The organism is Methanocorpusculum sp. GPch4 (assembly GCF_012062385.1).
GTDB classification, from domain to species: Archaea; Halobacteriota; Methanomicrobia; order Methanomicrobiales; family Methanocorpusculaceae; genus Methanocorpusculum; species Methanocorpusculum parvum.
In genome coordinates this window covers 1-57,671 of record NZ_SIJA01000008.1, presented here as the reverse complement: position 1 = coordinate 57,671, position 57,671 = coordinate 1, and the positions used below count along the sequence as shown (strand labels likewise).

Below are 57,671 nucleotides of genomic sequence, written 5' to 3'. Positions count from 1 at the left end.
AAGGATCCCCGTGGATCTGACTCTGATGTTTTCCGCACGTGAAAGGATCCCGTGTCCGAACTCGTGGATGATCATCGCAAAAATGAGACCAAACCAAACGGCGAAGGTCGAGGGAACATACTCATTTATTCCCGGGATCAGGAGAAGATTCTGGGGAGCTATCGGCTCTGTATCGATGAAAAGGCTCATGAATGCCGTGAAGACAAAAAGCAGCGTAACAACGATGCCGCAGAGAATGGTCAAAATAACCCCGACATTTCCATAGATGAGAAGAAGGCGCTTCCATCCGGAAAGTTTGTCAAAAATACCGGTACGGGTCGTTTTGATCATCAGGAACGGACCCGTGAAGGAGAAGGTGTTTGGGAGAATATTGTATTTTACGATGGCGTAGCATATGCAGGCATACATCATCACTGCGATTAATACCGGAATAAGCCAGCCCAGATCCATTCTCTATGTATTGGAGGTGAAAGATTAAGAGGTTGCTTAGATGAAATCATCCAGGCCGGTCTGTGAAGATCGGTTGATGATATCCTTTACCGTCTGCCAGGATCGGCGGGCGCAGGCCGGAGCTTCGCCGTGATCACGGATATATCCGGTAAGAAAAGCGATCGTAAGGGGATCTGACGGATATCCGCTTCCGATCTCGCCGTACTCGTTTTTTAGTTCGGCAATACACCGGTCACGGGTGACTTTTGCCACAATACTTGCCGCTCCGACAACAGGAAATTTTGCGTCTGCTTTGTGTTCGGAACAGACCCCGGCGGAGATGCCGCTCAACCGAAGAACATTTTCTCCAAAACGCAAGGCATTCACATCGCATGCGTCAAGATAGATGAGATCGGGACAAAGAGCACGGACAACTTCCGCATGGCATGAAGCGGTGAATGCATTCATCGTACCCTCGCGTGAGTCGATCTCGAGAGGAGTTCGCACAACGGTATATGTCTGCCATGAAGCAGTGATCTCTTCAAACAGGCTCTCGCGTTTTTTCGGGCTGAGTTTTTTGGAGTCTCTGATGTCCAGCGCCGCAAGTTCGGCCAGATCCGAAACAACAACGCCTGCGGTGACCATCGGACCAAGAACCGGTCCCTTGCCTGCTTCATCGACGCCGCAGATTTTCATCAGATACGTATATTTCAGGGAATAGATATAATACCACCAGACATCATACGTTTTTTCATGTATCTCATCATCGTTGGTCTGGGCGGTATCGGAAGAAGTCTTGCCGGGATTGCGTCGGAGAATGGACACAGTGTTGTGGTTATCGATAAGGATGAGGAGAAGTGCGCAGACATCCTTTCTCTCCACGATCTTCTGGCAATCGCCGGAAATGCAACCGATAAGGCCATTCTCGAGGATGCCGGCATTGACCGGGCCGATGCACTTGTCGCGACCACCAGCGATGATGCGCTGAATCTGATGGCCTGCTGGCTTGCGAAGAAGTATGCGGTGAAAACCCTCGTTTCGATCGTGAATCAGAAAGAACATGCTGATCTGTTCAAAGAAGTCGGCGTCAGGATCAGTGAAAATCCGGATGAGATCGTGGCACGCAGCCTGTATCTCTGGTCGGAAAATCCTGACACCCAGCTTTTGGCATCGATCGAGGGCGGCAGTATCTTCGAAGTGACGGCAAGCGAAGGGGCAAAAGGCGTGAACAGGACGGTGAAAGATGTTTCGGATATGAAGGATATGCTCTACATTGCCATTCGAAGGGGGGGCAAACTGATCATCCCGAGCGGGAACGTCACCTTCATGCCGGGCGATGTGATCACGGTTTTTACAAAGAAGGAGTCGGAAGGAAGATCTGTAGAGTATATGGACGAACTCTTTCACTAAATCAAATCACTGTTTTTCAAAAAAAGGTGTCAAAGAGGAGAGAAGACTCCTCAAAAATTAGGTTTTATCCAAGCTCGTCCCAGCCGCCTCTGCGTCTTCGAATGAAAATGATCGCGCCGACGACAACCAGGACGGAAACCACGATAACGATGACGATCGGAAGGACACTGCCGACAGCGGCAAGAGGCGAAGCAGAAGCACTTTCCTGATACGCGGTTCCGTCAGCTAATGCCTGCTCCGAGGCTTTCAGGGTCTCGTCAACATTTGGCGAACCGCCGGTGTTATAGGAGATGGCTGCGACATCATAGGTATTTTTGACACCCTGATTGGTAATTCCAAGCAGTTTTGCTTCGGTATCCCAGCCTTTGCCGTACAATTCAGTGATGATGAGATCGACGGCGTCCGTATTTGCTTTAATAGCAGTCAGACCGGCAAGAGACAGGGCTTTTTCAGCTGCAGTCAAAGACGTGGTCGCTGCTTCCAGTTTTTTGCTGGCGACCGAAATATCTGCAGTTCCCGCGGATTTTGCAGCCGCAAGAGAGGTTTTTGCTGACTCCAGATTTGTAACTACGGACGAGACATCGACCCCGTACGATGTATACGTAGCAACACGAGACTCAAGAGAGGTGATCTGTTCTTGTGTCTCCGCGAGCATGCCAGAAAAGTCATCTGGATTATAGACCTTCTGGGTTGGGGAGGAGTATGTCGCCGATTCTCCAGGGGGAGCAGTAGGCTCCTGATCTATTTTGAGAACAGTAATAGACTGACCTTTCAAACTCTCTGGAATCAGCCCGCTCAAAGCGATATACAGAGTGACCGGCTGGTCGTAATCCAGAACGAATCCTGAGATTGTATAGGCAAAACTGGATGAGGAGAGTGTCGTAATAAGGGCGTCCTCACTGGTTTTATTGTTGACGACCGTGCCTTTGTAGACATATACGGTCCAAAGCGTTGAGTCTCTAAGGGCAGTCGTCAGTTTAAGAGATCCCGACGTGCTGATACTGTCCTTTGGAAGAGATATGGTCATAGATGCAGTGACCGCTTCACCAGGACTCAAAGATCCCGACGGATCGATCGTTGCTCCGTTCGTATACGTAAATGCCGATCCGGTGCCGATAAACATTGCACAGACCAGGAGTGCCAATAATATATATGTTATTTTCTTCATTGTGTCCTCATTCAAACAGGGGATCGATACCATCCTCAAACATCGATGAAGTGGCCCGTTCACGGGATCTCACGACCTCTTCCTTTGCTTCCTTTGCAAGCTCCATCAGCTCACGAATGCGGGGAGCATTCCCGATCGTTGCAAGCAGGACCACTGCCGCAACATAGCCGCTGTCGACCGGATAATCGCCGCCGCGAACCTCGACGCCGGCAATATTTTCCTCGACCCAGCTCTTGGACTTCTCCACGCCTTTGCGGTCAAGTTCCGTCGGCGGGCCGGCAACCAGAACGAGAGCACGTTCGGCTGTCGAGTAATCACAGGGGAGAGTCAGCCGTCCAAGCATCGCACGGCGGACAAGGCCGATGATCTTTGCGGATTTATCCTCGCTCGAAGTTATATCGATGTGGGGCTCCTGACGTTTGTCCTTCTTGCCAAGAAGACCGCCGAGAAGGCCGCCGCCCGACTTCGATGAAGACCGGCCGCCTTTGGGGATAGCCTCGCTGATTGCATAGCCGACCGAAGAGATACCTCCGCCCCGCAGTGTATTGATGATCTCACTCGAGTCGACGACCATCTCTCCGACACCGAACTTATTCACCTCGCCGGCACGGAAAAGAACGCCGAATCTGCGGACGATCTCCTCATTGAGCCGGTCGAACGCACTCTTCACACTCTCGCCGTCGTTCTTCCAGGCACTGTTGTCAAAGACGATGACATTGTCAGCCTCATTTACCAGCGTGGATAAACTTCGGGCGGCATTGAGGGAATAGAGACGCCCCTCTTCCGGAGCAGGGATGATTCCGAGAGCATAGACCGGTTCACGATAGATACGTTTTAAATGACGGCAGAGAACCGGAGCTCCGCCGGAACCCGTACCTCCGCCCAATCCGGCACAAACAACGAATGCATCGACATCATGGGTCCCGCGTTTGTCGATCGCATTGATGATCGTGTCGATCTCATCAGCCGCCACCTTGGCGCCGGTTACGTTATCGGTTCCGACCCCGTGGCCTTTGACCATTGTCTGGCCGATCAGAAGGCGATCTTCCATAGGGATGTATTTTACCCCCATCAGATCGGTCCGGGCGGTATTGATAACAATACCGCGGAAGCTCGTGGATCCTAACTTTTTGTCCTGTGCCAGGAACATATCCACGATCTTTCCTCCTGCTTGTCCAAATCCTATAAAAAACACTCGCATTTACTGTAGACACCTTTAATTGTGATATATATGTAAGTCATCGAATATATATGACTTCCATACTATACGACGACGTCTGCCAAAAACTTTCTTATCATACAAAGCTATCTTATACTACAATGAAGATAGGGATTCTCGGTTCAGGACTTGCGGGATTGTCAGCCGGCTTGCAGCTTGCTGATGATCATGAGGTCGTTATTTTTGAAAAAAATACAGTTCCCGGCGGCTGTATGTCCTCTCAGACCTACAACGACACCTATACTCTCGAAACCCTCTATCACCACTGTTTTTCCGGCGACAAAAATCTGTTTTCCCTTCTGGATGAACTCGGTCTGAGATCCGATCTGATCTGGCTGAAAGGTTCGACCGGATATTACATGAACGGAAAACTCCACCCGCTCACAACGCCTCTGGAGATCCTGAAGTATCCCTGCCTGACATTTTTCCAGAAATGCAGGCTCGGACTCTTTGTGATCAGTTCACGAAAGATCGATCTTGCTCCGCTTGACAAAATCACGGCAAAAGAGTATCTGTATGAGAAAGTAGGAGAGGATATCTATAATGCGTTCTTCGCCCCCCTGCTCTCAAGTAAATTCGGATCGATGAAAAATGACGTCTCGGCCGCCTGGCTTATGAGCAGGATCGCTATCCGCTCCGACAGGGGATCTGAAGGGGAGAGGCTCGGCTATCTGAAAGGAGGATGGCACAGGCTGATCGATGCGATGACGGAAAAACTCCGGGAAAAAGGGGCGGAGATCAGACTCGGCGTTCCGGCGACCTCGCTTGTCAGGGAAAAGGACAAATGGCTGATCAACGGCGAAGCGTATGACGCCGTAATTTCCACGCTCCCGCCTCAGGTGACAAACGCGTTAATGGAAAAAACATCAGACAAGCTCCCAAATCTCATGTATCAGGGAGCAGCATGCATGACCTTGGGTCTCGCCCGCGATCCGGCAAACGGCATCTACTGGACCAATATGGGAGATCCGGCCCCCTACGGAGCCGTGGTCACGCACACGAATTTCGTCCCGTTCGAATGGTACGGGGAACATGTGGTGTATCTTGCCTCCTACTTTAAAGATGAACCGGACGGGGGACTGAAAGACCGGATGATTGATGACTTCTGCAGACGTTTTTCTATAGATAAAAGCGAGATCCGTCACGCAGACCTGTACATCGACAGATTTGCCGGCCCCGTATATGTTACGGGATATAAAGATGCGATCCCTCCGGCAGATCTTGGAAACGATCTGTTCATCGCAGGAATGTTTTCACCGGAAAATTATCCTGAACGAAGTATGGAAGGGTCGATTCTGGCGGGGCTCAATGCTGCAAAATACTTAGAGGAGAAAAATCTTTGAACCGCGTATCCGTCACCGCAGTCCTTCCCGTCTTCAATGATGTGGAAGCTTTGAAGACAGCCATTCCAAAATCCATTCAGGCACTCGAAGCGTACGGAAAATCTTTCGAGCTGATCATCGCAGAGGACGGCAGTACCGACGGAAGCCGCGAGTGCGTGGAGGAGTGGGAGAAAAAAGATCCGCGGGTCCGGCTGCTCCACTCAGACGAACGGCAGGGGAGAGGCAGGGCATTGAACCGGGCGCTTGCAGAATCATGCGGCGAGATTTTCTGTTATTATGATGTAGATCTGGCAACTGACATCAGCCATCTTGCAGAACTTCTCGATCACATAGAAGACGGAGCTGACGTCGCGACCGGATCACGCCTGATGAAAGACAGCAGCATCGTTCGAAGCGGCGACCGTGAGATCGCGAGCCGAGGCTATAATTTTCTGGTCAGGCTGTTCCTCGGCAGCAAACTCAATGATCATCAGTGCGGATTCAAAGCCTATAGATCCGCAGTTCTTTTGGAACTCGTGCAAAAGATCCAGGCCCCTCACTGGTTCTGGGATACGGAATCACTCGTCCTTGCACAAAAAGCCGGACTTCGGGTCGATGAGTTCCCGGTGATCTGGCGGCAGGGACCGGGAACGACCGTCAGATTCAAAGATGTGAGCAATATGGGAAAAGACATCCTGAAGATGTGGTGGAGACTGCATGTGGAAAAAAGTTAGTGCCGTTGTCATTCCAACGGTGATCGCGGCTTCTCTGCTCGGGTACATGCTTTTTCGCGTCTGGGATGAACTCCAGGGAAATCTCGAAAATATTCTTGAATCCCTGGTCCCTACCTGGCTGATCGCAGCGGTAGGCATCTGTGTTCTTGCGTGGTTTCTCCGGGGTTTTCGGTACAAATACATTGTCAAACGCCTCGGAACAGAGATAGGCGTCATTTTTTCCACTGCATCCATCTATGTTTCCCAGACGGCAAACCTGATCATCCCGGCACGCCTCGGCGACTTTGTCCGGATGTTCATCCTCAAACACGAGAAAGGGATGCCCTATACGAAGGGATTCACATCGCTCATCGCTGAACGGGTGTATGATATTCTCGTACTGGCAGTTCTCGGATTGTGTTCCCTGCCGGTTTTGATCAGTCTGATCCCAAAAGAGTATGCATGGTTTATCTGGCTGATCATCTTTGTCCTGATCGCCGGCATCGCAGGAATCGTCATTCTTCTGCTCGCCAGATGGATGCATGCCAAAAACCGGATCCTGCAAAAGATCCTGGAGATCTTTGCACAGTTCAGACAGGTCTCCTCCACACCGGCATCCCTTGGGATCCTCTCGGGAACATCTGCTGTTATCTGGATGATGGATGTTCTCACCTGTTATCTGGTATGTATGATGTTGTCCGTTGAAGTTCCGTTCATGCTGGTCCTTCTGGCGATCGTGATCGGCAATCTCATAAAAGCCGTGCCGATAACCCCGGGAGGAATAGGAACGTACGAAGCAGCCCTTGCCGTAGTTTTTGAGATGGGGGGCGTTGTGCCGTTCACAGCCTTTTTGATCGCAGTGATCGACCATCTGATCAAAAATCTGGTCACGCTTGCCGGAGGTCTGATCTCACTCTATTACTTCGGCGGCTGGTCGGTGACGCTTATGAAAAAACTCTTCAAAGGCAGCACAGAACAACTCAAGGAAGAGAATGGCAGCCGTTGAATCCCAGATATTTACCGTCATCCTCTGGCTGATCATTATCAAATTCAGCCAGATCACTGTTTATCCCTATCTGAAACCTGCGCTCGGATCGATTTCCTACGGAATTGCATACCCGGTCGGGATCCTTTTACTGACGATCGGGTCCTGGTATCTTGGTCTGGCAGGCCTTCCGGTCCAGCTTGTTTTGCTGATGTTTGCCGTACTTGGCGGGTTTGCGTTCTACAAAAAACAGTATGAGCTGGCCGACCTGAAATGCATGGTCCGCTGGGACATTGTTTTTCTTGCTGCATTCGCGCTTCTGCTGACCGTCCGCTGGTTCTCTCCGGGGATCATTCCGTCCGGCGAGCGGTTTATGGATGCGGCATTTCTTGGAAGCATCATGCTTGATCCGACCGTGACGCCGGCCGATCCCTGGTTTGCCGGAGAGAGCCTGAGCATCTATTATTATCTCGGACACTGGATGATGGGGGTTTTAGGGATCCTGGCGATGGGATCGAACACCGTTGTCTTTAATCTGATGATTCCAACTGTGTTTGCCCTCGCGGCAGTTTCAGCCTACGCGATCGGCGTTCTGCTTCTGAAACGTCATCAGTGGTTCCCGATCCTGGTCCTCATCATCCCGAATGCTGCGCTGATATGGCACGCATTCACCGGAAAAGGAGTGATCGATGCATGGTGGGCATCCACACGGGTTATCGGAGAGGGGGCAACCATCAATGAGTACCCCCTTTTCTCCTTTTTATGGGGGGATCCCCATGCACATCTTCTCGCATGTTTCAATCAGCTGGTGTTCATCTGCCTGCTGGCCGTGATGATAACCAGGTGGCAGGATCTGAAAGGCTGGGGAAAGTATCTGCTGATTATCCTTCTTTCCCTCTCACTTGGGACGATGCCTGCCATGAACTCCTGGGACGTGCTGATCTATGCAGCGGTGTATCTCGTTACAGCATGTCTGGTCTGGTGGAGGATCGACCGGCATCAGGTCAGAAAACTTCCGCCGTTTTTGCTTGTTCCGGTCCTTTCGCTTCTCTCCTACGCGCCGTTTTTATATCAGATGCTCACGGCCGGTGAGTCAAGCGTTCAGGGATTTTATCTTGTGACGACCACATCGCCGGTGATCGAGTTTCTCGGCGTGTATCTGTTCTTCTTCGTGATCTTTGGGATCTACGGATATTCTGTTCTGAAAAAATATCCCTGGGTGATCGCACTTCCGATCCTATTCTGGCTGTCCGGCTATGCATCGCTTGGACTTGCGGTCTTTTTGATCATCCTTCTCCTGGGGAAAAAATCCTGGCGGCCTGAGATCATCTTTGGGGTGGTCGGACTTTCCATCCTGGTTTTTCTGGAGATATTCTATCTCAGGGACTTTATGGGTGATACCTACTATCGGATGAACACCGTCTTCAAATTCGGATTCTGCGCATGGTTCTTCCTTGGTATCTCCTCACTGCTGATCCTTGGGAACTGGTTCAAAAACCTCTTTGCATCGGTGGATACGAAAAAGATCTGGGCGGCAGGATGTGCGGGAGTCATCTGTTTAGCGGTGATTTTTGCCGTTGGAGGAATCAATCTTGGCTATCCCGGCGGAACGCTGGACGGAGCAGCCTGGCTTTCCGTATCCCATCCGGCGGATTATGAGGGGATCGGATTTCTGCAGAAGACGGCGGACCCTTCGTCTGTCGTGGTCGAAGCAGCCGGGATTTCGTATACGTACGGATCCAGGGTCTCGGCGGTGACCGGTTTGTCTACGATCATCGGATGGACGGGTCATGAGGTCGGGTGGCGGAGCGGTATCGGGGATATTTCTTCAAGGATAGCGGATGTACGTGCGATCTACGAAGACCCGACCAAAACGATCAGTCTGATGGAAAAATACGGAGCAACATACCTGTTTGTCGGCGAAACGGAACAGGAGATGTACACGATCGATCTCCCTCCGGAGGATCTCGAGAATGTATTCTCAGCAGAAGGTGTGGATATCTACCGGATCAGATAATACGGCCCCTTCCTGATCACCGGAATTTTCAGCGCGGTAGAGAGGATGGAAAATGACGGAGCTTTTTCTTTCAAAAACCAGAAGACCGGTTTTTTTAAACCAGGCAACGGCGTTTTACGGGTAAAATAGCCAATCCCCTCCCCTAAGCGGGATTTATCCCGGGAAAAAGAAGGGATATAACGTCGTTGCTTAAGGGGAGAAGAGCATATATCTCTGGCAAGGAGGAACATTCTTTCGTGACGTTCATCCATATCTTTATCTCAAATTCAGACCCATAAATATAGTTACGCCAGCAACGGTTACCCCGTACGGGGGGAACAAATCGGGATATCTCCTGAGACTGTTTTGTACCTACCAGTATGACCGCTGATGAGCGATGACAGAGGGTAAAACCTCTCGAGTGAAGTGAGTAATTATGGCAAAGATTTACCAGAAGTTTGAAGTCCCAGAAGAACTTCAGAACAAAGCACTTGAAGCTCTTGAGCTTGCACGTGACACCGGAAAGATTAAGAAAGGCGCAAACGAGGCAACCAAGGCCGTCGAGCGTGGAATTGCAGCTCTCGTCTTAATCGGCGCAGACGTTGCACCCGAAGAGATCGTCATGCACATCCCCGGACTTGCAGACGAGAAGGAGATTCCGTTCGTTTTCATCAACAAGCAGGCAGACATCGGAGCCGCATGCGGCCTTGACGTCGGATGCACTGCAGTAGCAATCGTTAAAGTCGGCAAAGGCAAAGAGCTCGTAGGAGATCTTGCCGGTCAGATCAAGGCACTGAGAGGATAATTCCATGCCTGATGATGCAACGCCAGCAGAAGTAATCGAGGTCATCGGCCTTACCGGTATGCACGGAGAGGCATCCCAGATCAAATGCCGTGTCCTTGATGGCTCAAACAAGGGGCGTATCATTACCCGTAACACTTTCGGACCTATCCGTGAGGGTGACATTCTGATGCTCCTTGAAACGGAACGCGAAGCAAAGAAACTTTCCAGACGGTGACGAAAATGGTGGATACATATACCTGCAGCTACTGCGGAAAGCAGCTTGAACCCGGAACCGGGAAGCTCTTTGTGAGAAAAGACGGAGCAGTCTTCTATTTCTGCTCATCGAAATGCCAGAGCAACTATAAGCTCGGCAGAATCCCCAGACGTGTAGCCTGGACCGCAGCAGGTCGCAAGGCACGCGGTAAGGAGTGATTTAATTTATGGAACGCACCTTTGTGATGATCAAACCCGACGGTGTTCAGCGCGGACTTGTCGGCGAGATCCTGTCACGCTTTGAAAACAAGGGATTCAAACTCGTAGCCGGAAAATTCGGCGTTCTTGCTGAATCAATTGTTGACAAGCATTATGAGGAACACCTCGCAAAACCCTTCTACCCGGGTATGAAAGCATACATCACGAGTGGACCGGTCTTCCGTTTTGTCCTCGAAGGTGAGAATGTAGTTGCAACGGTTCGTAAAATGAACGGTGCAACCAACCCGACAGAAGCTAACCCCGGCACGATCCGCGGCGATTATGCTCTGTCGATCGGCAAAAATGTCATTCACGCAGCAGACTCTCCCGAGAGTGCGGCCCGCGAGATCGGCATCCACTTTACTCCGGCCGAACTTGTCTCTTACACTAAGATCGACGAGTCCGAGCTTTACGAGTAAGGCCGTATATCTGAGATATATTCTCAGCCAATCTTTTTTGCGCTGCTTTTGCCGATGAGTTTTTTGAATGAAGAGGGGACCCGCTTCAGAGAAAAAAAGCTGTATCAGCTTTTTTGAAAAAAAGAGAGAGTTATCTTCGCAGATAGTCATAGGCCGACAGAAGAGCTTTGACTCCTTCGCCGACGGATGCTGCGATCTGTTTTGCTTTGATGGAGGTCGCATCGCCGGCAGCAAAAAATCCCGGGATGTTTGTTGTGCAGTCGATATCGATGAGGATCTCTTTATTTGGATTCATGGCTGCAAAGCCTTCGAAGACCGAGGTGTTCGGGTCAAGACCGATCCCAAGGAATACGCCGTCGACGGGAAGTTTTTGTTCAGCTTTTCCCAGAAGGGCAGATACCCCGCCGGTTTTTTGCAATATGACATACTCAAGAAACTGACCGCCGCCAAACTCCGATATGGTATATCCCTTATGCAGGACCACGTTCTTCTTTGTTTTGAGCCGGTCGATGAGCACTTTGTCCGCTTTGAGCTGACTGCGAACGATCAGGTGGATCGTTGACGCGATGTCGCTTAGTTCGATTGCCATGTCAACGGCAGTATTCCCGCCGCCAAGGATGCCGACGACTTTGTCTTTGTACAGCGGACCGTCGCAGACAGTACAGATCGCAACACCTTTGCCGAGATACTCGGTCTCGCCTTTCGCTCCCGAGAGACGCGGAGACCTTCCAGTGGCCGCTATGACCGCCTTTGCAGTGTAGCGTCCCCCGGCCAGTGTTTCGATAAAGAAGTTCTCCCCGGTTTTGGAAATGCCGGTGACCACATCGTCAACAAAGATCCCTCCGGATTTTACCGTATGATCATAGATCTTTTTCATCAGCTCTTCGCCGGAGACATCCGGAACGCCGGGATAGTTTTCCACGACATAGCTTTGATTCACCATGCCGCCAATAGATCCGGCGAGCACGATCATGTCCATCCCTTTTCGGGCGCCGTACATCGCGGCCGAAAGACCTGCTGCCCCTGCACCGATCACTACCAGATCATGATATACTGCAGATACAACCGGGCTTTTCTTTTCCGGTTCCTCTCCTTTGAGAATTTCCATGATCTTTCTGGTATCGTCACCGACCACGATCTTGTCGCCGTCGATAATTGTGACCGGGACCCCCCGCTGCCCGGTTATTCTGATCATTTCAGCAGCGGCGTTTTGATCGGCGCCCACATCGATATTGGTGTAAGCTATATGCTGATTATCAAGATACGTTTTCAGTGCTTTACAGTGTGGACAGCCCGAGAGCGAGTACACAACCACTTCATGAGACATAAGCAAACATTCTGATCTTAAAGGATTAATACTATTGGTTCCAGACACCCGGTGATGAAAAAATAGGGGAAGAGTTAATGATATTTTTTGATTTTCCTGGTTTCTGATGAGACAAGAGCCTCATCCATCTCCAGCGGGGTCAGGGTGTCGATTTTTTTCACTCCTATTGCGTGAACGACAAGATCTCCTGCAAAGGCAAATCGTTTGACGATCATCCCGACGACCTGCACATTGTCCCCGACCCTGACATTGATATCAAGAGGGGTGGACCGCTGGGCAGTGATGGTTCCCGACCCGTCAAAGATCTTATATCCCGGGCGGTTGATGAACGTGCCTTTCACACTCTGGACGACACCCTCGATGCGGACGGGTTTGCCTGCCATGGAAGGGCCGAGCTGTTTTATCCTGCAGGGTTTTGCTTCAGCTTCGTATTCGGGCAGAAGTCTGAGATACTGACTTCCCACACTGTAACTGTTCACCAGAGGAATGATCAATAAACACAGAGAGAGCGGGATACCCCAATAGAGGAACATACCGTCACCAGTTGCAAAAAATGACCAGACAAAGAGTGCAAGGAAAAATATTACAACAATATAGTGCATAGGGGCCAAGCTGATTTTTACGCCTTTTATTTTCATGAGAGACACCGGTCGTTAGTGATAGTGCTATTTCTTAGGTTAAATAGATGCATGTCTTGTATGATGCAGCAAAAGAAAAAGAGATGGTTTGGATAAGATGCGTGGAATCACGCTGAACTTATCTTATTTTGCTTCGCAGAGTGCACAGATTTCTGACTTGTAGCAGTAGTAGTAGACGATTGCCATGAAGATGACAGCACCAACGATGTTACCAAGGGTAGACCAGATGATGTTGTTCGTCCACATACCGACCCAGTTCAGGTTCTCAACTGTGTTTCCGGTAAATCCGTTTGTCAGGATTGCGGCCGGGATGAAGTACATGTTTGCAACACAGTGTTCAAATCCGGAGGCAACGAAGGCCATGATCGGGAACCAGATTGCAAAGATCTTGGATATGACTTCATCAGCTGCAAGGGCAAGGAAGATAGCAAGGCAGACGAGCCAGTTACAAAGGATACCCTTGAAGAAGACAGAGAGAATGCCCATTACTCCGGTGTAGGAAACCTTGGCAGCTCCGATAGCGATAGCACGGGTACCAAATGCGGTGACCGTGGCAACGCCTGCTGCGTCCCATGCGGTGTACGGACCATAGGTGACAAGGAATGCCATGAAGACGGATCCGATAAGGTTACCGATGTAGACAACAACCCAGAGATAAACAAGCTTGCCGATACCGATCTGTCCCTGAAGAAGTGACATCGGGGCAAACATTGCGTCACCGGTAAAGAGTTCTGCTCCGGTTAAAACAACGATAATTAAACCAACTGGGAAAAGAGCACCAGTTACGAACTGTCCTAAACCTGCGCCCCAGACTGCTGCGACACCGGTCGATCCAACTGTTGCAAGGGCAGCACCCATTGCAATATACACACCTGCAAGAAATGCGCGAACCAGCATGTTGAATGCTGGAAGGTTGCATTTACCTTTGCCGGCCGTTCCAATTTTGACGCATACCTGCGCCGGACTGAATGTGACCATAAATAAACACCTCACAACCCTGCCGGGAAAATACCTGACCGGGTTGCGTTATTTTCAGATTGGAGTAGTTCCTATTTAAATCATACCAAATGATATGAAGAATCATGATAAACTGAGAGGACATAAATTTTATCAGGTTAACTACATTAAACAAAATAACTGTTTAAGTAAATTTAAATATATTGACTCATTGGATTTTCCCGAATGCGCGGAAAACACAGTGAGAAAATAAGCGCCGGGAAACTGACGAAACAAAAACCTTATTTACATTCCATCATATCCGGCAAAATCCGCCCGAGATCCGCATCGCTCAAACGAAAAAAATACTGTCTGTCGAAGATGAACAAGGGCCGATAGAAAAGGAGGTATTGTGAAAGTACTCCTGGAAAAGTATCCAGGCACATCTATTTCTCAGGTAATTTATCATGATCCCAAGCGTTTGAATGCAAAGACGCTTCGCGCGCGAAGAAAAAAGAGGAACGATCCCGTTTTCGCTCCTCCTCTTTTCTGAAAAAGCCGGCGCATTCCACCGTTGACAAGACAAAAGAAAAATGAGAGTGAAGAGAGAAAAAGCGGCTATGCTTTGCCCCTCGTGGTTTCTGCACATAACGTGCAGATCTCCGACTTGTAACAGTAGTAATAGACGATCGCCATGAAAACCACTGCTCCAACGATGTTGCCAAGCGTTGTCCAGATGACGTTGTTCGTCCACATCCCGACCCAATTCAAATTATCTACGGTGTTTCTGGTAAAACCGTTCGTGATGATCGCTGCAGGGATGAAAAACATGTTTGCAACACAGTGTTCGAATCCCGAGGCCGCAAAGGCCATGATCGGAAACCAGAGAGCGGCGATCTTCGATATCACATCATCCGCGGCAAAACCGAGGAACAACGCAAGACACACAAGCCAGTTACAAAGAATCCCTTTGAAGAAACAGGAGAGAAGGCCCATCGTTCCGGTGTAGGCGACTTTGGCCGACCCTATCTGGATCGCACGAAGACCAAAACTCGTCACCGTTGCGGCGCCGAGCGCATCCCACGAAGAATATGGCCCGTAACTGACCAGAAACGCCATGAACACGGATCCGATAAGATTGCCGACATAAACGACAACCCACAGATAAATGAGTTTGCTCATTCCTATATGACCCTGAAGGATCGCCATCGGAGCAAACATCGCATCGCCGGTAAAAAGTTCTGCGCCGGTGAAGACGACCAGCATCAGCCCAACCGGGAAGACCGCACCTACGATGAATTGAGCGATCCCCGGGCCGAAAATGTTTGCAACACCGGTCGAACTTACTGTTGCAAGCGTAGCGCCCATTGCCACATAGGCGCCGGCAAGAAATGCACGAACCAGCATATTCAATGCCGGAAGACTGGTTTTTGTAACACCAGCGGTTCCAATTTTTACGCAAACCTGCGCAGGACTGAATGTAACCATAATTTTACCCCATTCACAATTCAGTCATAAAACCCGATGTGATGTGTTTATACCCGGTATGAATGAGCAGATATATCAATCATTCTTTTTGACATGATTAATCATGATAAATGCAGGTTCCGGAATTTTCCATTCGTTTGGCCCGTCCGTACAGCCATATGCGGGGCCCCTTACGCTAACATTAAGCGTTTGGAAAAACCACTCCATATGAATGAAGAGTGGATACAACACAATAAGCACAACCGGATCCGGGGGACGCGCATGAGATTTCTGAAACTCATATCCGTTGAAGAGGCGGAAAAAATCCTTCTCTCGCTGGGAAAACTCCTGCCCGCCGAGTACGTTCCTCTGGAAGACGCCTGCGGACGGATCCTCGCAGAACCAATAACATCTCCAGAAGATATCCCCGGATTTGACCGCTCCATCAAAGACGGATACGCCGTTCGGTCCCAAGACACGCTTGGAGCAGGAGAAAACAAACCAAAGCTTCTGAACATGACCGGCAGGATCGCGATGGGGGAGAACACCGCCGGACCTATCGGAGAAAAAGAAGCAAAATATATCCCGACCGGCGGCGTCATGCCCAAAGGAGCCGACGCCGTAATAATGCAGGAACACACAGAACTCGCCGGCGACGTGCTTCTTATCAAAACAGCAGCCAGCCCGGGTCTGGATGTCCTGAAATACAATGAGGACTTTTCGAAAGGAGAAAAGGTATTCCCGGCCGGCCACAAAATAACCGCACAAACAGCCGGCGTTCTTGCAGCCTTCGGATGCGACCCGGTCCTGGTCAGAAAACGTCCGGCAGTCGGGATCATCTCGACCGGAAATGAACTGGTATTGCCCGCGGATACGCCAAAATTCGGGCAGATACGCGACACGAACACCACACTCATCAGATCGTACATGACGGAACACGGAGCAACCCCCGTCTTTTACGGCATCATCAGGGATGATGCAGAAGCATTGACACCAATCGCGGCCAAAGCAGCCGCCGAGTGTGATCTCGTCATTCTTTCCGGCGGCAGTTCGAAGGATGAAAAGGACGTCACTTCACGCGTCATCGAGACCCTGGGAAAAGTCCATGTCCACGGCGTATCCGTCGCTCCCGGCAAACCCACGATCATTGGAAGCATAAACGACGTCCCGATCCTGGGTCTGCCGGGTCATCCCGCTTCGACCTATATGATCACTACACTCTTTGCCGGCCCTCTTCTCGCAAAAATGACGGGAGCAGTGGAAAAACCGCGAAAAATCAGCACACCCCTTGCCATGAGTTTTCCCTCCGAAAAAGGAAGAGAGGATCTCGTCAGAGTCAGAGTCACAGAAAACGGCGAAGCAGCACCTGTCCTTGGAAAATCCGGCCTTTTGCATACGCTTGTTCAAAGCGACGGCTATATCCGGGTCCCGGCAGGCCGTGACGGATGTGAAAAAGGGGACATTGTGGAGGTATTATTATGGTAAAACGTTATCTTGATGAGATCAGTCTGAAAGATGCAGTCGATATTGTCAGAAAAACGCCGGCTGTCGTCGGATCACGGGAGATGAACCTCCTTGACGCCTGCGGACATATCCTCGCACAATCCATATACGCGAAGTACTCGGTTCCGGAAGTTCCCACAGCAGCAATGGACGGGTTTGCGGTCCTCGCAAAGGAAACGGAATCGGCCTCAGACCAGACCCCGGTCACCCTCACAAACTTTGACCGGGTGAACACCGGAAACGTCGTCAAAAAAGGATTCGATGCGGTCATAAAAATCGAAGACACCTGGTTTGTTGATGACGATCCAAAAGAGATCGTCATCAGGAAAAATGTCAATCCCGGATCATACATCAGACCGCCCGGGGAAGACATCCGCAAAGGTCAGCTCATACTTCCCGCAGGAGCAAAGATCCTTCCGTTCAACATCGGCGCTATCGCCTCGTACGGGATCACCTCGATCAAAGTAAAACGAATCTGCATCGGGATCATTCCGACAGGATCAGAACTGATAACTCCCGGAACGCAGCCGGCTCCGGGACAGGTGGTCGAGAGCAACACACTGATGGCTGAAGCATATCTCCGTCAGTTCGGCGTCGATGTGATCAGATATCCTCCCGTGACCGATAACCGCGTACTCATCCGCGGAGCGCTGGAAAAAGCTGCGGATACGTGTGATATCGTCATCATCTCAGCCGGTTCATCTGCCGGGACAAAGGACTTTACGGCCTCGGTGATCAGCGAATTGGGAAAACTGCTTTTCCACGGCCTGGCCATGAAACCCGCGAGGCCTGCGATGTTTGGGATCGTAAACAAAAAACCGGTGTTCGGAGTCCCGGGCTATCCTCTGGCGGCCCAGAGCGTCCTGAGAATACTGGTCGCCGAACTTTTAGAAAGCTGGGGATGGACCGGGCCGGAAAAAAAGACGATCCCCGTCGTTCTCGGCTCGACAGTCGCCTCTGAAGGAGGTATCGACGAGTTCAGTCTCTACGCCGCCGCGAAAATCGGGGGCCGGTACACGGCGATCCCCCTTTCCCGCGGATCAAGCGTCCAGATGGCCGGGATACGAAGCAACATCATTGTCCACATCCCCCTCGGCGTTGAAGGATACGAAGCAGGAGAAACGGTCGATGCAGTACTCCAGGTCCCGGAAGAGGAGCTGGAGCAGACGGTCCTTATTGCCGGAGTATATGATCCGGCGCTCGACCGCCTTGCCGAGAAGTGTATGCTTGAAGGGATCAAGATCCGGCTTGGACCCGCCAGCGGGGTTGCCGCCCTTATGCTTCTGAGAAAAGGAGCCTGCCATCTTGCATCAGTAGCAGCGGAGGATGACTGCACGTTCTGCGGAGACGAGTACACCGCAAAAACGTTCGGGCAGCTGAACGTAGTAACTAAAAAAGAGATCACCGACAAAAAGGTGGAAAGAGTACTGGCCCTTGCTGCAGAGATCTAGATCTCTTCCAGATATTTTTTCAGAGCCGGCCAGTCACGGATCTTGATCAAAGCTTCCGCTTCTTTTCTCTCCGGAACATTCAGGCATTTGGCTCCAGAAACAGCGTCGGAGAGTTTTGCGATCCTGACCTCTCTGACATCATTGTCACCTTCTTTTACCACCTGGGCCAGCTGCTCAAGGAGCAAAACTGCATCAGCTGCTTTTGTTTTTGACATAAATGATACTGGCACGGATGAGAATATAATAGATTCTATCAGGGTAAAAAAGAACAATTCAGGTCAAAGACCTGAAGTTACATACTTTCCAGAGCCTCGATGCCGAGAACACCAAGAGCCTGATAAAGAGTATTTCTGCACGCATCAACAAGGGTGAGCCGTGCATCCCGGACGTTTCCTTCTGCCTTCAGGACCGGAGCAAACCGGTAGAAGGAGTTGAAAAGATCCGCGAGATCGCGAACATAGGTTGCGAGGAGATGCGGGCGGAGTTCCACCACGACTTTTTCGAGAACAAAGGGGAACTGTGCGATGTGTTTTGCCAGAGCAAGTTCATAGGGATCAGAATAGGCATAACACTCGGTAAATCCGCCGTCAGCACGCGCCTTTTCCAGGATCGAACAGGCCCTTGCATGGGCATACTGGATGTAGGGGGCACTCTGACGTTCGAAATCGAGGGCCTCCTTCCAGTCAAAGACCGTCGATTTTTCCGCAGAGACCTTCACGATATCATAGCGGACCGCGCCGACGGAAACGGCGGCGGCGATTTTTGCCCGTTCTTCTTCGCTGAGTTCCGGCCGGCGGACGGTTACCTCCTCCATCGCACGTTTCGTTGTCTCGGCGATCAGCTCATCCGCGGTGATGAAAACACCGCCCCGGGTCGTCATGGAACCTTCCGGAAGGGAGACGAACTCGAAGTGGACGATCTCCGGCGGCTGTTCGCCGATAAGTTTCAGCGTCGTCTGCAGCTGAGCTCCGATCAGTTTGTGGTCGGCGCCGAGAACATCGATGCTTCTGTCGCACTGAGCGTTTTTCCAGAGATGGAAAGCAAGATCACGCGCTGCATAGACGGATGTCCCGTTGCTCCGGCGAAGCACATATCGGTTTCCAAATCCTTCTCCGGAAAGATCGAGGTACATCATCTGTCCTTCGTGATGAACGGTCGGAAGTTTTTCGATCCGGTTCAGGACATCCTGCATCGAACCGTTCCAGAGGAAGGTGGTCTCCCGAACGAATTTGTCATGGACGACATTCATCGAAGAAAGGGTCTCTTTGATCCCGTCAGCGCAGATATCCACTGAGTCATGGAAGAGCTTCACGGTCTCCGGATCGCCGGCTTCGATCTTTTCCATCATTGAATCGAACTCAGGTTCGATCTCGGGTTTTGCCTTTGCGATTTTGTTTGCCTCGACGTAATGACGGACGATATACTCGTCGCCTTTTTCTCCGGGAAGACGGTCGTAATGAAGGTTTTTGACTCCCCAGGCAACGATCGCGATCTGACGGCCCATATCATTGAGATAATACTGTGCCTCGACCGGGTAGCCGGCTTTTCTGAATGCGCGAACGAGCGTGTCGCCGATCACCGTGTTTCTGATATGACCCACATGCAGAGGTCCGTTCGGATTTGCGCTGGTATGTTCGATGATGACCTTCTCGTTCCGTACAGGCAGCGTTCCGTAATCAGGGCTGCGGGCTGCGCGAACGGATTCTGCCACATATTCCCCGCCAAAGACGAAGTTGATGTAGGGACCTTTGGCTGAAACTTCGATGCCTTTTGCATCGGGTCTTGCCGAGATCGCGGCGACAAGCTCGCCGGCGATCTGTGCAGGATTCTTTCTCTGTGTTTTTGCAAGAGCAAATGATACGGTGGAAGCAAGATCGGCGTGATCCCCTCCGTCGGTGATCATAACATCTTCCAGACCTGTGACTTCACGAAGCAGGCCGATTGTTTTCTCAATATATTCACGGTACATATTACATCCCTGTTGGATAGCGGAGAACGGCCGCGATTCCGCCGAATGCGGAGTAAAGCATTGCTCCTTCCTCGAAATCTTCTGAAATGATCTCGACTCTGGTGTTTGATGCATCGGCAAGTTCAGTCAGCTCGTCGATGATATCGGCTTCTTTGCTGAGAGCGAGCGGAGACTGACACTTCGGGCAGTAACCAAACGGCAGATCTTTTGCTTTTTTACCGGCTTCGATCTTCACGGTCTTGACTTCTTCATAGCCGCAGTTTCGGCAATTCAGCGTGAGACGGACTTTTCGCAGTTTTTCAGAAAGAAGCAGGGTGTCGACTGCCCCGGCTTCCAGATTGAGCCGGACACTGTCCTCACCATACGCGGCGGCTCCGTTCTCTTTGATGAGTTCTTTGAAGAACCGGGACATCTCCGCTTTTTCATCCATGATGCCGACGCCGCGAAGAGCTTCCTGGGCATTGTCCACGAGTTCGCGCAGACCGAACTCATTGGTATAGGAGGAGTCGAAGAGACCGATGATCCGTTTCTGGACTTCGTGATGAAGGAAGTTGCCTGCAGCGAACTCCTCTTTGGTCGGCATCGGGCCGCCGATCAGCACACCCTTGAACTTCTCAAAGAAGTTCGGTTCGGCAAGGAAGGCGGCCGATGCGCGTTCACCGACTTTGCTGTAGAAGTCATGGATCGCGATAAGTCTGAGACGCTCGAAACGAACGCTGGACTGACCGCCTTTTCTCTGTTTACCCGGAACTGTGGAGTGGGTGCCGTTGATCGGCTCGATGTGGGTGCCGCGGAGAAAACCCCAGTAAGCCTCACGGCGGTCGAGAACCAAGAGTCCGTAGACATATTTGTCATCGAGCATCGCCTTGAGCGGCTCCAGTTCAAACGTTGAACTGCACCGGTAACTGTAGGTCTGGATGACCTCCGGCGGCTCGACGATGATGGATTCCAGATCGGTTTTATCCCCGCCCACGTTGATCGCACCGCAGAAAACGGCCATGCCGTTTGGCGGCGGGTTCTTGAAGTATTTCAGCCGTGCGAGGATCGAAGAGAGAGCACTCTGGACGTTTGACCTTGTCTGTTTGCTTTTGATGTTTGCACACTGACCGTATTCATCGCGAAGCTGGGCGGTTACGTCATAGATCTGCTTGTCCGGCGGGATATAGAGAGAGATCAGTTCAGTTCCCGATCCCTCTTTTTCTTCTAACCGTTCCAGTGATTTTTTGAACTCATATCGCTTTCGTGCTTCGTCTTTTTCGATTTCGTGCTGGGAATGTTCCTCTGCCATTGTATATACAACCCTTTACTATCCGGCAGTAAACCGGCGGTAGAATGTGGTGTATTATTGGAGGTGAGAGGTGATTAAATATCGGGTCGGGAAATCAGCCGGATCTCCGACGTGAAAAATAGTAACGCTCATTACACCTTCTGCTCAATAAAATAAGTTATGAAAAAAGGTTATGGGTTAATACTGGGCATCACAGCATTTCTGATTCTGCTGATCGCTCCAATTGATCCTGCCATGTTGCCGGTCCCCGCGCGTCTCGCCGCGGCAGTAACGGTAATGATGGCCATTTTTTGGATTACCCAGCCGATCCCGATCGAGGCGACGGCCCTCATACCCCTGGTCGCGTTTCCGCTTCTCGGGATACTCAAACCCGCTGAGGCGGCAGTTCCCTATGCGGATAAGGTGATTTTCCTCTTCCTCGGCGGTTTTATCATAGCCATGTCGATGCAGAGGTGGGGACTCCATAAAAGGATTGCATTGAAAATAATCAATATTACCGGGACGAGTCCAAAGCGTCTCATTCTCGGATTTATGATTGCTACAGCGTTTCTTTCGATGTGGATGTCAAATACCGCGACCGCGATGATGATGATTCCTATCGCGATCGCAATAATTGCGACGGTCCTGCCGACAAAAGTCTTCGCGGATATGGAAGCTCCCCACAAAGCGTTTGCCGGCTGCCTTGTTCTCGCGGTTGCTTATGCGGCCGGTGTGGGAGGCATCGGGACCCTCATCGGAACGCCGGCTAACGGCATCCTGGCTGCACAGATGGCGCTCATTTTCCCGCAGAGTACGCCGATCGACTTCTTTACCTGGATGGAGTTTGGAGTTCCGTTCGTTATCGCGATGATTTTTGCGATCTGGCTCTGGCTTACAAAAGTCGCATACAGAAAAATGCCGAACGTGCTGGTCAATGCGAAAGAGGCGCTGGATAAAGAGGTCAAAGAACTCGGACCGATGTCGCGCGGAGAAAAAAACACCCTCTTCGTTTTTGTTCTGACGGCACTCTGCTGGATCTTTGCTAAAAGCAAAGATTTCGGCTCGTTCACTCTTCCCGGCCTGGATGTGTTCATCCCCGGAATCGACGACTCGACGATCGCGATCTTCGGTGCGCTTCTTTTGTTCTTCCTGCCGATCAGCTGGAAAAAACAGGAGTACACCATGAACTGGCAGTGGGCAGTCCGCATCCCCTGGGGGATCCTTCTGCTCTTCGGCGGAGGTATGTGTCTTTCGGCTGCGTTTATCAAGAGCGGCCTCGCGCAGACGATCGTGGGATATCTGGATGTGCTCAACGGGGTCCCGATCCTGCTCATCGTTCTCGCCATAGCGATTTTGGTCACGTTCCTGACGGAACTTACCTCTAATACTGCGATAGCTTCGGTGATGATGCCCATCCTCGCAGTTACGGCGATCTCCCTTTCGGTGAATCCGTGGATCCTTATGATGACGGCTGCGGTCTGTTCATCGCTTGCATTCATGCTTCCGGTAGCCACCCCTCCAAACGCGATCGCCTACGGAACAGAGTATGTGGAGATGAAGGACATGGTCACCGCCGGATGGTTCCTCAATCTGATCGGTGTTGTGATATTCACCATCTTCGTCTTCACGATCGTGTTATGGGCATTCGGCATCACGATCGATCTTCCGTCCTGGGCGCTTGTATCGACCGTGAAAATCTGATCTTTTTTTTGGATCTTTCAATAGCCAATTTTTTTTACGCAGAAACAATTCAACGCCGGGGAATCATACCTCAAATACAAAGTGATCCGGCGATTCTTATCCGCATGCAAAAGGGATGAAGCCGCCTCAGAGCAATGATCACTAAAAAAAGCAAAAAACGAATGGACCCGGCGGGATTTGAACCCGCGGCATCTACGTTGCGAACGTAGCTATCTACCCCTGATATACGAGCCCGGGAAATATCTCTATAATATAGGACAAAGTCCCTTTTAACTTTATGGTCTTGCAGCTTCAGCTGCGGGAAAAAATATTCAGAGAGATCATAAAATGATCTCGATATCCAGCTGTTCTGCCAGTTCTTTGTATCTGTTTCGGATCGTCACTTCCGTCACGCCCGCCACGTCCGCAACTTCGCGCTGGGTCCGGCGTTCTCCGGAAAGGATCGAGGAGATGTAAATCGCAGCGGCGGCAACGCCCGTTGGCCCCCGTCCGCTGGTGAGTTCACGCTCTCCTGCCTGTTTCAGGATCTCCATCGCACGTGACTGGACCTCGCCTTTCAGACCGAGACCGGAACAGAACCGCGGAACATAGTCGCCGGGAGAGGTCGGAAGAAGTTTCAATCCAAGCTCACGGGAGATGAACCGGTAGGTCCTGCCGATCTCTTTTCTGGAGACACGGGACACTTCCGCGATCTCGTCGAGCGTTCGCGGAACATTGCACTGACGGCAGGCTGCATATAGCGCAGCTGCTGCCACACCTTCGATACTTCTTCCGCGGATCAGATTCTTATCAACGGCATCACGGTAGACGACTGCGGCCGTCTCACGCACATTTCGCGGAAGACCGAGAGCCGAGGCCATTCGATCGAGTTCGGAAAGTGCGAACGCCAGATTACGCTCGGTCGCGTTCGAAACTCTGATACGGCGCTGCCATTTTCTCAGACGGTACAACTGTGCCCGGTTCTTGGATGAGATCGCTCTTCCGTAACTGTCCCGGTTTCTCCAGTCGATCATCGTGGAAAGACCCTTGTCGTGGATCGTAAAGGTCATCGGCGCACCGACACGTGACCTCTTCATCCGCTGATCATGATCGAACGCCCGCCATTCCGGCCCGCGATCGATAAAATCATCATCCAAAACAAGACCGCAGTGCTGACAGACAAGCTCCGCACGTTCATAATCATGAACGAGCTGCTTGCTCCCGCACTCCGGACAAACGGTCGCGGTCGCATCGTTTCCGCCCTGCTTCTCCTTCTCCTTTGTTACAAGCGTCGTCTCCTGACGCTGTTTCATTTTTTCTCTATCCGCTCGCAGCTGTTTCAGTTTTTCAATTTCAGTTTCCATGATTATAAGGTCCTTTTCGATCTACGGATTAACGCCTGTTTGCACGCATATCGCGGCTATATTTGTGAGATGAATTTTTTCTGGGTTTTTCCGGTCTGGTTTCGGGGATAACATACAGCTTGTCTCCTGCATGTACACCAAAAGCCGAATCCTCGCTGCACAAAACAGTCAGGTACGGACGGGAAACACTCCCATAAAGGTCAACAATTTTTCCAACAGATCTGCTTTGTTCATCTGCAACCTCTGTATACAGAGGAGGAAGCTGACCAGCATCACTTTCAACAATCAGTAACCGCCTCCCGAGACGGGATACAACATTCCCTGCAATTTTCACAAATCAAACCTCGATGATCACCAATAAGGCGGTCAGGCAACCCGTGGAGTTCAAACCACAGAGTATTTATGCATAATATAATGCGTAAGAAGTACTATAAATACATTCCCCACAATACTAAAATAGAAATTAGGGAGAAAGGATCTCGGCGGACGTAAGGGAAAGAACCTTTTCTGCCTCGTCTTCATTCATCCCCGCCCCCCGGGCGACCAGACCGCGCATTTTTTCGGTAATTATATCATCCGGACCATGGATATCCGACTGGACCACGACGCCGGCCCCCGCGCGGCGCGCAGACGCAAGAACATGACCGTTTGCCCGGTTGTGCCCCCCTCGTGAAGTGATCTCCAGAAACACCCCGTTCTTCGCTGCAAGCAAAGCCTCTTCGTCAGTGATCATTCCCGGGTGAGCGAGGATATCCACATCCGGACAGGTCACCGCCGCCAGATTCGTTCCGGGAGCCACCGGTTCGGTGACCGTTTCCCCATGCACGATCACCACTTCCGCGCCAAGCGATCTGGCATACTTTGCAAGACCCGCGATCTCGGACGGGGGAACATGCGTGATCTCGACACCGGTAAACAGCTTCACCCCATACAGTTCCGCAGACCTCTTCACCTTTTTCTGAGCTGCAATCAGATCCTCCACATTCGAATAATCAGCGTGATCGGCGATCCCCATCTCCGTATATCCGGCCGCCGCCATCCGGCGGATCAGCTCCGTCGGGATCAGTTCGCCGTCGCTCATCGTTGTATGACAGTGGAAATCGTACATTTACTTCCCGCCGAGTTTTTGTGCGACTTTCGTCAGAAGGGCCTCTTTGGATCCGGCATACTCCACCTGGATGCGCCCCCCGGACTTATGCCATTGAGCCGGGTGATGGGCATCCCGTTCCTCTGCAAGAACCGGGATCCCGCAGACTTTTGCCGCGCGGGAGATCATAGCCATATTCGGGGCGGAAACAGCCAGACTCTTTGCTACGCGCCGGCCGCCGGCACGGGTCAGGGAAGCATCAAAGTAGCACGGATAAAGAAAACGAATTGCCATTAGAAAGTACTGTATGCTGTGAAAGCCAAAATGGCTTTCGTGCCTCTCCGGCCGTACGGCCAAACGGAGGAACAGGCGGACCTGTGTCCACATACTAAATCAGAATATCGTATGACGCAATCACACTTGAAAAGACATGCGTATCTATAAACATAAAAAACCACAATACTATACTATGCATCACGTGGATGTTCACATGGAAGCCGAGATATACGGCGCAAACAACCGTCTGGCCGAGCACAACGCAGAACACTTCAAAGCCCACAATGTCCGTGCATTCGACCTTCTCGGCGCGATCGGATCCGGCAAGACCTCTTTGATCGAAAAACTCGTTCCTGAACTCAGATCCCGGGGAAAAGTCACGGCAGCAATTGCAGGAGATGTGTATGGTGATGATGATTTCCAGCGGATCATCAAAACCGGCATCATCGCATTCAACGCAAACACCGGCAAAGAATGCCATCTTGACGCCCACCTGGTCCACCACGCGCTCGACCACATGGACCTTGACGATGTCGACATCGTCTTCATCGAAAACGTCGGAAACATGGTCTGCCCGACCGATTTCAAACTCGGCGCGGAGAAACGCATCGTCGTCATCTCGACCACCGAAGGCGACGACGTCGTCAACAAACACCCGATGATGTTTCGGGACTGTCAGATCGCGATCATCAACAAAGTCGACTTAGCAGAGGCGGTCGGCTGCAATGTCGAGAGAATGATTCAGGATATCAAACGCTACAATCCTGAGATGCTTATCATCAAAACCAACCTGAAAAAAGGGGAAGGCGTCAAAGAGATCGCCGATGTCATTCTTGCCTAAACGAATTTAAATATCGGTAGAACCAACACATATAGGACTCTGGAAGAGACTGATGTCTGAGATACTCAGACGTTGATCAGAGATACAAATTTAGGAGATATTAAACAAAATGCTTTGGCAAGGTAAATCAGTAAGAAAAGCGACCGGAGGTCGTTATCATGCATCCCGCGGAAAGAAAAGGTTCGAGATCGGCAGATCCCCGGCTGATACCATCATCGGGATCACCCGCGTAAAGACCATTCGCGTGACCGGCGGCAACACCAAGGTCCGCGCACTCCGCTGCGAGTTTGCAAACGTCAGCGACAAGAAGACCGGAAAAGTTCAGAAAGTCAAGATCAACTCTGTTGCAGAAAACGCAGCAAACCCGAACTACGTCCGCCGTAGCCTCATGACCAAGGGAGCAATCATCACGACCGAACTTGGTAAAGCCCAGATCGTCAGCCGCCCGGGTCAGGACGGCGTTATCAACGCGATCCTGATCGAATAAAAATATAGAGATCATCTCTTTACCACATTCATTTTTTCGTCAGGCGGTGAAACTGCCGCCAGATTCGGTTTTGAAATTATAAAGAAGTAATGAGTGATCGCCGTAACGCGTATCTCACGAAAAACCTTTATCGAGCGTCTTCTGACTTTCGTCATCCAGGCCCGTGACATACACAGAACTTCCCTCACGCATCCTGAATGACGGCCGAGAAAGTCGGCATCGGCGATCCGGCGGCTGAGATAACCGATATCGCCGGAAAGTGGCCTATCGCGTCGCCTGTCCGATAATGATCGTAAAGTAATAGTGATCAAAATATCTTCTTTTCTTAGGAGTTACGCGGTGTGATCTTAACCGAAAATACTGACGTACGTCTGAGATGAACTTCGATTTTGTGTATGGCATTAGCGTTGGTGTATGAGATAATTTAACCGCGAATAAGCGGTTAAATAATCTCTTGTGTCCACCCCCAGGAATACCCCTCCAGAATTGGATTGAGATCACACCGCGTAATTCCTATTTTCTTAAGGACAGCTTCATGTATTCGAATGGCGAATACTCTGGTATGCGACGCGTATCATACCTCTTCCCCCACACCTGCGATCTTATGTTTGACGTTCCTTTGCCCTTTTCTGCCTACCTGCAGGGAATGACGAAACTCGCCGACCGGCAGGACAACTTCAGAACCGCAAACGGCCCCGTCAAACGGGAGATCGCCGTCTTCATCGCCCACGACCGGCTCGGATTCGAACGGGTCAGCAAAACCTCGCACCTGGAACGGGAGGTGACGGAAGAAGCTGACATGCAGATAATCCTCACCGACACCATCCTCAAATCCAGCGGTCATGTGCCCTTAAACGAACAAAAATTCCTTGTCAAAGGGATCAGCAAAGGACCGTTCACCGAGGTCTACATAACAAAATCCCCTGCGATCCCCGGCATCTCCTCACCAGAACTGAAAGAAATGCTCCGGGAGCTTTTTACATGAGCGAGCGCGAGATCGCGGTCTGTGCGCCGTTTCGGCACAGAAATGCCGGTCAGCTTCGTCAGGTCGATCTGATCTTCTATTACACCCAGGATAAAAAATGGATGAGCCTGGACAAAGCAAAAAAGCTCATCGCCGTTGCGGAAAAAACCGGCCTCATCAAAAAAGAAGCCTCCGGTGACTACTCACTGCGTGAAGACCTACGGGAACAAAAGATCCCGCTTGGGTTTCGCCCCACCGACGAGATCTTTGTCATCGACGAAAGTGAAACGCTCGACATTCTGGAAAAACTTCTGGACGAGATCGCTGACGCAAGCAAGATCGGTAAAAAAGAGCTGGCCGGCGAGATGGAACGGATCAGAAAACAGTTTGACAACCTCATCAGCCCGGAAGCCGCGGTCATCCTTCTGGCAAAAAAATATCACGCGCCTTATGACAACTACAAAGCCGATCTGATCAAACGGATCGGCGAATAAAAAAAATATTGAGATTTATTCTGCTGCTGCAGCAAAAATCTCGGCGACCGGCTTTTCGCCGTAAACAGTAATTTTTGCATTGACCTGAACGAAGTCAGCAGCGATCTCATTGCCGCGCTGGCTCTTTCTTCTTCTCTCACCGTTGTGGGTTGCGTTGAAGCCGAATCCGTCGGAGATCAGAAGACCTCTTCTGCCGTTACCCGGAAGGTCCGGGCGTGCCGGGGTGCCGATCTTGTCAGATCCGCCGGTGATCGTGATCTTATATCCGCTCATGCCGAACGGTGCTCCGTCGACCTCAGTACCGATCTTCTTTCCAAGAAGAGCGCCTGCTGCAGCGCCTGCTGCATCTATTTTGTACGAAAGACCGGTTTTCGGGTCTGAAAGTACGAGCTTAAAGTCTACCATTGTATATACACATCTCCTCGATATCTATGATGCCGAAGTACCCATATATTTAGTATCTCCACATTTATACTACTTGCCCCAGAAAGGTTGTGTTTTCCGGAAGATGCTCGTGTACTCCTCGAGCGCCTCGACGGTGCCTGCATTTAAATGGGAGAGCATTTCCGTCTCCAAAACCTTCACATGCCGCTCCGGAATTGCCACGTAAAGGGTCTCGCCGATATCGATCTGTCTGCCGATTGTGACGCCGTCTATCGAAACGGCGACCTCTGCGCCCTCTTTTGCCTCGGTCACACTCTCTTTGTTCAGCTTGATCTGTTTGATCTCGCCGACGATTTTTCCCTCACGCGTGGCAACACTGACCTTGGGACGCAGAATGCCGCCCAGGACGCGCACGCCGACGACCGCCGGCCCGCTCATCCGAAACACACATCCCGGCAGGATGGAAAACTTCGCCGGCAGAACGACCGTCTCGAACTGTTTTGCTTCTTTGGCCCGGATCATCTCATCCTGCCATGCAAGATACTCGTCGATGAGTTTGTAGATGACACGGTTGGAAAAGATCTTCACATCCACCTCACCGTCGCGGACCATGACCTCGGCGTCAGGAAGGAGCGGAACGTTGAAACAGAGAGCTGCTTTGAACAGATCCTCTTTTATCACGCTGATATCGATCAGATCCCGGCGTGACAGGGGACCGACGTTCGCGCGCATGATCGGGATCTTCTTTGCGTTCAGTTCATTGGAGAGAGCTTCCAGCGCGCCGATCGTGTCCGCCCGGACACTTACCCCCACATCCGAGAGGGTGATGTTGATCTCCTGCATCTCCTCGTCGATCTTTGCCAAAACCTCATCGTGATCACCGCGGATCACGCGGATCGGGGATCCGGCAACGATCGATTCCAGATTCGGCGCGGAGATCTTCACACCCGCCGCCGCCACGACGGATTTGACCCGCATAAACTGGTCTTCGACGAGGATCTCTTTCATGGGCCGGGGCTGAAGGAGAGCGCGGACTTTCGTCGATACCGCTCCTTCGCTGCCGGCGATGCCTATCTCATCACCCACACTGATGATCCCGTCGTAAAGGATTACATCGAGCGTCGTTCCAAGCCCTTTTTCCTCCTTGACCTCAAGAACGGTCCCGACCCCCGGGCCGGTGATCGTCGTCTGGAGACCTTCGGCCAGATATCTCTGGGCAAGCCCGATCATGATCATCAAAAGATCGCCGATGCCTTCGCCGGTCATGCTGCTCACCGGGACGATCACGAGGTTTCGCTGGAAGTCACTGACTCTGTCAAATCTCTCGGAGTTGAATCCCATATCCGAGAGTTTGCCGACCAACTGATACACGCGGTTTTCACACTCGGTCTGGACACGTTCGGTCTGATTCTTGTAAGCGGTCTTGAACGAGGCATTGGGAGTTGGCCGCCAGCCGGGGATCTTGTCGATCTTGGTCGCAGCAATGACAAACGGGGTTTTGCAGTTCCTAAGGATCTGGAGTGCTTCGATCGTCTGCTGTTTGAATCCTTCGTTCACATCGACGACCAGGATCGCGATGTCTGCGAGTGCCCCGCCTCTTGCCCGAAGCGTGGTGAATGCGTGGTGTCCGGGCGTGTCGATGAACAATAGTCCGGGGACATTGGTTTTCAGTTTGCCCAGATCCCCGCTCATTTTTGCGATCGAGTCGAAAGGAATGAGGGTCGCTCCGATATGCTGGGTGATTGCGCCCGCTTCTCCTGCGACAACTTTCGATCCGCGGATACGGTCGAGGAGCGATGTTTTTCCATGATCTACGTGCCCCAATACGCAGACGATAGGAGTCCTGATGTGTTCTGCCATGATATTGAATCCCCATTCTCTGATGACTAACCATTCAGAGATAAATAGTGAGTATCTATTGGCAGTGCAGGATTATTAATATAAAGGGGAGAGGGAAAATTCCGGCGGCGGAAAAAAGATATGTTAATATCTGAAAAGACCATATCTATTAGAGTGTTTGAGCCACATCGGCGCAGGCAGAGATCAGGCTAAGGTAGGGTAGCTGGACATCCTTTAGGATTGTGGATCCTTAGACCCGGGTTCGACCCCCGGCCTTGGCCCTTCGTTTTTCAACCGGGATTTATGCGGTGTTTTCCCAATTTGGGAAGGGTATTACTGGGAGTAGACACAAGAGATTATTTAACCGCGAATAAGCCCAAGCGGGCTTTGCCCGCTTGGGCTTATTCGCGGTTGTTTTATCTCATGTTTCTGCAATACTGCCGTACACGAAATCGAAGTACGTCTCATAAGTACATCAGTTATTTTTTACAGGTGAGATCGCACCGCGTAAGTTCTATTTCAAAAAAAAGTTAGGAGTTTTTTGCCGTCTAGTTGATCAGCCAGATCGTCGCGGTCAAAGCGGTTGCAAAAGTCACCCAGAGGATATACGGGATGAGCAGATATGCTGCGACCGGTTTGATTTTGTAAAAGAGATACATCGTTACACAGATCATTACCCAAAGGACGATGATCTCGATCGTGGCTCCAAGAAGCAGGTGCCAGCCGAAGAACATATACGACCACAGGACATTGAGTCCGAGCTGGATCAGAAATACGACCGTTGCGATCTTAACCTCTTTTTTCTCCCAGCCCTGCGCGAAGATGTAGCCGGCGGCAAGACCCATCAGGATATAGAGTGTGGTCCAGACCGGACCGAACAGGAAGTTCGGCGGCTGCCAGGCGGGTTTGATCAGTTCAACGGCAAACCAGGAGTCAGGGCCGGTGATCGTAACGATCGTGCCGAGAAATCCTGCAAGAAGAGACAGGATGACAAACCCGAGCATAAGATACACCGTTTTCGGCTGTATTTTTGTGTTCATAGATGATACTTCGCATCACAAAGTATTTAATCCTGATTTTAGATGCAATTTTTCTTTTGCGGGGATCTTTAGGTCCCTCAGCCGAGCAAACCGAAACTGAATTGAATGGGACTTACGCGGCGTGATCTCAATCCAATTCTGGAGGGGTATTCCTGGGGGTGGACACAAGAGATTCGCGGTTAAATTATCTCATACACCAACGCTAATGCCATACACAAAATCGAAGTTCATCTCAGACGTACGTCAGTTTTTTTTCGGTTAAGAGCAAACCGCGCAACTCCCACTAAAAAAAGATTAGAGCAGGGTCGCTTTTACGATCACGACATTCTCTAAGGGCTTGTCACTGTAATTTGTCTTGACCTTCCCAAGTTTTTCCACAACATCCATACCCTCGACGACTTTACCGAACGCCGGGTGGGCTTTATCGAGATAATTGTTGTTTGCAAGATTGATAAAGAACTGACTGCCGCCCGTATTTGGTCCGGCATTTGCCATAGAGATCGTGCCTTTGTTGTTTTTATTGTCCGGCATGAACTCATCCGGAATCTTATATCCCGGCCCGCCGCATCCGGTCCCGGTCGGGTCGCCGCCCTGGAGCATGAATCCGTCGATGATCCTGTGGAAAATGACCCCGTCATAAAATCCGTCCTTCACCAGTTTAGCAAAATTCCCGGACGTCACCGGCATATCCTCACGGAGCTCGAGAACGATATCCCCGTGATTCGTGGAGAGAAGTACTTTTTGTGCTGTCATGTATCTAGTTGTGTGCAGACAAAAATAATAAACATGTATCATGACAAACGTAGTGACACCAATGAAAAATCCGTTCCATGTCATGATCATTCCGACACTCGGCTGCCCCGGGCGCTGCAAATACTGCTGGAGTTCGGATGAAAAATCGCCGCGGATGACACTTGACACGATCGACGAGATCGTTCGATGGCTCAAACCCCTCCGGGATCAGCGGGTCACCTTCACCTTCCACGGCGGAGAACCGCTCCTTGCCGGCGCAGAGTTCTACCGGACAGCTCTTCGAAAGATCTCAGAAGAGCTTGCCCACCTTAGCCCCGAGTTCGCCATCCAGACCAACCTCTGGCTCATGACCGACGAACTTGCAGAGATCTTTGCTGAATACCATGTCCCGATCGGTTCATCCATCGACGGACCAAAAGAGCTGACCAACTACCAGCGGGGCAATGAATACTTTGAACGCTGCCTTGCCGGCTACAAAATCGCCGCTGATCACGGACTCTTAGTCAGATTCATCTGCACGTTCACCAACTCTTCCGTCAAACAAAAGGAGGAGATCGTCAACTTCTTCAAAGAACAGGGCTGGGTCATGAAACTCCATCCGGCTCTCCCCTCCCTCAAAGGAGAAAACCCCAATGCCTGGACCCTCTCTCCCGAAGAGTATGGGGAACTGCTGGTCTATCTTCTCGACGAAGCGGTCGAACATCCGGGCGAGATCGAGATCATGAACATCAACGACCTCTGCCGCTGCGTGTTTACCAGAGCGGGAAGCGTCTGCACCTATGCAGACTGCATGGGAACCACCTTTGCGATCGGCCCGGACGGAGAGATCTATCCCTGTTACCGGTTCATCGGGATGCCGGAATGGGTGATGGGCCATGTCAGGGACGCTCCACGAATCGAGAGCCTGATGGAAAGCCATGCAGGCAAACGGATGCTCGCATTCAAGGAGTTTGTCGACACCGCCTGCAAAGACTGCGCTCACATCTCCTACTGCAGAGGAGGCTGCCCGTACAACGCGATCGCGCCGACCGGCGGATCCCTTGAGGGCGTCGATCCGCATTGTACCGCCTACAAACGGATCTTTGACGAGATCACCGGCCGTCTGAACGCTGAGATGAACGCTCCGCCTGCGGCGATGCGGGTTTCCCGGGTCAAACGAAAACAGCAGCCGAGCGTGACGGCTCTTATCAAAAAAATCATCGATGAGTAGGAGGAAACCCGGGGCGATGCCCCCATCCCGCAGAGTATATCACTTGCTACGACCCATAATCTACACAATCACTCAAAGGTGCTACCAATAAGATGCGGCTCGTAATGAAATTCGGTGGAACATCGGTCGGCGATGCGGAATGTATCGCAAAAGTCGTTGATCTCATCAAAAAATCCCGTGAGGAAGGCAATGAAATCGCTGTTGTAGTCTCTGCAATGACGAAAGTCACCGACCAGATAATCACGGCGGCGGAAGGGATTATCAGTTGTACTGATAAGAAAAATCTGGATACGTTCATCTCCTTGCTCAGAGAACGGCACCTTACGGCGCTTGGGATAGTTGCGCCGGATTATATCGACGAAGTCACGACCCACATAGACATCCGGCTCGAACGTCTGAGAAATATCCTCATCGCCGTCAATAATCTTCATGAGCTCACGCCGCGGTCCCGGGACTATATCATCTCCTTTGGTGAAAAACTCTCAGCTCCGATCGTCTCGGCTGCGCTTCGCCAGGCAGGGATCCCGTCGTTTCAGATCAGCGGCTGCGATGCAGGCATCCTTACCGACGGTGTTCACGGCGGAGCAACGGCCCTTGCTGAAAGTTATCCGCGGATCATGGAACGTATCGGGTCAAAGCTCGGCGCTCAGGTCCCGGTCATTCAGGGATTCACCGGCTGTTCCGGTGAAGGAGCCGTAACGACGCTTGGACGCAGCGGATCGGACTACTCCGGCGCTATCATCGGGGCGGGCATCGACGCTGAAGAGATCATCATCTGGACCGATGTCGACGGCGTTATGACCACCGATCCGAGACTCATCCCCGAGGCACGCGTGATCGACTCGCTTTCGTTCCTTGAGATGATGGAGATGTCCTACTTCGGGGCAAAAGTCATCCACCCGCGTGCCCTTCTTCCGGCAATGGAGAAGAACATCCCGGTCTATGTGAAAAACACCTTCAACCCGGCGCATCCGGGGACCGTGGTCATCAGGGAAAGCCATGCCGACAAACGTATCGTGAAAGCCGTTTCCCTGATCAAAAACAGCTGTATGATCAGTATCAGCGGATTTGCCGCCGGGAAACCCGGAGTGGCGGGCGATATCTTCACCTCGCTTGCGGCAGCAGGCGTGAATGTGATGCTGATCAGCCAGGGTTCATCCGAGATGAACATCTCGCTGATCATCACCGAAGAGCAGGTGAACGCAGCGAACAAAGCCCTTGTCCAGATCAAAAACAAAGGACTGATCCGCGAGTACACGTTTGCCAAGGATGTGAACGTGGTCTCGGTGGTCGGTGCGGGAATGGCGGGGACTCCCGGCACTCTCTACCGGATCTTCCACGGGCTTGGTCTTGCAAAGATCAATGTGATGATGATCTCCCAGGGGTCGGAAGTGAACGTTTCGTTTGTGGTGAAGGAGGCGGACGGGATCCGCGCCGTTCGGGCGATCCATGAAGAGTATGATCTTGATAAAGAGGACGCATGACTAAAAAATATTCGTACAAGGAGGCCGGGGTGGATATCAACCTTGAGGCCGACGGGGTGAAAGCCCTGATCCGTCAGCTGAGTTTCAAACGCAGCGGTGAGCATGGCATGGTCGGCGGAGTGGGACACTTTGCCGGGATGATCGATTTCGGCAGCAAAGTTCTTTCGCTGTGTACCGACGGGGTCGGGACCAAGATGCGGATCGCTGATGATCTGAAGGACTGGACGACGGTCGGGATCGATTGTATGGCGATGAACGTGAACGATATGTATGTGATGAACATCGAGCCGATCGCGTTTGTCGATTACATCGCAACGGAAGGTATCGATACGGAGCAGATGATCCAGATCGGGGTCGGGCTGAATGAGGGGGCACGCCTTTCGAATGTGAATATCGTCGGGGGAGAGACCGCGACGCTGAAGGGTATGATCAACGGGCTGGATCTTGCAGGAACCTGTCTTGGCGTGCAGGAGAAGGAGAAGGTCGTGACCGGTGAAAAGGTGGCTCCGGGAGATGTTATCATCGGGGTGGCAAGCACCGGGGTCCATTCGAACGGGTATACGCTGGCACGCAATGTCGCCGAAGAGAACGGCGGGTATGCGGCGGTCCTTCCGTCGGGCAGGACGGTCGGCGAGGCGCTGCTTGTTCCGACAAGGATCTACTCGGAGGTTCTGGATGTCTGCAGTAAAGCGGTGGTTCACGGGATGTGCCATGTGACGGGCGGGGGCCTTTTGAACTTCCTGAGGATCTCGGGTTACGGTTTTGCGATTGAGGATCCGCTTGATGTTCCGGAGATTTTAGCATGGATCGCGGAGAAGGGAGGGCTTGATACGAATGAGCTTTACCGGACGTTCAATATGGGTATGGGTTTTGCGTTTGTTGTGCCAAAGGAGAGCGTGGCGACGGTCCTTTCGATGGTTGACGGGGCAAAAGTCGTCGGCCGTGTGATCGAAGAGCATAAAGTGACGCTGAAAGGCGTGGAAATCACCTGATCTTTTTCTTTTTTTCTAGGGCTTGGGCGGCCCGCGGCGGGTATCCTATTTTTGCATTTAGGAGAGGGGATGCTTTTTTTGCGGGAAAGGGGGACAGGGGCGGAAGGATTTGTCGGGTGTGAGTGTGATTCGGAAAGGAGTTTGCTGGGTGCGGACACATGAGAAAGCCCACCGCGTTCGCAAATCAGAGATTTGCTCTCCGCTTCGGGCTTACAGCCCTCGCTTTCATGCCGGTTTTTCTGTTGTCTATTTTGATGTGATAAAGAGATATGTTGGATTAAGGGATTTTTAGAGTGTTAAACATAGGGTGAACCGCGTAAATCCTAAAGAATATAATACTACCTCACCCCATAGAATACAATATAATGACAATTGAGGGTAGGATAGATCTTCTCAAACAAAAAATCATCAGTGATGATTTTTTAAAGGGGAGGGGGCTTGGAAATGAAATTCCTTTCTGGATATTCGATTATCCTCCTGAAAATGAACTTTTTATCCGAAATTCAATAAAAAAAATTGAAGAAATTTTATCAGGTAATTCTATTGATTTTGTAGATATCGATCTCTATGAATTATGCCTTGAAATCATTGAAGGCAAAATCAAATCTGAGAAAGTTATTGAATTTGAAGACAGAAAAGGTTCTGATGAATTACTAAAAAAATTAAAGATCATGTTGAAATCCGATACTATAAAACAATTAATTAAAGAGAAAATTGATTCTTCAGGGGATGTAAGAGTAGTTTTGTTAACTGGTGTCGGAAAGGCATGGCCTCTTATCCGCTCTCATTCGATTCTTAATAATCTGCAGCCCGTAATGGGAAATATTCCTCTTATAGCCTTCTATCCGGGTGAATATGATAACACTGCACTGAGTCTTTTTGGAAAGTTTAAAGATGCAAATTATTACCGTGCATTTAGGATGATAAATGAGGTTGGAGCTTGATTATGATGGATACTAAAATTGAGAATTTATTCTATAATAACATTAAAAGAGAGATCAACGGTGTTATTAAAGTAGATCAGGATGACGATAAAAATGTTTATACTGAGCTTGATGAGTATGTGGTAACAAAAGAGTCATTAAAATATATTGACACGTTTTTTGACAGATATCAAAAAGCCCTTGATACGCCTACCGATAAGATAGGTACCTGGATCTCCGGTGATTTTGGCTCAGGTAAATCTCATTTTTTAAAGATCATCTCATATCTGCTTGAAAACAGAAGGGTAGGCAATAAAACAGCGCTTGAATTTTTCGAAGATAAGATCTCAGACCCTGCAATACTGACCACAATTGAAAAGTCAGTGAATACCGGAACAAAAGATGTAATTTTATTCAACATTGATGTAAAATCCGGAGAGACTTCTGAAAGGATAGTGGATATTCTAATGAGAGTCTTCAATGAAAAGAGAGGATATTTCGGGGATGTATTCTGGATCGCGGAACTGGAAGAGAATCTCGAAGATCAGGGCATGTTTAATTCCTTCAAAGAAGCGTTTTTAAAAATCAATGGTAACAGATGGGAAGATACACGTGATCGTTATTCTTTTGAACAGGACGATATCGTTGAAGCTCTCTCTAAATGTGGTTTTCAAAGCAGGGAAGCATGTGAGAGATTGTTTGAATCCGATGGTAAAAATTACATATTAACTCCTGAAAAGTTTGGAAAGGCCGTTAAAAAATATTGCGAAGCCAAAGGCAGTGATCATCAGGTTATCTTTCTGATCGATGAAATTGGACAATACATCGGTGACAAACATGATCTTATGCTGAATCTTCAGACTGTTGCTGAGGAACTCGGGACAATATTGAAAGGAAAGGCATGGATAATCGTCACATCCCAGGCAGATATTGAGACTGCCCTCAAAGGAGTAAAAGTGAAGGAGAAGGGTTTCTCCACGATTCAGGCACGTTTTGATACCAGGGTCAGCCTTTCCAGTGCAAATGTCGATGAGGTAATAAAAAAGAGGATTCTTAAAAAGAAAGATGAGTATACTGAGATGCTTTCTCTTTTTTATGAAGAGAAGAAAATTGTTCTTAAAAACCTGATCTCATTTTCGCAGGGTAGTGCAGAGATGAAGAACTACCGCGATTCTGAAGATTTTGTCTCGGTATATCCCTTTGTTCCATACCAGTTCAATGTCCTGCAAAAGGTGTTTGAAAAGATCCGCACAACTGGGTTTACAGGCAAACATCTTGCAAAAGGCGAGCGTTCGATGCTTAATGCATATAAGGAATCGGGTGAGAAGTACGGGGATTTTAAGGTCGGGGCGCTTGTTCCTTTTCACTCGTTTTATGATACTATCGAGAGTTTTTTAGATCCGGTTATCATAAGAACCATCAGCCAGGCGGGTTCAAATGACAACCTTGAGGATTTCGACTGCCTTATTCTAAAAACCCTCTTTATGATCAGGCATGTGAAGGAAATACAGCCGACTCTTGACAATATTGTTGTGCTTTCCCTAACAAGCGTTGATGAAGACAAATTAAGGCTAAAGGAGCGTGTTGTCGCTTCTTTAAACAGACTTGAAAAGGAGACTCTGATCAGCAAATCAGGAGACACATTTTATTTCCTCACAAATGAGGAGCAGGAAATAAACAGGGAGATAAAAAATATCGATGTTGAACGGCACAAAATCATTCAGGAGATCTATGAGAAGGTGTTTAATTCCAATGACATATGTCTGAAGTCATATGGAGAATATAAGTTCAACAAGTCGGTTGATGATAAATTAACCACATCTCCTGATGCAGATCTTACTATTAAATTTTTATCTGAATTATCAGATGATTATTCCCGGGGCAGCGGTCAGCAATCTTTTGCGGGTCAAAATCTCAGCAATAGTGAATACAAGGATACTCTTCTATTTGTTTTTCCTGAGAACAGTCTGTTTATAGAACAGATCACAGCATATCTTCAGATAGATCTCTACCTGAAACAGAAGAGTTCAAACCGGAATGATGAACTGATACAGAAAGTAATAATGGAAAAAGGTCAGGAGTCTGCCAAACTTAAGGATCTATCAGTTTCGGAGATCTGTGAAGGGGTCAAGAATTCAAGGGTTTTCATCGACGGTGTGGAAGTTGTTATCGCTTCAGGAACTCCCAAGGAGAGGGTAAAGGAAGGGTATGAGAGACTTGTTAAGAATGTATATAGCAAGTCAGATTATGTTACAAAGGATTATGAGTCTGAAAATGACATTATCAGGCTTTTAAGATCCGATGACCTGGAAAAATTTGGTGTCGGGAAATCTGAGACTAATAATAATGCTCTCAATGAGATGCTGAGTTATATCAGCATTAAGGATGAGAAAAAATTTACCGTCGTTTTGAGTGAGCTTAGAAATCATTTTATGAAAAAGCCGTATGGGTGGAAGAGTAATACTATTTCCGGGCTTGTTGCGACACTTTTCATGAGTGAGGATATCAAACTCAGATATCAGAAAACATATCTTTTATCTGATCCTGAAGGGATCACAAAATATCTTACAAGAAAGGAGAACTATGATAAAGTAATCATTGAGATCAGGAAGAAAACCGGCATTGAGATAATCAACAATGTAAAGACGGTTTTAAGAGACCTCTATGATAAAAATTGCCTTTCTGAAAAGGAGACTGATCTCTTTGAAAGGACCCTGGATATTTTGGAGTCAGAAAAAAGAAGACTTGCAACTTTGTCTGCTAAGTATTCTGAGGAGGCGAGGTATCCTGGAAAAACAGCGATCGATAATTACAGCAGACTCTTACAAGAGATCTCAGGGATCTCTGATCCGTCCGCTTTCCTGAAGATGGTTTCAGATAAAAAGGATGACCTTTCCAGGCTTCATAAAGAGGCGCAGCCTTCACTGCTGTTCTTCGATGGTACACAATATACTATTTTCAAAAGGATTCTTGGAAAAATTGAGAATTACAAAAGAAATGAACAATTCCTGAATGATGAGGCTAAGATGAGTCTTTTAGAAATTGAAGAGATCATCTCGTCTGCTGAACCCTATTCAGAGATAAAGAAATTCCCTCAGCTTGAAGAAAAGATCAAGTCATCTCTTGCAGCATCTGAAACAGCCTTGCGTAATGAACACAATGATAAAGCCGAGTCATTTAAAACGAGATTGTACACGGGATTTAGTTCCGGGAACAATTATGATGGGTATGTTAGAGAGTGTGTTATAGAAACCTTCGATCGTTCTAAAAAACTGGTTGATACGTCAGATGACTGTTCGTATATTAAACTGCAGACAGGAAATCTTTCCAACATGTATGCCAAAGTCTGCCGGCAGATCGAAGAAAAAATAAAACCAAAACAGGAAACTGAAAACAAAAAAGGGGAAATACCTGAACCAGTTATTTCTCTGAAGGTCATTGATAAAAGCTCCTTTTTCGAGACAAAAAATACGATCGAGAATGAAGATGATCTGGATGAGTATCTAAGAGGTATTAAGGATAAATTAATGGAAATTTTGAAGAATAAGAAAATTCAGGTGGTATAATATGGATAAAGCAAAGGTTTTGGATTTTTCGAATTCACTTCGGAACGATCTTTTGAAAGAGACAAAGAAACGTGCTGCTCATTATGGCATTTTACCCAATAAGATCTCCGAGGTAGAAAAGGAGTTTGAAGATTCTGTCATAATCGGCGGGAAAGTCTATAATAAAAATATAAAGGAGCCAAGAGAGGTTCTTGTAAAAAATATTAAAGATAAAGGATATGAGAGGGTCGTTGAGGAGATAACCTATACCTGGTTCAACAGGTTTGTTGCTCTCAAATACATGGAAGCTAACGGCTATATGCCTGTAAAGGTTTTTTCTTCCGGACAGGTAGGTAAGAATGAGCCTGATATTTTGACGAACGCCCTTGATCTTGGATTTTTAAAGACCAACAGGGAATATATTCTCGATCTTAAATCCGAAGGCAAAGATGAGGAGCTTTACAAATATCTTATTCTGAAGCTTTGCAATTTTCTGCATGAGACGATGCCTTTTATGTTTGAGGTTATCGAGGATTACACCGAGCTGTTATTTCCGGAGCGTCTTCTTCACACCGATTCACTTCTTGGAGATCTGAATGATATGATCATTGAGGATGACTGGAAGGAGACGGAGATAATCGGCTGGATATACCAGGATTATATTTCGGAGAAGAAAGATCTGCTGATGAAGGCAAAGAAGGCGTATTCAGCAGATCAGATTCCGGCTGTAACCCAGCTTTTTACACCAAAATGGATTGTTCAGTATCTGGTTGAGAATTCTCTCGGGCGCCTCTGGATGTTGAACCGGCCGAATTCCCGCCTTTATGAGAGAATGGATTACTACATTATGCCTGAGGAGAAGGAGACCGATTTTCTCAGGATCGATTCACCTGAAGAGATCAGGTTCTGCGATCCTGCCTGCGGTTCGGGCCATATTCTTGTCTATGCCTTTGATCTTTTGTATGCCATATATGAAGAGGAAGGCTATGTGGAATCTGAGATCCCTGAGATGATTCTTAGGAACAATCTCTTTGGAGTTGAGATCGACCGGCGTGCAGGTTCACTTGCGGCTTTTGCGCTTGTTATGAAGGCAAGAAAGAAGAACAGAAAATTCTTTAAAAATCCTGTTCAGCCTAACATCTGCGTTCTTGAAAATGTCTCATTTGACGACGGGGAGCTTGAAAGATATATGGCAAAGGTTGGAACTGATCTCTTTTCGTCAGAGCTAAAAGAGACTATCCTTCAGTTCTCTGAGGCAGACAATTTTGGTTCTCTTATCCGGCCATCCTCAACAGACCTTTCAGATCTCCGCCGGATGCTTGATGAGAAGAATCTCTCTTCAGATCTTGTACTTTTTGAAACCCACGAGAAAGTCAAAAAGGCACTTAAACAGGCTGATTACCTGAGTCCCGGGTATCATGTGGTTGTTGCAAATCCCCCGTATATGGGCAATAAAGGACTTAATGAAGATCTTAAAAAGTTTGCAAAGGACTATTATCCGGACAGCAAATCCGATCTCTTTGCAATGTTTATTGAACGTGGTTTTGATTTGCTTTTTGATAAAGGATACAGTGCAATGGTTACAATGCAAAGCTGGATGTTTTTATCTTCTTATGAAAAACTGAGAGCAAAACTTCTGGATAATGTTACCATCGAATGTATGGCTCATATGGGAAATATGGTTATGGGAATAGCTTTTGGAACATCGGCTACGGTCTGGTGCAAATCCTATCGTGAAGGATATAGAAGTGCATTCTGTTATGTTGAATATGAAGACATTGGTCCTGACGGAAAACCAGTCTCATTTCCGCCATACAATGAAAGAAACAAAGGCGCAGGATTTCAGGAGGCGTAATGTCTCTCCCACTCTCCTCTATGATAAAAATGCCGGAAGGTAAAACGCTTGAATTCAAACGTGACCTTTCCTCACCAAAAAATGTCTTAAAGACAATAATAGCGTTTGCAAACACTGCCGGAGGAAGGATTTTCATCGGTGTTGAGGATGAAACGCGTAACATTTTGGGAATCACAAATCCGTTTGATGAGGAGGAGAGGCTTTGCAGTCTCATTGCTGATAATATTGCACCAAAACTTATCCCTAATGTTGAACTGGTGTCTTTTGGTGATAAAACGCTTCTTGCAGTTGAAGTGTATCCAAGTGGAAGGCGACCTCACTTTATGAAGAATGAAGGTCCTGATGACGGGGTATATGTCAGGCTCGGGTCAACCAACCGCAAGGCAGATAATGAGCTTATCGAAGAGTTACAGCGGAGTGCTTTTGGTGTTTCATTCGATGAGATGCCGATGCCTGATCTCTCTTTGGATAATCTTGATATCGGGTTTGCAAAGAAGGACTTTGAGGGAGTCAGAAAATTAAATGAAGAAGAGCTTCTTACTCTTAAATTTCTGGTTCCTGTCCAGGGAAAACTGGTCCCGACTACTGGTGCCATGCTTCTTTATGGAAAAAACAGGAATTTCTATTTTCCAGATGCCTGGGTCCAGTGCGGACGGTTTATAGGAAAGGATAAGGCGGACATCTTTGATCATACGGATATTCATGAACCTCTTTCTAAATCAGTTGAGGATGTTATGCTCTTTTTGAAGAAACATGCATTTAAGGGAGCTGATTTTTCTAATATTAAACGTAAGGATGTCTGGAGTATTCCCTTAACAATTCTTCGTGAAGCTGTGATTAACGCTATAGTTCATGCAGATTATTCACAGAAAGGGGCACCAATAAGGGTTTCTTTTTTTGATGACAGAATTGAGATTGAAAACCCCGGAATTCTTCTACCCGGAATGACAGTTGAGGATGTTAAGCAGGGTGTATCAAGGATAAGAAACCGTGTGATTGCCAGGGTTTTTAGTGAACTTGATTTAATTGAGCAGTGGGGCAGCGGATTTCGCAGGATATTAAAGGAGGCTGACAAACTGGGGCTTCCTGAGCCTGAGATTATAGAGATAGGAATGCGGATTCGTGTGACTGTTTATCTTGCTGAAAATATAGAGGTAAAGTCCTCCGGCAAAGTAACCGAACAAGTAACCGAACAAGTAACCGAACAAGTAACCGAACAAGTAACCGAACAAGTAACCGAACAAGTAACTCCGCAGGTAAAACGCCTTATCTTATGTCTAAAGAAAAAACCACTCAGTGTTAAGGGTGCAATGGAAGTTCTCGGGCTTAATCACCGGCCTACTTTTATATATGACTACTTAAAACCTGCAACCGATGACGGATTTGTTGAGATGACACAGCCTGATTCACCAAAAAGCCCAACACAGAAATACAGACTTACAGATAAGGGAAAGGCACTTCTTTTGAAAACAGATGGAGATGAGCAATGATGACCGCCAAATTCAAATCCATATCCAGCAACCCCGTCCCGAACTTCTACCGGGCCTCAGCCGAGGAATTCAAAAAGATTCCGGGGAGTCCTATTGCGTATTGGGTTAGTGTCATGGAACGTGAGATATTTAATGAAAGTACAAAACTTGGTAATATTGCACCTGTAAGACAAGGCCTTGCTACAGCAGATAATGATAGATTCCTTCGTTTGTGGTTTGAAGTAAATAATAATAAAATAGGATATAATATAAGTTCTCATGAAGAAGCAAATGATAGTAGAAAGAAATGGTTTCCATATAATAAAGGAGGGGATTATCGTAAATGGTATGGTAATCTTGAATATGTTGTTAATTGGGAAAATGATGGAGCCGAAATTCATGCTTTTAAGCCATATGCTGTCATAAGAAATCCAGAATATTACTTTAAACGTGGAATTACTTGGTCATTCGTAAGTTCATCTTTCTTTGGAGTGAGATATTCAGACTGCAATGCAATATTTGATGTAGGGGGTTCCTCTGCTTTTCCATCTGATGAAGACATATTTTACATTACTGGATTACTGTGTAGTAAGCAATCATTTAATTTTATGAAAATAATGAATCCTACACTTAATTTCCAAGTTGGAAATGTTGCAAATATTCCCGTTTTAAACAATATTCTTGAGTTTTATAAAATTAAAATTAATTCCATTGTAATAAAAATAATTTCTTTATCTCGTAAAGACTGGGACTCCTACGAAACCTCATGGGATTTTGAAACTCTTCCTCTTCTCTCTTCCGAATACAAATCCCCGACGATAAAGGAAACCTACACAAAACTCCGCTCACACTGGCAGGAGATGACCGATGAGATGCAGAGGCTTGAAGAGGAGAACAACCGGATCTTCATTGAGGCATACGGTCTTGAGGATGAACTGACTCCGGATGTTCCTTTGTCTGAGATTACGCTTACATGCAACCCGCATTACCGGTATGCCAAGAATAAGACCGAAGAGGAACTTGAGTCGCTGCTTCTGACTGATACGATAAAGGAGCTGATCTCATACGCAGTCGGATGTATGTTCGGTCGGTACTCGTTGGATAAACCCGGGCTTATCCTTGCAAACCAGGGAGAACATGTCACGGATTATCTTGGGCAGGCTCCAAGCCCATCATTCATGCCGGACGATGACAACATAATTCCTATCCTCGATGATGAGTACTTCACCGATGATATTGTATCGAGATTCAAGGACTTCCTGAAGGTCACGTTCGGAAGAGAAAATCTCTCAGCAAATCTTGATTTTATTGCAAAGGCGTTATCCGACAGGAGCACAGGATCGCCTGAGCAGGTCATCAGAAATTATTTTATCCGCGAATTTTACAAAGACCATGTGCAGAAATACAAAAAGAGACCGATATACTGGATGTTCTCGTCCGGAAAAAATCAGGGATTCAACGCTCTTATTTACATGCACAGGTATGAAAAATCAACACTTGCAAAGATGAGAACCGATTATCTTCTTGAACTTGAATCAAAACTCGATGCCGAAACAGGAATGCTCTCAAAGGATGCTGTGAAGAATAAAGTAAGAATTACAAAGATTCGCAGTCAGATTGAAGAGATAAAAAAGTATGACGAACTCTTAAACAACAAGGCTCTCTCAATGATTGAGATAGACCTCGATGATGGAGTTGTAGTTAACTATGCCAAGTTTGATGGGTTGGTGAAGGGTATATGACCACCAAAACCCCGTCAAACAACCCTGTGCCAAATTTCTACAGAGCATCGGCCGCTGACTTCAAAAAGATTCCGGGGAGTCCTATTGCTTATTGGGCATCAAATTCTGTGAGAGATATTTTTAAAAATAATAAGATATTCGGTAAATCAGCAAAAATAGGTCAAGGATTGAAAACAGGAGATAACAATAAATTCTTGAGACTTTGGTTTGAAGTAAACATACAAAACGTTTCATTTCAATGTAAGAGTCGTTCTTTTAGTGAAAAAGAGAATCGGAAATGGTACCCTTATGCAAATGGGGGAGATTTCAGGAAGTGGTATGGAAATTTTGAAGATGTCGTTAACTGGGAAACTGATGGAATTGAAATTCGAAATTTTTATAATTCAGAGGACAAACTACGTTCAAGACTACAAAATATGTCTTATTACTTTAAAGAAGGTTTGACATGGTCAGCCCTTACAAGTAAAATGTTAAGTGTAAGATTTGTTCCTAATGGCTTTATTTATGGAGGTGCAGGGTATGGGATCTTTAAAACAGATTACAATAATTTTAACTATTTTTTAGGATTATTAAACTCAAAAATCCCAAGTATTGTTGTAAAATGTTTAAATGAAACAATGAATTTTGAAGTCGGTACAATAGAGAGGATTCCTGTAATTTTTAGGGAAAATCTAAATCTGATTTCTCTTGTTGAGAGAAATAAATATATTGCAAAAACCGACTGGGACTCCTATGAGACCTCATGGGATTTCAAATCCCTTCCTCTTCTCTCTTCCGAATACAAATCACCGACGATAAAAGAAACCTACGCAAAACTCCGCACTCACTGGCAGGAGATGACCGATGAGATGCAGAGGCTTGAAGAAGAGAACAACAGAATCTTCATTGAGGCATACGGTCTTGAGGATGAACTGACTCCGGATGTTCCTTTGTCTGAGATTACGCTTACATGCAACCCGCATTACAGGTACGGCGGGAAGAGGACTGAAGAAGAACTTGAAGCGCTGCTTCTCACAGACACGATAAAGGAACTGATCTCATACGCGGTCGGATGTATGTTCGGTCGGTACTCGTTGGATAAACCCGGGCTTATCCTTGCAAACCAGGGAGACCATGTCAAGGATTATCTTGGGCAGGTTCCACGTCCATCATTCATGCCGGATGATGACAACATAATTCCTATCCTCGATGATGAGTATTTCACCGATGATATCGTATCGAGATTCAAGGATTTCCTGAAGGTCACATTCGGAAGAGAAAACCTCTCACAGAATCTTGATTTTATTGCAAAGGCGTTATCCGACAGGAGCACAGGGTCACCCGAGCAGGTCATCAGAAATTATTTCATCCGTGATTTTTACAAAGACCATCTGCAGACATACAAAAAGCGGCCGATATACTGGATGTTCTCATCCGGAAAGGATCAGGGATTCAATGCACTCATCTACATGCACAGGTATGAGAAATCAACACTCGCAAAGATGAGAACCGATTATCTCCTCGAACTTGAATCAAAACTCGATGCCGAGATTGGAATGCTCTCAAAAGATATTGTAAAGAACAAGGCCAGGATCACAAAAGTCAAAAGTCAGATCGAAGAGATCCGGAAATATGACGAGCTCTTAAACAACAAAGCTCTCTCGATGATCGGGATAGACCTTGATGACGGAGTTGTAGTTAACTACGCGAAATTCGAAGATCTGGTGAAGGGGATATGAATCTTTCATATTTAAATGAACACAGATCAAAAACTCCGGTAATGAGGGAGAGAGTATGCCGATATTAAGCCTTGAGAAGACGACCGCTGCAATACTTGAAAAATTCAGCAAACTCTCCGATTACGAAAAGAGAAAGATAGTCTTCTGGTATGACAGTGACGGGACTGCCGGTGAAGAGGATCTCAACTCAATTAAGATCGTACTTGAGCAAAACGGCATAAAAATGCTCAGCTTAAACAACAACTTCTTCATGATCAAAAAGATCCTCGAACACGAGGATACAAAATCAAATTATCTGATATACTCTCCAGAACAGGAAAGACGATCTGAAGATAACTGGCTTTTGGACATACAGCTATACTCAGAACGGTTTGAAAACAGCCGGATATCTGATCTTAAAAGCGAGATCGGCATAGAAGGCTACGATATGGACAGTTTCATTGAAAAGCACAAGGAATTCTTTGCCAAAAAAAGAAGAGTCGCTTCATTTAAGAAACTTTACGAAAACACCTGGAAAGAAGTGGATCTCCTAAAAGGGATCTTTGCAGTAATTGCACGTTCAGAATTTTCGGATGAGAGAGAGATCATTAAAAACATCCTTATGAACTCTTTAAACGAAACTGAAAATACGATCTGGAATGATATATCAAAGTTCGACCTGACTGAATCTTTTTGGGATATCATAGGCAGAAACTTTGGGTTTTACACCGAATACCCGACACTTAAAAAATTCTTTTTAAGCCTTCTGATCACCCATATCGACAGACACGCAGAACTCTCATTAGGTCCGTTTGAGAGTTATGTAAACCGGAAAAGGCAGAGCAACGAATGTGAAATATTTATCTCCGGATGGATGGATAACTCAAAGGATTCATCACGCTTTGATGAATACTGTGATAATCTGCTTCTCGAAGAAAACAGAAAAATTGAAAATGATCTTACCTCCCTCCTTAAAAAATCAAAGGTCGAATGCTATCTGAATGTTGAAGCCCCCGACATAGTTGACAAAAGCATAATCCGAAAAATAGTCGATACCCTTACAGAGGGAGGAAAAGATTATGCAAAATATCTGGAATGGATCGAAAAAAGAAAGACTAAACACTACTACAAAAAATTAGAGAATGTATATGCCGCACTTGAATATGCAGTAATGCTCCTCCGTTTTTCAGACGAAATAGAAAACGAAGGAATTAATCAGGGCAGCTTAAACGAACTCTTCAGTAAATATTCCGAATCATATTACCTTCATGACTTTTACTACCGGAAATTCTATTATCACTATGATAAAACCAATGATAAGGAGATACTGAAAAAGGACATCAGGGAAATAGTCGAAAGAGATTACCGCAGAATAAATGAAAAAATCCTGATCAAATGGAGTAATCTCATAGAATCACAGACAAACGGTAAATGGGGTATAGAATTAATAGAAAATCAGAGTGACTTCTTTAAAATCCATGTTTCCAAGATAATGCAAAGAAATGACAGAGACAAGGTTGCAGTCATAATTTCGGATGCAATGCGATATGAGGTCGCAGCTGAAATAAAGGAAGTCCTTAACACAAGTACAAAAGGCACCATTGAACTAACAACAATGGCCGGGTGCCTTCCTTCATACACAAAGATGGGAATGGCATCACTCCTGCCGCATAAACAGCTTGAATACAGAAATGATCACATCTTCGCAGACGGTATTGATTCAGACGGACTTATCAACCGGGAAAAAATTCTTCTCAGTCATGAAAAGGAGTCAGTAGCATTCAGCTTCAATGACTTTAAAAATTTAAATAAAGAGGATGCAAGACAAAAGATCAAAGGAAAGCGGATCGTTTATCTCTATCATAACAAAATCGATGATACAGGCGACAATCATTCATCCGAAAATGAAGTGTTTGATGCAGCAGAATCGGCGATCAGTGAAATTAGTGCAATGGTAAAACGCCTTGGAACATCTCTAAATGTCATCAATATTATAATCACTGCAGATCATGGATTCATATACAGCCGTGATTCTCTTGAAAATCAGGATATCGTTGAGACTACTGGTTTTGACAAAGATAAAGCTCTTATAACCAACAAACGTTTCATACTAAGCAGTGAGGATATCAAACTTCTAAATACTCACAGATTTGATCTTAAACTGCCTTCTGACTCTGCAGAAAAGATGTACATCTACACACCGTATGCAGATCTCCGGTTCAAACTTCCGGGCGGCGGAAGGAATTTTGTCCATGGCGGATCATCACTCCAGGAGGTCGTGATCCCTGTCCTGCTTTACAATCATAATAAATCCAAAGAAGATCTCGACAGAAAAGGAATCCAGCATGGCAAAGTTGGCATCGAGATAATCAATTTAAAAAAGATAACGAGCAATCCCTTCAAATTCAGACTGCTTCAAACTGAAAATGTTACCGAAAAACGTGAACCCTTAAGATGCAAAATTGCATTATACGATAATTCGGGAACAAAAGTAAGTGATGAAAAGACAATCATTGCTGACAAAACCTCGGATGAACCAAACGAAAGGATACTTGAAGTAATGCTCACCATGAGTCCTAATATCAAAAACGGAATATATATTTTAAAAGCAGTCGATGAAGACACAAAGGCATTGCGCAGAGATGTTCTGGAAACAACCGTTGAAGTGGACATATTAATATCCGATGATTTTTAAAGAGGCTAAATAGATGACAGACCTGGTATCTGAGATGGATTTGGATAAAAAACTCATAGAGTTCTTTCCTGGCAGGGTAGTCAGAAAAGATCTCACGAAAAAACTCAAAGGCAGCAATAATGTTCCGGTATATGTACTTGAATATCTGCTTGGCTCCAATTGTGCTACTGATGATGAGGATCTCATAGAAGAGGGAGTCAAAAAAGTAAAAAGGATCTTATCTGACAATTATGTTCGTCCCGATGAAGCAGAACTGATAAAATCAAGGATCCGTGAGACTGGCTATTATACCGTCATCGATAAGATCACCGTACATCTCAATGAAAAAAGGGATGTTTATGAAGCTGAATTTTCATCACTCGGTATAAAAGATATTGAGATCGATCCAGATACGGTCACAAAATATGAAAAACTCCTTGGCGGCGGGATCTGGTGCATCGTCAAGATGGAGTATTCAACAGAATCCTCCCGCTCCCCTTTTATCATCTCAAATTTGAAACCGATCCAGATCCCAAATATGGATGTCAATGAATTTATCGACCGCAGGAAAGAATTCACAAAAGATGAATGGATAGACATTCTTCTCAGAACGATCGGTATGGAGCCTGATAGCCTGAAATATCCTGCTAAATGGCATCTTCTTGAAAGGCTTGTACCACTTATTGAAAATAATTACAACTTATGTGAACTCGGACCAAGAAGCACAGGCAAATCCCATGTTTATAAAGAGATCTCTCCAAACTCGATCCTGATATCAGGCGGTCAGACCACAGTTGCGAATCTCTTCTACAACCTCAGTTCAAGGCAGGTAGGGCTTGTCGGACTATGGGATGTAGTTGCATTTGACGAAGTTGCCGGTATCCGGTTTAAAGACAAAGACGGCATCCAGATTTTAAAGGATTTCATGGCTTCAGGTTCATTTGCCAGAGGAAAAGACCAGATAAATGCAAATGCCTCGATCGTATTTGTCGGAAATGTAAACCAGAGCATATCATCACTCCTGAAAACTTCACATCTCTTTGCACCGTTTCCGGACGCAATGAACAATGACAGTGCATTCTTCGACAGGATCCATTATTATCTCCCGGGGTGGGAGGTCCCAAAATTCAGACCTGAGCATTTCACTGAGAGATATGGATTTATCGTAGATTATCTTGCAGAATTCCTTCGTGAAATGAGAAAGAGATCTTTTGGAGATCATATAAGCAAAAACTTCAGCTTTGGGAATAATCTCAACCAGAGAGATGTGATTTCTGTTAAAAAGACTTATTCCGGACTCATGAAACTTTTATATCCGGATGGCAGCGCTTCAAAAGAGGACTCCCGTGAAATCCTTGAATATGCACTTACCGGAAGGAGAAGAGTAAAAGAGCAGTTAAAAAAGATAGGCGGAATTGAATTTTATGATGTCAATTTTTCATATATCGACAATGAAGACAATTCAGAACATTATGTAATTGTTCCTGAGAGCGGCGGCAGCAAATTAATTCCTGAAGGGATGGGAAAGCCAGGTCAGGTTTTCTCTGTTAGCAGAAACGAAGAGGGAAAAATTGGTGTATATAAACTGGAATTGCAGGTCGTTGCTGGTTCAGGAAAATATGAAAAATCAGGTCTCGGTTCAAGTTCAAAAGCAAAAGAAGCCGTTCAAACTGCATTTAGTTATTTTAAAGCAAATGCAAAGTCAGTGAGCCAGAGCATTTCTACAAAAGAGAAAGATTACCAGCTTCATGTCCAGGATCTGATGGGTGTAGGTATGACTGATGATCTGGCATTACCGGCATTTATCAGCCTTTGTTCAGGGGCACTCGATAAACCGGTACATGAACAAATTGCTATTCTCGGGACCTTCACAATAGGAGGCTCTGTAAGCGGCATTGATAATTTATCAGACCTTTTACAGATTTGTCTTGACGCAGGCGCAAAGAAGGTCTTAATTCCAATTTCGTCAGCCGGAAAAATATCAACAGTTCCCCCCGATCTCTTCAGTAAGTTCCAGATCTCTTTCTATGAAGACCCGACAGATGCGGTTTATAAGTCGCTGGCGTTGTAATGATCATAGTAATTTTTTCATGAAAATAACTGATTCACGAGTGAATTCTCTATTGTTTTATTATTTCTTGGATCACACAAAAAGAGAACTAGCTTAAAAGAAAAACCCGCACGCAAGTGAGCGAAGCGAAACGGAGAGCAAAATGAAAGTTTGCGAATGGGTTTTTCCCCAGCATTTGTCCAAGAGCCAAAGGCTCTTGAGACGTCTCACGAGCTTTCAGCTCGTGGACTTTTCCAGAGAGGGTGCGATTCCTACGCAGGCGAAGCCCAAATGGGCAAAGCCCATTTGAGGCGGCACGCAAATCTTCGATTTGCACGCATAAGCCGGAGCAGAGCACCCGAACGCAAGGAAAATGCGATTCAAGCGAGGGCTGGAAGCCCGAGTCGGAGAGCAAATCTCTGATTTGCGAACGCGGTTGGTTTTTTTCTCATGCTTCCACACACAACAATCTCCTTCCCGAATCTCACCCATCCTCCATCTCCCCTTCCACTCGCAAGTTTTCTTCAAAAACTTGCTCAGCTGAGACCGCCCCTAAAGGGACGGTCCGCCTTCACCCGGCAGCTTCTCCAGCACCAAAGCCAGGATCACACCCAGAATAAATCCGAACACATGACCAAAGAAATTGATCAGCTCTCCATCCATCAGACCCGCCGCATCCAGAATCAGGACAACCAACCCCGCGGTCAACACCACAAACACCGTCGTTAAACAGAAGAGAAACGCAAACAGCCCGGACAGAGATCTGAACAGTCCGGGATCTGACGTAATCATGATTTTATAGGAATACGCTCCCGCGAGGAGAATCACCTGGATCAGGAGGATCCCTAAAACGGCAGTAACGGCTCTGGAAAACCCGATCACATTCACCGGATGCCGCCTGCACCCGTGCATGTTGACCCGACAGAACCCGAAACTGCGTTTCCGGCACACATCCCTTCGCCGCATAATACCCGCCCATAAGATCACTCAGCATCTCCGCTGCCTGATACCTCGGCACATCCGGATCACGCAGAGCCACCGAGATCATCGCCCCCTCCCCATAGCACCCCGAAGCATTCGAAACCAGGGTCCCGAAAAGATGCTGCCTCTCCGAAATATGCGTCACCTCCCCGTCCAGGATCACCTTCATAAAGCCCGCATCCCCGTACCTGAACCGCTCTTCGCCAACCGGAAACGGCTCGCACCAGTCAAGCCCCATCCAGTTCTGATCCGCCGGCTCGCCTTCGAGCCGCAAAGCAGGAGAAGAAATATTTTGCATCATCCCTGCGAGAACCATATCCGGCTCCATCTCGATAAAATTACACAGCGGCGAGCGGCCGTTCTTCACCCGCTGCTCCCACAAAAGGGCCGCAAGATGTCCTCTTCGGAGCTTCGCCGCCGCCTTCTTCGTGTAACCTTCGTAAGACGATACCGCACAGGAATACTCAAACTCCACCCCGGTCGCATAACGCAGGGTCCACAAACACGCCGCCGGATTCGTCTTCATCAGCGGCGGACGGGTATGTACAAAATCCATGTGACGATACTGCAGGATCTCGCCAAACGTATTGATCAGCGCCGAATTTGCAAGCGTAAGAGATATGATCAGATCGGTATCGATCGGGCGGATCCGGATGAACCCGCCGCCTTTCGGCAGTTTCGAGCGGCGGGGACGAACATCCTGAAATGCGGTCCATTCGGTCCATTCAAGATCCAGGGAAGGCTCAAATTTCTCCTTATCTTCGCTCATAACGTATCTCCTCCTCACGCACCACCCACTCAGCCACCAGCTCTGCAAGCTCCTCCTCCTTTGGCAGACAAAGCATATACTTCGACGCAAAAACCTGTGACTCTCCTTCAGGGAGGGTATAGCGGACAAGCGTCTCCGACGTATCCGCACACAACACGATCCCTATCGGCGGAACATCCCCCTCGTTCATCATATCCCGCGTATAATAATTCACATACATCTGCATCTGACCAAGATCCTGATGCGTCAGCTTCCCTGTCTTCAGATCGATCAGAACAAAACACTTCAGAATATAATTGTAAAACACCAGATCGATGTAGAAGTTCTCATCATCGAAACTGATACGCTTCTGCCGCGCCACAAACGAAAATCCCCTTCCAAGCTCCAGAAGAAACTTCTGCAGATTCGAGATAAGAGCCGACTCAAGATCCTTCTCGTAAAATCCGGGTTCAGCCGGGAGATTCAAAAACTCCAGAACATACGGATCCTTGATCATGAATTCATACTCCGGCTTTTGCTCTGTCCTGCCGACCTCCATTTTCACCCCGTTCTTGTCTTTACTCACCAAAAGCCGCTCATAAAAAAACGTCGTGATCTGCCGTTCCAGCTGGCGGGTACTCCAGTTTTCCCTCACGCACTCATCCAGATAAAACGCCCGTGCCTTCTCATTCTCCACCCGCATGATAAGCCGGTAATGCGTCCAGCTCAATTCGGAACGCAGTGCGTTCCGCATTGGAAACAGGAGGAAAAACTGCCGCATGTACCGTAGATTCCTCTCAGAGAATGCATTCCCAAATTCAGCACTCAGCCGTTTTGCGAGATACTTCAGCAGCCCCTCGCCGTACTCGGCACGTTCCTTTCCGCCGGAGGCCTCGACCACCTGCCGGCCGACATCCCAGTACGCAAAAACCATCGCCGAATTCACCGCACGACAAACCGATGACCTGGCCGCAAGGATAGTACTTCGAACAGAGCCGTACGTCTCCAAAAGCTGGTCAGTTTCCTGCAGACCGGTCATCGCTTCCCGGCATCATACGCCGCAAATCCCTTGATCAGCAGTGCGTGATAAAAATCATTACAGGTCATATCCGGATCGTAATACACCATATCCGTACGCCCGCCCGCATCCTTTTCACATACAAATCCGAGATCGAGGATCACCCGCAATGCCTCGTCGATCGATGTTCCCGTCTCGCGGCTGAGCGCATACAGCCGGTCTTTATGCTCCATGGTCAGACGGAAATCCAGCACATAGGGCTCCTTTGTGAACGGGTTCAGGCTTCGCCGGATACCGAGTTTTTTCTTCAGATAAAATGGATCATCCATACTCCTATAATTTTTTTTCGACGGTATTTATACCCCTGACCGCGCGGTGCGATAATGCCCCCTCTTTTCGTGAAAACGCCGCTCTCACTGAGAGAGGAGGCGTTTTTTCGATGCAAAAAAATGGTTGAACTGGGTGAAGATCGCGGTCTTCTCTACCCCCTGACGAACTACTTTCAAACGTATGGGGGACTTGGTAAATTGGATATACCGCCGCTGCCCGCCAGTCTTCGCTTCACTCAGCCTTGCTCGCAAGTTTCCTTCGAAAACTTGCTCCGCTGAGCCCGCCCCTAAAGGGACGGCCCGCAGTCGCAAACTTTCAGTTTGCTCAGCTGAGGCCGGTCCTATGGACCGGGCCGCAGTCGCAAGTTTCCTTCGAAAACTTGCTCTGCTGAGGCTCGCCCCTGTGGGGCAGAGCCCGCATCAGCTGAGGGCCCTAAAGGTCCCCGCTCACTGGAGCCTTCTGCACAGCTCCTTCTGGATCTGTGGATCCTGCAGCATCATAAGCATCTTCGCCTTCTCCGCATCGATCCCCATATCTCTCCGTGCAAGATCCGTTAAAATCGTCGCCGTCAGATAATCACTGATCGACTCAAACTGCGGCTTCTCCCCCTTCGTCAAAGCGACCACCCGGTCATAAACCTCCCAGCTCACCCGTGTGCTCAGCAAAGGCTTCTTACTTTTCACTGCGACCATAACTGTATGTAAACTTATATACGCAGGAGTATATAATACCAATACAAAACAACAGTTATTATATAGCAAAAAAACCTATGTATTCATTAGACCCCAATGGACCAAAAACTCAGCGGGGCAGAATCCTATCTGAAACAGAATAACTACACTACTTACCGGCAGAATCTGACGAAGGGGAGCCACCAACGGCAGTACCCCGACGCACAGCGAGGCATTTTGGCCCAGATAGACTACAGAGATCCATGCATCCGGACCCTGTTTTCACCATTAATTCTTGGATGCATCAAAGAGATCCTGGAAAAAGGACAGGGGAAAACCTGACCCGTATTCAACCTCTTTTACGCGAATCGCGAAGTATTCATCCGCCCAGGTCTTTTTTCTATCCATCTATCTATCCATCTATGCAGATCAAAAAAATGATAACCCGGGCAAAACTACATCCGGACGTAAACAGACAGATAGATGATTATGTACTCATCTATCCATCTATCTGCATAGAGAAAAACCGTCTCTCTCTCTCTCTCTCTCTCTCTCGTCTGTACTTCAAATAATATAATATATGGATAAAAAATAAGTGATTGATGAGGAGTTTTTTCTTCCCGTATTTACTTACTTACGGACGGACTTTTTCCTCCCCCAGTCTTTTTTTTTAAACATCTACACATCTATCTACACATCTGCATATGTGCACAGCACTCCAAAAATATACAAATTTACATACAATTTGATGCAAATAATTAATATTAAATATCTGCAGAACCCATCTTCTCTTGTAAGTCATCCGGCTTACGAACCAATCACCAAAGGACGTGATCAAGATAGCACAGATATTCTCGCTCTATGTCGGAGAAGTCGACAGAAAAACCTTCGAAGCCTTCTCCAGAAAGTATCCAAGACCGCACACATCGAAAATGATCCTCGGTCTCATGAGAAAACACCTAAACGACCACGGAGAAACCGATGCCTGACTACAAAGTCTACATCCCCGAAGCAAAAGCCGGCCTTCTTTACCAGTACAAAGAACAGTTCGGCAAAGACGCCTCCCCCATGATCGTTGGATTCATGGAACAAAGCGTTGTCCAAACGCCGAAGATCCGTGAAAACCCCGAGGAAACGACTCGCTTCATCTACGAAATCTACTTCGGCGACATCGAAAACGAACGCGAATTCTCCGACCTCCTTGGAGGCAGGGAAAACATGAAAGCAGCACTCCTCAACCGGACCGCTGAACTCTGTAAAAAGTACCCGGCTCTCTACCCGGAAGTCATCGCCCAGCTGAACAAAGACCACCCAAACCTTGCAAAAATCACAGGAATCAACCAATGAAACAAACCACAAACAGCGAAACCATTCGCGAAAAACATGCCTGCCCTAAACCAGCGTCTAAACAGTTTCAGGGAACAGGCAACAACAGATTCGACCCGAGACCAGAAAAAACCACCGGGCCGACCGGATCCTCTGGAACCCCTGGTTCCGCAGGCACCAGCGATCCCAAAAACCGAAACACCAAAAACCGGATCTGGAGCCTCGCCGACTACGACGCGACCCCTACGCTTGATCTGATCATCAACACCCTCG

General features: G+C 48.0%; 56 protein-coding genes and 2 tRNA genes (1 of these 58 running past the window's edge). 32 read left to right on the top strand and 26 right to left on the bottom strand.

The genetic code is table 11. From position 1 onward, the window contains the following. Positions 1–450, bottom strand: the beginning of a protein-coding gene (locus tag EYA77_RS00380) for a site-2 protease family protein (RefSeq protein ID WP_167815531.1). 876 nt of this gene lie to the left of the window's left edge; 450 of the gene's 1,326 nt are visible here — the first part of the coding sequence; its start codon is at positions 448–450; its stop codon lies beyond the left edge, outside the window. 36 nt (positions 451–486) lie between these two features. Then, positions 487–1,125 carry a ribonuclease HII gene (gene rnhB / locus EYA77_RS00375; RefSeq protein WP_167815530.1) on the bottom strand — a complete coding sequence of 213 codons (639 nt, stop codon included), beginning with the start codon at positions 1,123–1,125 and terminating at the stop codon, positions 487–489. Positions 1,126–1,182: 57 nt separating this feature from the next. Here rnhB and EYA77_RS00370 point away from each other — a divergent pair, with 57 nt between their 5' ends. Further along, positions 1,183–1,839, top strand: a complete 657-nt coding sequence (locus tag EYA77_RS00370; protein ID WP_042698043.1) for a TrkA family potassium uptake protein — start codon at positions 1,183–1,185, stop codon at positions 1,837–1,839. A 64-nt stretch (positions 1,840–1,903) separates the two neighbouring features. On the opposite strand, the gene EYA77_RS00365 is transcribed toward EYA77_RS00370, so the two are convergent. Both EYA77_RS00365 and EYA77_RS00360 read right to left on the bottom strand, forming a co-directional pair. Next, on the bottom strand, positions 1,904–3,007 hold the full coding sequence (locus EYA77_RS00365) for a hypothetical protein (protein ID WP_167815529.1): 1,104 nt from the start codon (positions 3,005–3,007) through the stop codon (positions 1,904–1,906). 7 nt (positions 3,008–3,014) lie between these two features. Continuing rightward, complete coding sequence (locus EYA77_RS00360) at positions 3,015–4,208, bottom strand: tubulin/FtsZ family protein (RefSeq protein ID WP_042698049.1); 1,194 nt, start codon at positions 4,206–4,208, stop codon at positions 3,015–3,017. Between the two features lie 119 nt (positions 4,209–4,327). On the opposite strand from EYA77_RS00360, the gene EYA77_RS00355 reads away from it, so the two are divergent. The 4 genes from EYA77_RS00355 to EYA77_RS00340 are packed head-to-tail and all read left to right on the top strand — an operon-like array spanning position 4,328 to position 9,263. After that, positions 4,328–5,569: an NAD(P)/FAD-dependent oxidoreductase gene (locus EYA77_RS00355; RefSeq protein WP_245241076.1), complete on the top strand. Its 1,242-nt coding sequence runs from the start codon at positions 4,328–4,330 to the stop codon at positions 5,567–5,569. After that, complete coding sequence (locus tag EYA77_RS00350) at positions 5,566–6,282, top strand: glycosyltransferase (RefSeq protein WP_167815527.1); 717 nt, start codon at positions 5,566–5,568, stop codon at positions 6,280–6,282. Before EYA77_RS00355 ends, EYA77_RS00350 begins: the two co-directional genes overlap by 4 nt. After that, positions 6,266–7,267, top strand: coding sequence for a lysylphosphatidylglycerol synthase transmembrane domain-containing protein (locus EYA77_RS00345; protein ID WP_042698057.1), 1,002 nt, complete (start codon positions 6,266–6,268; stop codon positions 7,265–7,267). Before EYA77_RS00350 ends, EYA77_RS00345 begins: the two co-directional genes overlap by 17 nt. Further along, complete coding sequence (locus tag EYA77_RS00340) at positions 7,254–9,263, top strand: DUF2298 domain-containing protein (protein ID WP_167815526.1); 2,010 nt, start codon at positions 7,254–7,256, stop codon at positions 9,261–9,263. Before EYA77_RS00345 ends, EYA77_RS00340 begins: the two co-directional genes overlap by 14 nt. Here EYA77_RS00340 and EYA77_RS00335 read toward each other — a convergent pair. Then, positions 9,248–9,514 carry a hypothetical protein gene (locus EYA77_RS00335; RefSeq protein ID WP_167815525.1) on the bottom strand — a complete coding sequence of 89 codons (267 nt, stop codon included), beginning with the start codon at positions 9,512–9,514 and terminating at the stop codon, positions 9,248–9,250. The genes EYA77_RS00340 and EYA77_RS00335 overlap by 16 nt on opposite strands. 164 nt (positions 9,515–9,678) lie before the next feature. Between EYA77_RS00335 and rpl7ae the strand changes: the two genes are divergently transcribed. From rpl7ae to ndk, 4 genes are read left to right on the top strand one after another with little or no spacing between them, the layout of a single operon-like run. Then, positions 9,679–10,047, top strand: a complete 369-nt coding sequence (rpl7ae, locus tag EYA77_RS00330; RefSeq protein ID WP_011833864.1) for a 50S ribosomal protein L7Ae — start codon at positions 9,679–9,681, stop codon at positions 10,045–10,047. A gap of 4 nt (positions 10,048–10,051) precedes the next feature. Next, entirely contained in the window at positions 10,052–10,261 is a 210-nt protein-coding gene (locus EYA77_RS00325; protein WP_011833865.1) for a 30S ribosomal protein S28e, read from the top strand. Positions 10,262–10,266: 5 nt separating this feature from the next. Beyond that, entirely contained in the window at positions 10,267–10,458 is a 192-nt protein-coding gene (locus EYA77_RS00320; protein ID WP_042698067.1) for a 50S ribosomal protein L24e, read from the top strand. Between the two features lie 8 nt (positions 10,459–10,466). Beyond that, entirely contained in the window at positions 10,467–10,916 is a 450-nt protein-coding gene (gene ndk / locus EYA77_RS00315) for a nucleoside-diphosphate kinase (RefSeq protein WP_042698069.1), read from the top strand. Positions 10,917–11,046: 130 nt separating this feature from the next. Here the strand turns inward: ndk and EYA77_RS00310 are convergent, their stop codons facing one another. The 4 genes from EYA77_RS00310 to EYA77_RS00295 form a co-directional block, all read right to left on the bottom strand. Continuing rightward, positions 11,047–12,243, bottom strand: a complete 1,197-nt coding sequence (locus tag EYA77_RS00310) for an FAD-dependent oxidoreductase (RefSeq protein WP_042698071.1) — start codon at positions 12,241–12,243, stop codon at positions 11,047–11,049. 74 nt (positions 12,244–12,317) lie between these two features. Continuing rightward, positions 12,318–12,845, bottom strand: coding sequence for a nucleotide-binding protein (locus EYA77_RS00305; protein ID WP_167815524.1), 528 nt, complete (start codon positions 12,843–12,845; stop codon positions 12,318–12,320). A gap of 159 nt (positions 12,846–13,004) precedes the next feature. Next, a complete protein-coding gene (locus tag EYA77_RS00300; RefSeq protein ID WP_167815523.1) occupies positions 13,005–13,859 on the bottom strand; it encodes a formate/nitrite transporter family protein in 855 nt (284 codons plus the stop codon). Between the two features lie 576 nt (positions 13,860–14,435). Continuing rightward, on the bottom strand, positions 14,436–15,305 hold the full coding sequence (locus EYA77_RS00295) for a formate/nitrite transporter family protein (protein WP_042698077.1): 870 nt from the start codon (positions 15,303–15,305) through the stop codon (positions 14,436–14,438). A gap of 261 nt (positions 15,306–15,566) precedes the next feature. Between EYA77_RS00295 and glp the strand changes: the two genes are divergently transcribed. Next, on the top strand, positions 15,567–16,769 hold the full coding sequence (gene glp, locus EYA77_RS00290; protein WP_167815522.1) for a gephyrin-like molybdotransferase Glp: 1,203 nt from the start codon (positions 15,567–15,569) through the stop codon (positions 16,767–16,769). Then, positions 16,763–18,238 (top strand): molybdopterin-binding protein, encoded by a 1,476-nt coding sequence (locus EYA77_RS00285; RefSeq protein WP_167815521.1) that lies wholly within the window; start codon positions 16,763–16,765, stop codon positions 18,236–18,238. Before glp ends, EYA77_RS00285 begins: the two co-directional genes overlap by 7 nt. Here EYA77_RS00285 and EYA77_RS00280 read toward each other — a convergent pair. From EYA77_RS00280 to prf1, 3 genes are all read right to left on the bottom strand, one after another. Then, on the bottom strand, positions 18,235–18,453 hold the full coding sequence (locus tag EYA77_RS00280) for a hypothetical protein (protein WP_095641985.1): 219 nt from the start codon (positions 18,451–18,453) through the stop codon (positions 18,235–18,237). The genes EYA77_RS00285 and EYA77_RS00280 overlap by 4 nt on opposite strands. A gap of 77 nt (positions 18,454–18,530) precedes the next feature. Next, positions 18,531–20,207, bottom strand: a complete 1,677-nt coding sequence (argS, locus tag EYA77_RS00275; RefSeq protein ID WP_167815520.1) for an arginine--tRNA ligase — start codon at positions 20,205–20,207, stop codon at positions 18,531–18,533. Between the two features lies 1 nt (position 20,208). After that, positions 20,209–21,495 (bottom strand): peptide chain release factor aRF-1, encoded by a 1,287-nt coding sequence (gene prf1 / locus EYA77_RS00270; RefSeq protein ID WP_042698089.1) that lies wholly within the window; start codon positions 21,493–21,495, stop codon positions 20,209–20,211. A 159-nt stretch (positions 21,496–21,654) separates the two neighbouring features. Here prf1 and EYA77_RS00265 point away from each other — a divergent pair, with 159 nt between their 5' ends. Continuing rightward, on the top strand, positions 21,655–23,175 hold the full coding sequence (locus tag EYA77_RS00265) for an SLC13 family permease (RefSeq protein ID WP_042698092.1): 1,521 nt from the start codon (positions 21,655–21,657) through the stop codon (positions 23,173–23,175). A 162-nt stretch (positions 23,176–23,337) separates the two neighbouring features. Here EYA77_RS00265 and EYA77_RS00260 read toward each other — a convergent pair. From EYA77_RS00260 to EYA77_RS00240, 5 genes are all read right to left on the bottom strand, one after another. Next, positions 23,338–23,409: transfer RNA gene (locus EYA77_RS00260), tRNA-Ala, on the bottom strand. Between the two features lie 86 nt (positions 23,410–23,495). After that, on the bottom strand, positions 23,496–24,518 hold the full coding sequence (locus tag EYA77_RS00255; protein ID WP_042698094.1) for a transcription initiation factor IIB: 1,023 nt from the start codon (positions 24,516–24,518) through the stop codon (positions 23,496–23,498). A gap of 28 nt (positions 24,519–24,546) precedes the next feature. After that, complete coding sequence (locus EYA77_RS00250; RefSeq protein ID WP_167815519.1) at positions 24,547–24,852, bottom strand: H/ACA ribonucleoprotein complex subunit GAR1; 306 nt, start codon at positions 24,850–24,852, stop codon at positions 24,547–24,549. A 129-nt stretch (positions 24,853–24,981) separates the two neighbouring features. Further along, entirely contained in the window at positions 24,982–25,626 is a 645-nt protein-coding gene (locus EYA77_RS00245) for a histidinol phosphate phosphatase domain-containing protein (protein WP_095641989.1), read from the bottom strand. Then, positions 25,627–25,899, bottom strand: a complete 273-nt coding sequence (locus EYA77_RS00240) for a signal recognition particle subunit SRP19/SEC65 family protein (RefSeq protein WP_095641990.1) — start codon at positions 25,897–25,899, stop codon at positions 25,627–25,629. A 175-nt stretch (positions 25,900–26,074) separates the two neighbouring features. On the opposite strand from EYA77_RS00240, the gene hypB reads away from it, so the two are divergent. From hypB to EYA77_RS00220, 4 genes are all read left to right on the top strand, one after another. After that, positions 26,075–26,722, top strand: coding sequence for a hydrogenase nickel incorporation protein HypB (hypB, locus tag EYA77_RS00235; protein WP_095641991.1), 648 nt, complete (start codon positions 26,075–26,077; stop codon positions 26,720–26,722). A 109-nt stretch (positions 26,723–26,831) separates the two neighbouring features. Continuing rightward, positions 26,832–27,209, top strand: a complete 378-nt coding sequence (locus EYA77_RS00230) for a 30S ribosomal protein S8e (RefSeq protein WP_167815518.1) — start codon at positions 26,832–26,834, stop codon at positions 27,207–27,209. Positions 27,210–27,771: 562 nt separating this feature from the next. Then, positions 27,772–28,194 (top strand): hypothetical protein, encoded by a 423-nt coding sequence (locus EYA77_RS00225; RefSeq protein ID WP_143744993.1) that lies wholly within the window; start codon positions 27,772–27,774, stop codon positions 28,192–28,194. Next, positions 28,191–28,667 carry a DUF2240 family protein gene (locus tag EYA77_RS00220; protein WP_042698111.1) on the top strand — a complete coding sequence of 159 codons (477 nt, stop codon included), beginning with the start codon at positions 28,191–28,193 and terminating at the stop codon, positions 28,665–28,667. Before EYA77_RS00225 ends, EYA77_RS00220 begins: the two co-directional genes overlap by 4 nt. Before the next feature lie 15 nt (positions 28,668–28,682). Here EYA77_RS00220 and EYA77_RS00215 read toward each other — a convergent pair whose 3' ends face one another. Beyond that, positions 28,683–29,072: a 30S ribosomal protein S6e gene (locus EYA77_RS00215; protein WP_095641993.1), complete on the bottom strand. Its 390-nt coding sequence runs from the start codon at positions 29,070–29,072 to the stop codon at positions 28,683–28,685. Positions 29,073–29,141: 69 nt separating this feature from the next. Next, a complete protein-coding gene (infB, locus tag EYA77_RS00210; RefSeq protein ID WP_042698117.1) occupies positions 29,142–30,911 on the bottom strand; it encodes a translation initiation factor IF-2 in 1,770 nt (589 codons plus the stop codon). A 187-nt stretch (positions 30,912–31,098) separates the two neighbouring features. Here infB and EYA77_RS00205 point away from each other — a divergent pair. Then, positions 31,099–31,171: transfer RNA gene (locus EYA77_RS00205), tRNA-His, on the top strand. Between the two features lie 267 nt (positions 31,172–31,438). On the opposite strand, the gene EYA77_RS00200 is transcribed toward EYA77_RS00205, so the two are convergent. Beyond that, on the bottom strand, positions 31,439–31,930 hold the full coding sequence (locus EYA77_RS00200) for a TspO/MBR family protein (protein WP_167815517.1): 492 nt from the start codon (positions 31,928–31,930) through the stop codon (positions 31,439–31,441). 294 nt (positions 31,931–32,224) lie between these two features. Beyond that, positions 32,225–32,683 (bottom strand): peptidylprolyl isomerase, encoded by a 459-nt coding sequence (locus EYA77_RS00195; RefSeq protein ID WP_167815516.1) that lies wholly within the window; start codon positions 32,681–32,683, stop codon positions 32,225–32,227. A 61-nt stretch (positions 32,684–32,744) separates the two neighbouring features. Here EYA77_RS00195 and EYA77_RS00190 point away from each other — a divergent pair, with 61 nt between their 5' ends. The 11 genes from EYA77_RS00190 to brxL all read left to right on the top strand — a co-directional run bounded on the left by EYA77_RS00190 (position 32,745) and on the right by brxL (position 52,345). Further along, on the top strand, positions 32,745–33,893 hold the full coding sequence (locus EYA77_RS00190) for a TIGR04083 family peptide-modifying radical SAM enzyme (RefSeq protein WP_167815544.1): 1,149 nt from the start codon (positions 32,745–32,747) through the stop codon (positions 33,891–33,893). Positions 33,894–33,997: 104 nt separating this feature from the next. Then, entirely contained in the window at positions 33,998–35,377 is a 1,380-nt protein-coding gene (locus EYA77_RS00185) for an aspartate kinase (RefSeq protein ID WP_245241074.1), read from the top strand. Next, complete coding sequence (gene purM, locus EYA77_RS00180; RefSeq protein WP_167815515.1) at positions 35,374–36,369, top strand: phosphoribosylformylglycinamidine cyclo-ligase; 996 nt, start codon at positions 35,374–35,376, stop codon at positions 36,367–36,369. Before EYA77_RS00185 ends, purM begins: the two co-directional genes overlap by 4 nt. 365 nt (positions 36,370–36,734) lie before the next feature. Beyond that, positions 36,735–37,313 carry a DUF1788 domain-containing protein gene (locus EYA77_RS00175; protein WP_167815514.1) on the top strand — a complete coding sequence of 193 codons (579 nt, stop codon included), beginning with the start codon at positions 36,735–36,737 and terminating at the stop codon, positions 37,311–37,313. Between the two features lie 2 nt (positions 37,314–37,315). Then, a complete protein-coding gene (brxC, locus tag EYA77_RS00170; RefSeq protein ID WP_245241072.1) occupies positions 37,316–40,858 on the top strand; it encodes a BREX system P-loop protein BrxC in 3,543 nt (1,180 codons plus the stop codon). 1 nt (position 40,859) lies between these two features. After that, entirely contained in the window at positions 40,860–42,692 is a 1,833-nt protein-coding gene (gene pglX / locus EYA77_RS00165; RefSeq protein WP_167815512.1) for a BREX-1 system adenine-specific DNA-methyltransferase PglX, read from the top strand. Beyond that, positions 42,692–44,182 carry a helix-turn-helix domain-containing protein gene (locus EYA77_RS00160; RefSeq protein WP_167815511.1) on the top strand — a complete coding sequence of 497 codons (1,491 nt, stop codon included), beginning with the start codon at positions 42,692–42,694 and terminating at the stop codon, positions 44,180–44,182. The genes pglX (EYA77_RS00165) and EYA77_RS00160 overlap by 1 nt, the downstream gene beginning before the upstream one ends. Continuing rightward, positions 44,179–45,903, top strand: coding sequence for a BREX-1 system adenine-specific DNA-methyltransferase PglX (gene pglX, locus EYA77_RS00155; protein ID WP_167815510.1), 1,725 nt, complete (start codon positions 44,179–44,181; stop codon positions 45,901–45,903). Before EYA77_RS00160 ends, pglX (EYA77_RS00155) begins: the two co-directional genes overlap by 4 nt. Next, positions 45,900–47,621: a BREX-1 system adenine-specific DNA-methyltransferase PglX gene (gene pglX / locus EYA77_RS00150; RefSeq protein WP_167815509.1), complete on the top strand. Its 1,722-nt coding sequence runs from the start codon at positions 45,900–45,902 to the stop codon at positions 47,619–47,621. The genes pglX (EYA77_RS00155) and pglX (EYA77_RS00150) overlap by 4 nt, the downstream gene beginning before the upstream one ends. A gap of 55 nt (positions 47,622–47,676) precedes the next feature. After that, positions 47,677–50,295 (top strand): BREX-1 system phosphatase PglZ type A, encoded by a 2,619-nt coding sequence (gene pglZ, locus EYA77_RS00145; protein WP_167815508.1) that lies wholly within the window; start codon positions 47,677–47,679, stop codon positions 50,293–50,295. A 13-nt stretch (positions 50,296–50,308) separates the two neighbouring features. Continuing rightward, a complete protein-coding gene (brxL, locus tag EYA77_RS00140) occupies positions 50,309–52,345 on the top strand; it encodes a protease Lon-related BREX system protein BrxL (RefSeq protein WP_209314964.1) in 2,037 nt (678 codons plus the stop codon). A gap of 531 nt (positions 52,346–52,876) precedes the next feature. On the opposite strand, the gene EYA77_RS00135 is transcribed toward brxL, so the two are convergent. The 5 genes from EYA77_RS00135 to EYA77_RS00115 all read right to left on the bottom strand — a co-directional run bounded on the left by EYA77_RS00135 (position 52,877) and on the right by EYA77_RS00115 (position 56,066). Beyond that, entirely contained in the window at positions 52,877–53,116 is a 240-nt protein-coding gene (locus EYA77_RS00135; protein WP_245241070.1) for a hypothetical protein, read from the bottom strand. Positions 53,117–53,120: 4 nt separating this feature from the next. Then, positions 53,121–54,074 (bottom strand): hypothetical protein, encoded by a 954-nt coding sequence (locus tag EYA77_RS00130; RefSeq protein ID WP_167815506.1) that lies wholly within the window; start codon positions 54,072–54,074, stop codon positions 53,121–53,123. Continuing rightward, on the bottom strand, positions 54,061–55,092 hold the full coding sequence (locus tag EYA77_RS00125; protein ID WP_167815505.1) for a YhcG family protein: 1,032 nt from the start codon (positions 55,090–55,092) through the stop codon (positions 54,061–54,063). The genes EYA77_RS00130 and EYA77_RS00125 overlap by 14 nt, the downstream gene beginning before the upstream one ends. Further along, positions 55,089–55,400: a hypothetical protein gene (locus tag EYA77_RS00120; protein ID WP_042698184.1), complete on the bottom strand. Its 312-nt coding sequence runs from the start codon at positions 55,398–55,400 to the stop codon at positions 55,089–55,091. Before EYA77_RS00120 ends, EYA77_RS00125 begins: the two co-directional genes overlap by 4 nt. Positions 55,401–55,847: 447 nt before the next feature. Then, complete coding sequence (locus EYA77_RS00115) at positions 55,848–56,066, bottom strand: hypothetical protein (RefSeq protein ID WP_209314963.1); 219 nt, start codon at positions 56,064–56,066, stop codon at positions 55,848–55,850. Between the two features lie 123 nt (positions 56,067–56,189). On the opposite strand from EYA77_RS00115, the gene EYA77_RS00110 reads away from it, so the two are divergent. From EYA77_RS00110 to EYA77_RS00095, 4 genes are all read left to right on the top strand, one after another. Further along, positions 56,190–56,414 (top strand): hypothetical protein, encoded by a 225-nt coding sequence (locus EYA77_RS00110; RefSeq protein WP_155897846.1) that lies wholly within the window; start codon positions 56,190–56,192, stop codon positions 56,412–56,414. 488 nt (positions 56,415–56,902) lie between these two features. After that, positions 56,903–57,061 carry a hypothetical protein gene (locus EYA77_RS00105; RefSeq protein WP_155897847.1) on the top strand — a complete coding sequence of 53 codons (159 nt, stop codon included), beginning with the start codon at positions 56,903–56,905 and terminating at the stop codon, positions 57,059–57,061. Next, positions 57,054–57,419, top strand: a complete 366-nt coding sequence (locus EYA77_RS00100) for a hypothetical protein (RefSeq protein ID WP_042698190.1) — start codon at positions 57,054–57,056, stop codon at positions 57,417–57,419. The genes EYA77_RS00105 and EYA77_RS00100 overlap by 8 nt, the downstream gene beginning before the upstream one ends. Then, positions 57,416–57,671: hypothetical protein (locus tag EYA77_RS00095; protein ID WP_167815504.1), on the top strand; the 256-nt coding region annotated here is incomplete at its 3' end. The genes EYA77_RS00100 and EYA77_RS00095, both read left to right, overlap by 4 nt.

Coding starts and splice junctions, on each gene's coding strand:
- brxC (WP_245241072.1), top strand. CDS start 37,316: ATGATGGATACTAAAATTGAGAATTTATTCTATAATAACATTAAAAGA.
- EYA77_RS00255 (WP_042698094.1), bottom strand. CDS start 24,518: ATGGAAACTGAAATTGAAAAACTGAAACAGCTGCGAGCGGATAGAGAA.
- EYA77_RS00310 (WP_042698071.1), bottom strand. CDS start 12,243: ATGTCTCATGAAGTGGTTGTGTACTCGCTCTCGGGCTGTCCACACTGT.
- prf1 (WP_042698089.1), bottom strand. CDS start 21,495: ATGGCAGAGGAACATTCCCAGCACGAAATCGAAAAAGACGAAGCACGA.
- EYA77_RS00200 (WP_167815517.1), bottom strand. CDS start 31,930: ATGAACACAAAAATACAGCCGAAAACGGTGTATCTTATGCTCGGGTTT.
- EYA77_RS00320 (WP_042698067.1), top strand. CDS start 10,267: ATGGTGGATACATATACCTGCAGCTACTGCGGAAAGCAGCTTGAACCC.
- EYA77_RS00190 (WP_167815544.1), top strand. CDS start 32,745: ATGAAAAATCCGTTCCATGTCATGATCATTCCGACACTCGGCTGCCCC.
- EYA77_RS00125 (WP_167815505.1), bottom strand. CDS start 55,092: ATGACCGGTCTGCAGGAAACTGACCAGCTTTTGGAGACGTACGGCTCT.
- EYA77_RS00265 (WP_042698092.1), top strand. CDS start 21,655: ATGAAAAAAGGTTATGGGTTAATACTGGGCATCACAGCATTTCTGATT.
- EYA77_RS00370 (WP_042698043.1), top strand. CDS start 1,183: ATGTATCTCATCATCGTTGGTCTGGGCGGTATCGGAAGAAGTCTTGCC.
- EYA77_RS00340 (WP_167815526.1), top strand. CDS start 7,254: ATGGCAGCCGTTGAATCCCAGATATTTACCGTCATCCTCTGGCTGATC.
- EYA77_RS00300 (WP_167815523.1), bottom strand. CDS start 13,859: ATGGTCACATTCAGTCCGGCGCAGGTATGCGTCAAAATTGGAACGGCC.
- pglZ (WP_167815508.1), top strand. CDS start 47,677: ATGCCGATATTAAGCCTTGAGAAGACGACCGCTGCAATACTTGAAAAA.
- EYA77_RS00185 (WP_245241074.1), top strand. CDS start 33,998: ATGAAATTCGGTGGAACATCGGTCGGCGATGCGGAATGTATCGCAAAA.
- EYA77_RS00305 (WP_167815524.1), bottom strand. CDS start 12,845: ATGCACTATATTGTTGTAATATTTTTCCTTGCACTCTTTGTCTGGTCA.
- EYA77_RS00280 (WP_095641985.1), bottom strand. CDS start 18,453: ATGTCAAAAACAAAAGCAGCTGATGCAGTTTTGCTCCTTGAGCAGCTG.
- EYA77_RS00110 (WP_155897846.1), top strand. CDS start 56,190: ATGGACCAAAAACTCAGCGGGGCAGAATCCTATCTGAAACAGAATAAC.
- EYA77_RS00295 (WP_042698077.1), bottom strand. CDS start 15,305: ATGGTTACATTCAGTCCTGCGCAGGTTTGCGTAAAAATTGGAACCGCT.
- EYA77_RS00285 (WP_167815521.1), top strand. CDS start 16,763: ATGGTAAAACGTTATCTTGATGAGATCAGTCTGAAAGATGCAGTCGAT.
- purM (WP_167815515.1), top strand. CDS start 35,374: ATGACTAAAAAATATTCGTACAAGGAGGCCGGGGTGGATATCAACCTT.
- ndk (WP_042698069.1), top strand. CDS start 10,467: ATGGAACGCACCTTTGTGATGATCAAACCCGACGGTGTTCAGCGCGGA.
- EYA77_RS00360 (WP_042698049.1), bottom strand. CDS start 4,208: ATGCGAGTGTTTTTTATAGGATTTGGACAAGCAGGAGGAAAGATCGTG.
- pglX (WP_167815510.1), top strand. CDS start 44,179: ATGATGACCGCCAAATTCAAATCCATATCCAGCAACCCCGTCCCGAAC.
- EYA77_RS00175 (WP_167815514.1), top strand. CDS start 36,735: ATGACAATTGAGGGTAGGATAGATCTTCTCAAACAAAAAATCATCAGT.
- EYA77_RS00335 (WP_167815525.1), bottom strand. CDS start 9,514: ATGGATGAACGTCACGAAAGAATGTTCCTCCTTGCCAGAGATATATGC.
- EYA77_RS00130 (WP_167815506.1), bottom strand. CDS start 54,074: ATGAGCGAAGATAAGGAGAAATTTGAGCCTTCCCTGGATCTTGAATGG.
- EYA77_RS00120 (WP_042698184.1), bottom strand. CDS start 55,400: ATGGATGATCCATTTTATCTGAAGAAAAAACTCGGTATCCGGCGAAGC.
- EYA77_RS00100 (WP_042698190.1), top strand. CDS start 57,054: ATGCCTGACTACAAAGTCTACATCCCCGAAGCAAAAGCCGGCCTTCTT.
- EYA77_RS00195 (WP_167815516.1), bottom strand. CDS start 32,683: ATGACAGCACAAAAAGTACTTCTCTCCACGAATCACGGGGATATCGTT.
- EYA77_RS00160 (WP_167815511.1), top strand. CDS start 42,692: ATGTCTCTCCCACTCTCCTCTATGATAAAAATGCCGGAAGGTAAAACG.
- brxL (WP_209314964.1), top strand. CDS start 50,309: ATGACAGACCTGGTATCTGAGATGGATTTGGATAAAAAACTCATAGAG.
- EYA77_RS00345 (WP_042698057.1), top strand. CDS start 6,266: ATGTGGAAAAAAGTTAGTGCCGTTGTCATTCCAACGGTGATCGCGGCT.
- rpl7ae (WP_011833864.1), top strand. CDS start 9,679: ATGGCAAAGATTTACCAGAAGTTTGAAGTCCCAGAAGAACTTCAGAAC.
- EYA77_RS00220 (WP_042698111.1), top strand. CDS start 28,191: ATGAGCGAGCGCGAGATCGCGGTCTGTGCGCCGTTTCGGCACAGAAAT.
- EYA77_RS00135 (WP_245241070.1), bottom strand. CDS start 53,116: ATGATTACGTCAGATCCCGGACTGTTCAGATCTCTGTCCGGGCTGTTT.
- EYA77_RS00230 (WP_167815518.1), top strand. CDS start 26,832: ATGCTTTGGCAAGGTAAATCAGTAAGAAAAGCGACCGGAGGTCGTTAT.
- EYA77_RS00225 (WP_143744993.1), top strand. CDS start 27,772: ATGCGACGCGTATCATACCTCTTCCCCCACACCTGCGATCTTATGTTT.
- EYA77_RS00215 (WP_095641993.1), bottom strand. CDS start 29,072: ATGGTAGACTTTAAGCTCGTACTTTCAGACCCGAAAACCGGTCTTTCG.
- hypB (WP_095641991.1), top strand. CDS start 26,075: ATGCATCACGTGGATGTTCACATGGAAGCCGAGATATACGGCGCAAAC.
- pglX (WP_167815509.1), top strand. CDS start 45,900: ATGACCACCAAAACCCCGTCAAACAACCCTGTGCCAAATTTCTACAGA.
- pglX (WP_167815512.1), top strand. CDS start 40,860: ATGGATAAAGCAAAGGTTTTGGATTTTTCGAATTCACTTCGGAACGAT.
- EYA77_RS00240 (WP_095641990.1), bottom strand. CDS start 25,899: ATGGCAATTCGTTTTCTTTATCCGTGCTACTTTGATGCTTCCCTGACC.
- infB (WP_042698117.1), bottom strand. CDS start 30,911: ATGGCAGAACACATCAGGACTCCTATCGTCTGCGTATTGGGGCACGTA.
- glp (WP_167815522.1), top strand. CDS start 15,567: ATGAGATTTCTGAAACTCATATCCGTTGAAGAGGCGGAAAAAATCCTT.
- EYA77_RS00355 (WP_245241076.1), top strand. CDS start 4,328: ATGAAGATAGGGATTCTCGGTTCAGGACTTGCGGGATTGTCAGCCGGC.
- EYA77_RS00325 (WP_011833865.1), top strand. CDS start 10,052: ATGCCTGATGATGCAACGCCAGCAGAAGTAATCGAGGTCATCGGCCTT.
- EYA77_RS00245 (WP_095641989.1), bottom strand. CDS start 25,626: ATGTACGATTTCCACTGTCATACAACGATGAGCGACGGCGAACTGATC.
- argS (WP_167815520.1), bottom strand. CDS start 20,207: ATGTACCGTGAATATATTGAGAAAACAATCGGCCTGCTTCGTGAAGTC.
- rnhB (WP_167815530.1), bottom strand. CDS start 1,125: ATGAAAATCTGCGGCGTCGATGAAGCAGGCAAGGGACCGGTTCTTGGT.
- EYA77_RS00365 (WP_167815529.1), bottom strand. CDS start 3,007: ATGAAGAAAATAACATATATATTATTGGCACTCCTGGTCTGTGCAATG.